The following is a 54,828-nucleotide window of genomic DNA, read 5'->3' as shown; positions in this document are numbered from 1 at the left end:
CGGCGAGCAGGCCTCCGCCGCCCTTGCCGATGCCCGCAAGGCAGTGGCGGCTGTCCTCGGCTGCCGGTCGTCCGAGGTGGTCTTCACCTCGGGAGGCACCGAGGCGAACAACCTCGCGATCAAGGGCATCGCTCTCGGGAATCCGCGCGGGCGGCACCTCGTGACGAGCCGCGTCGAGCACGAGTCGGTGCTCGCATCCGCCGACTACCTCGCGCGTCTCCACGGCTTCGAGGTGACGTTCGTCGACGTGGATGCGGCTGGCTTGGTCAGCGAGGAGTCCCTGGCCGCGGCCCTCCGTGAGGACACGACCCTGGTGTCGCTCGCGACGGCGAACAACGAGGTCGGCACGGTGCAGGACATCCCGGCGCTGGTCGCCGTCGCCCAGGCCAGCGGGGTGCCGTTCCACACCGACGCGATCCAAGCGGCCGGCTCGCTCGACGTCTCGATGACTGCGACGGGGGTGGATGCGGTGAGCCTGTCGGGTCACAAGCTGGGCGCTCCGAAGGGTGTCGGGGTGCTCGCGGTGCGCTCGCGGCTTCCGCTGGAGCCCCTCATCCATGGCGGCGGGCAGGAGCGAGGGCGCCGGTCCGGTACGGAGAATGTGGCGTTCGCGGTGGCGTTCGCGGTCGCGCTGCGGCTCGCGGATGCTGACCGGCGCGCGGAAGCTGAGCATCGGCCGCCTTCGAGCATCGGTGACCTGCCCGCGAGCCCACGCGACGTGTTCGTCGCCGACGTGCTCTCGCGCATCCCGGCTGCGCGGCTCACGGGCCACGCGTCGGCTCGCCTCCCCCGCCACGCGTCGTTTGTGCTTCCGGGGGTGAACGGGGAGACGGTGCTGCTGGAGCTCGAGCGGCGAGGCGTGCTCGCGTCTGCGGGGGCGGCCTGCGCGGCCGGCCACGACGAGCCGTCGCACGTGCTGCTCGCGTTGGGGATCCCCGAGGACGACGCCCGCACCGCCCTGCGGTTCACGTGGGGAGCATCCACGACCTCCCTCGACCTCGGCGGCGTCGCTGAAACCCTCGCTGCCGTGTTCGAGACGGTCACCGCCCTGAGCCGCTCTTCCACCCTGCACTAGGGTGTGGCGTTGCAGCATTCGGCCGACCACGGAGGAACGACATGACCTACGGACACGCTCCGGCCGGCCAGCCGGCTCTTCACCAGCCGTACTCCGGGGCTCCGTTCCCCGAGGCGATCGTTCGCTTCGTGAAGAAGAGGTTCGTCTACCGCGGCCGTGCGAGCCGCAGCGAGGCACCGGGCCAGTACAACGCACCGAACCGGTACCCGTCAGCGCCGCAGTCTGACCCGTACTCAGCTCCGGATGCCTGGAACGGCCCGTCCTCGACGGACGCCGGCCAGACACGCTAGCCCCGCAAACCGGGCCAAACTGCCAGCCTCAGCGGCTCAGCGACTCAGCGACTTCGCTTGGCCCGCTTGGGTGCGGCCGACAGCAGGCGCGAGCCGTCTTTCGTGAGCTTGCGGTACTCGACGCGCTCTGGGCCGAGGCGTGTGCGCATCGTGCGGAGCGCATCCACTGAGGCGTCGACGGTCACGACTCGGCGGCCGCACTCCCGGGCGACGGCTGCCGTCGTGCCGGATCCGCCGAAGAAGTCGGCCACCCAGTCGCCCTCGCGGCTGGATGCTCGGATCATGCGCCGCAGCAGCCCGGCCGGTTTCTGTGTGGCGTAGCCGGTGCGCTCCTTGCCGGTCGGCGACACGATGGTGTGCCACCACACGTCGGTGGGCAGCTTGCCGCGCTCACGCTTCGCCTCGGTCACGAGGCCGGGTGCCATGTAGGGTTCCCGGTCGACCTCGGCTGCGTCGAAGTGGTACCGCTTCGGGTTCTTCACGTAGACGAGGATCGTGTCGTGCTTCGCGGGCCAGCGCTTCGAGGTGCGCGCCCCGTAGTCGTAGGCCCAGATGATCTCGTTGAGGAACTTGTCGCGCCCGACGAGCGCGTCGAGCACGACCTTCGCGTAGTGCGACTCCCGGAAGTCGAGGTGCAGGTAGAGGGTGCCGGTCTCGTCGAGGAGCCGCCATGCCTCCACGAGGCGCGGTTCGAGGAAGCCCCAGTAGTCGGCGAACTCGTCGTTGAACGCCGACAGCTCGCCGAGGGTGTGCTCGTAGCTGCGCCCCTGGAATCCGGTGCGGGTCAGCGGGGTGGATGCTGGGGCCTCGTCGTGTGCGAGCGCCTCGCCGAGTTCGGCGGCCTCGACGGCCTCCTCAGCCGGGGACTGCCGCTTCACCTTGATGGACTGGCGCTTCTGCTGTTTGCCGGTGTTGAAGGGCGGGTCGAGGTAGATGACCTGGAAGGCGCCGTCGGGGAGGCGGCGCATGGCGTCGAGGTTGTCGCCGTGCACCACGAGGTCGGGGCCGGCGGCGTTCCACAGCGAGGTCACCTGTCGAGATTAACGTCATTCGTTGCGCTGAGCGCGCACGCTAGTGTTCTCGCCATGATGGTGAACCTCGACGACGGCCGCACGATGAAGCAGCGGATGCTCGCAGGCGAGCTGTACCACGCGGACGACCCGGAGCTGGCAGCGGGTGCGGAACGCGCCACCCGGCTGCAGGCGGAGTACAACGCGACGTTCCCGGTCGACGGGGAGCGCGCGTCCGCGATCCTGGCGGAGCTCATCGGCAGTCTCGGCGAGGGGGTCGCCGTGAAGGCGCCCCTGTACGTCGACTACGGCTCGAACATCACGATCGGCGATGGCACGTTCGTGAACGTGGGTCTCGTCGCCCTCGATGTGACACCGATCACGATCGGAGCGCACTGCCAGATCGGGCCGAACGTGCAGCTGCTGACGCCGACGCATCCGCTCGACCCTGAGCCTCGACGCGAGGGCTTTGAGGCCGGCGCGCCGATCACGCTGGGTGACAACGTGTGGCTCGGCGGGGGCGTCATCGTCTGCCCGGGTGTCACGATCGGCGAGAACACGGTCGTGGGTGCAGGAGCCGTCGTGACGAAGGATCTGCCGCCGAACGTCGTCGCCGTCGGGAACCCGGCCCGGGTCATCCGCACCCTCGACTAGCACGGAGCATCCCCCACATGGCTTCACGCAGCTACGCACGCGGCACCATCGAGTTCGACCGAGGGCTGACCTTCTTCGACGCCATCTACGCGGTCGCGATCACCCTGTTGATCGTCGACATCAAGCCGCCGACGGCGGAGCATTGGGCGAGCTGGGATGCGTTCGCGGGCTCCGGTGTGCTCGATCAGCTGCTGGCGTTCACGATCAGCTTCTTCGTGATCGCGAACTTCTGGAAGGTCAACCACCGCCTCATGGGGCAGGTGGATGCGCTCGACGGCGCGGTGCTGAACGCCAACATCGTTGCCATGTTCTTCATCGTGGTGCTGCCGTTCACGACGGCGTCGATGAGCGAGTCGACGGTGGACTCGCAGCCGCTGCCGGTCGTGGTCTACGCCGTGAGCATCATCTGCGCGTCCCTCGCGCAGCACGTGATCTGGGTCATCGCCGTGCGCCGCGGTTTGACGGAGGACACTGCGGCGGCGCGCCGCCGCTCGGCCTTCACGTTCGTGGTGCCGGCCGTGTTCGCTTTGTCCATCCCGGTCGCGTTCCTCTTCGGCCCCGACCCGGCCCGCTACACGTGGCTGCTGCTGCTCCTGACCGGCCCCGTCACGTCCGCCATCCAGAAGCGGATGGCCGAGCGCGACGGGGAGCCGAGGGGGGAAGGCTAGGCCCAGCCCCAGGCCCCGTCGGGCCGGATGTCCAGGCGCCGGTGCCACACCGTGGTGTCGGACGCCCGCAGCGCCTCCTCGTCGATCGTCACACCCCAGCCGGGCCGGTCGTCCCGCAGCTCGATGTGGCCGCCCTCCGGGATGTACGGGTCCGGGCACCAGGTGGTCTCGTCGAACTTGTACTCGAGGGTCAGGAAGTTGCTGCAGGCCGCGGCGAAGTGCACGTTGTGCGCGGTCGCCAGCGGACCCATGGGGTTGTGCGGGGCGAGCATGACGTTGTGCAGCTCCGCGACCGTCGCGATGCGCCGCATCTGGGAGAGGCCGCCGACCACAGCGATGTCGGGTTGCGCGATGTCGACCCCGCCCGCGTTGAACAGGGAGAGGAACTCGTGCGCCGAGTAGAGGCTCTCCCCTGTCGCGAGCGGAACGTCGAGTCGGCTTCTGAGGTGCCCCCAGGAGGCGAAGTGCTCTGGCCGCAGGGGCTCCTCGAGGAACATGGGCTGGTATGGCGCGAGGGCGTTGCCCAGCTCGATCGCCTTGTACGGCTCGAAGACCTGCGCGTGCGCGTCGAATCCGAACTCCCAGCGCGGGTCCGCGTGCTCGCGGATGGCACCGAAGTAGGACGCGACCTCGTTGACGACGAGCCCCCACCTGCGGTCGTGGATGTTCGAGCGCCACGGGCTGAGCTTGAACGACGTGAACCCGTAGGTCTCGTTGAGCTCCGCGGTGCGGTCGCGCACGTCCTCGGGGTCGGGAGCGGAGTACAGCCCGCAGTAGACGCCGACTCTGTCCCTCACCCTTCCCCCGAGGAGCCGGTAGACGGGCACCCCGAGCGAGACGGCGCTGATCTCCCACAGCGCGTGGTCGAGCGCCGCGATCGCGGCGAGCCCGATGGCGCCCGGTGGGAATCGAGCGAGGCGCAGCATCTTCTGCGTGACGTGCTCCACCCGAGTCGGGTCCTCGTCTCGTATCTGCTCGAGCAGGAACTGGAAGATGGGGAAGAGCGCCTCGTCTGGCCCGTGGTTGTAGGCCTCACCCCAGCCGGAGATGCCTTCGTCCGTGTCGACGCGCACCAGCACGCGCGGACGGTCGCCGACTCTGGCGAGGAACGCCTCCAGTCCGACGATCTTCATGCGCTCGCCGCGAGGTCTGCGCTGGCGTGCAGTTCGTGGTTCGCGGCCCAGGCCGTGAGGATGCGCGACACGTGGGCTGCCGTCGTGGCGTCCACTTCCGCGCTCGGCGGGCGGACGGCCCGTGAGCTGACGCCGAGCTGGAAGAGCGCCTCCTTGATGACGCTCACGTTGTTGGCGTTGGAGTCCAGGGCTCGGAGCTCCTCGAACTCGCGGATCGATTCCGTGAGCTCCCGCGCGGTCGCCGTGTCGCCTGCCTGCAGGGCGCTCAGGAGGTCGAGGGAGAGGGCTGGGTTCACGCAGACGAGGCCGGAGGTGAAGCCGGTCGCGCCGTGCGCGAAGTACGAGAGCGCGTAGGGCTCCGCGAGGCCGGCGATCCAGGCCAGTCGCGGGGCGGCGCTGCGCACTCGAGCGAACATGACCGGGTCTGCGATGGCGTACTTGACGCCGACGACGTTCGGGCACCGCTCGGTGAGCTCCGCGATCATCGCACCGTCCACCCACGGGTTCCTGACGTAGAGCACGACCCCCATCTTCGGGAGCGCGTCCGCGATCGTCGCGTGGTAGTCGATCCAGCCGGCACGAGATATGTAGGGGTGCACGGGCTGGTGGATCATGACCATCTCGGCGCCGACCGCCGCCGCCGCGAGCCCATCGGCGATGGCGGTGTCGGTGTCGAAGCCGATGCCCGCGACGATGAGGGCCCTGCCGTTCGCGTGGGTCGCGACGGTGCGCACGACGTCGAGGCGCTCGTCGGGGCGGAGGGCGTAGAACTCACCGGTGTTCCCGTTGGGGGTGAGCACCCGGACCCCGGCGTCGAGCATTCGGTCGAGCACGGACCTCAGCGTGGCGAGGTCGATGGCGCCATCGGTGAACGGCGTCACCGGGATCGCCACGACGTCCGAGAGGCGGGCGGCTTGCTCATGCATGGTGTTCCTCCAGGAGGGTGAGGGCGTGTTCGGTGAAGCGTCGGATGTGGAGGTCGACAAGTCGCTTCGACTCCTCGGCGTCGCCTCGCGCGGCTGCCTCGAGGATCGCGACGTGCTCGTGCGCCTCGTGGACCCAGGTGATGCCGTTCTGCCAGGCCGTCACGCTGATGAGCGCCGTCTGGTCGCGGAGGTCGTCGAGCATGGACAGCAGGAGGGGGTTGCCGCAGCTCGCGTAGGTGAGACGGTGGAAGTCACGGTTGGCGATGCTTCGCTCGGCACTGTCCTTCGCGGCTTCGGAGCGCTCGAGCGCGTGCTGGGCGGCCGTCAGGTCGATGCCGTTGCCGACGGCGAGCCTGACGGCTTCCGGCTCCAGCAGGCAGCGCACCTCGAAGACGGCGCGGGCCATCTCGTAGTCGACGGAGCGAACCACGGCACCGCGGTACTCCATCATCGTGACCAGTCCGAGTCCCGCGAGCGTCTTGAGCGCTTCGCGCACCGGCGTCTTCGATACTCCGAAGCTCGCCGCGAGTTCCGACTCGACCAGGGGCTGACCTGCTCGAAGTGCTCCAGAGAGGATCGATTTCCTCAACGATTCGACTACATGCCCAGTGCGCGACAACGGCGTCGCCATCGGGGCCAGGGGTTCAAAGCTCATGTGGCCCTCCTTCGAGATGGACACTAGCACGATCTGATCGAGCATGTATGGTGTCTAGTATATGATCGACCGCATCGTCGCTCGACGGCGCAGAGGCAACGAGGCCACGAAAGGAATCGCAATGACGCGTTCTCACATCCGGAGACGGAAGCTCACCACCGCAGCACTTGCCGGTGCACTCACCGCGACGCTCGCGCTGACAGCCTGCGCTGGCGGAGGCGACGTCGCGGAGGACGGCGTCGTCACACTCCAGCTGTGGGACACGGACACCAGGCCAGAGCGCACGGAGAGCCTCCAAGAGCTCATCTCGATGTTCGAGGCCGAGAACCCGGACATCAAGATCGAGTACCTCGGCCTCCCGACCGACTCCTACATGCAGAAGATCGGCACCGCGATCGCCACCAACTCGACCCCGGACCTCGTGACCCCGAAAGCCTCCGACCTCTCCGGCCTGGTGGCGCAGGGCGCGCTCGCCCCCATCGACGACCTCATCGAGGCCGGCGGCTGGGAGGAGCAGCTCGACGCGGGGCTGGTGGACAGCACACGCAAGGCCGTCCCGGACGGGGCCCTGTACATGACCCCGGCCACGGCAATTGCCGACACCATCTACTACCGAGCAGACTGGCTCTCGGATGCCGGACTCGGCGTGCCTGAGAACTGGGAGGAGTTCGACGCGGCCGCGGCGGCACTCACCGACCAGTCCTCCGGACAGTTCGGGTACACGATCCGCGGCGGCAACGGCTTCTTCCCGCAGTTCATGCAGATGGTCTACACGCGAGCCGGCATCGCCGAGATCTTCGACGAGAGCGGCAAGGCCACCCTCGACGACCCGGCCGTCATCGAGGCGGCGCAGAAGTACGTCGACCTCTACAAGACGACAACCGCCGAGAGCGATCTGACGGCCGACTTCAAGGTGATGATCGCGCAGTTCACGGGTGGCGGCGCCGGGATGCTCAGCCACTCGATCGGCTCGTACCCGACCATGCTGCAGACCCTCGAGCCGGAGCAGATCGCCGTCAACACCCCATACGAGGCCGACAACGGCGTCGAGGTGATCGGCCGCCTCACCACCGGGTTCGCGATGTTCGAGCAGAGCGAGAAGAAGGAGGCGGCCTCGAAGTTCCTCGAGTTCACCATGGGCCAGGAGGGCAACAGCTTCTGGGCCGAAGCCTCCGGCTACATCCCGGGCAACACCGCGGTGTTCGAGGACCAGTGGGTGCAGGACAACCCGGCCATCTCCGCCGCCATCGAGTCGAGCCAGAACCCCGACGCGGTGTCCATGAACGTGCCCTACTACCTGCCCGAGTGGACGTCCATCACCGGCACCGACATGCTTCCCGACTGGCAGCGCGTCCTGCAGGGCCAGATGACCGTCACGGAGTTCTGCACCAAGTGGGCGGACTCCCTCACCGAGGCCAACGAACGGTACCAAGAACTCACATCTTGATCCTCCGATCAAGCCGCGCCGTGGCGGGAGCTCTCTCTCCCGCCACGGCGGAAAGGAAATGATGACGAAAACGGTCCCCCAGACGAAGCCGCCGAGGCCGAGGATGAACCGCACGAAGTGGTACCCATATGCACTGATCGCCCCGGCCGCCGCGCTGGTCCTGATCTTCCTCGTCTACCCCGTCGGCAGCGTCTTCTACTACAGCCTGCAGCAGTACAACCCGACGTTCCCGATCTACAACGGCTTCGTGGGGCTCGGCAACTTCGCCGACATCGCGGCCGATGAGAAGTTCTGGCGCAGCCTCGGCTTCACGTTCCAATGGGTCATCGTCGAGGTCGGCCTGCAGTTCATCTTCGGGATGATCCTGGCTCTCCTCATCAACCAGGCGTTCAAGGGGCGGGGCATCGTCCGGTCGCTGGTCTTCACGCCCTGGGCTGTCGCCGGCATCCTCACCACCACGATCTGGCTGCTCATCTACAACCCGACGACGGGTCTCGGCCGTTACCTGGCCGACATGGGCCTCGTCCAGTACGGCACCTCACTGCTGTCCGGTGAGGGGACGGCGTTCTGGGCGGCGGTCCTGGCCGAGCTCTGGAAGGGCGCGCCCTTCTTCGCGATCCTCATCCTCGCTGACCTGCAGTCGGTTCCCCAGGACCTCTACGAATCCGCCGAGATGGATGGGGCCGGCCGCATCCGCAAGTTCGTGTCGATCACCTGGCCGCACGTGCGCCAGGCCGTGGTCATCGCGACCCTGCTCAGGGCGGTGTGGGAGTTCAACAACGTCGACCTCCTCTTCACGCTGACGGGCGGTGGGCCTGCAGGCTCGACGACCACGCTGCCGCTCTACGTCGCCCAGACCGCGATCTTCGACCGCGAGTTCGGCTACGGCTCGGCGCTGACCGTCATCGCCTTCATCATCCTCATCGTGTTCACCGTGATCTATCTCCGAGCCAACCGCTTCGGACGGGAGAACTGACATGTCCCTCACCACACTCGCACAGCCGCAGGGCCTTCCGGCGCCCACCGAACCCGAGACGCCCACGAGCAAGAAGGAGGCCCCGCTCAACAAGCCGCGGCCGAAGTCGCTGCTCGATCGGCTCCTGCTCGCCGTTCCGCTGACGATCGCGCTCATCTTCACGCTCGTCCCGTTCTACTGGATGCTGCTGTTCGCCTTCCGCCCCGCGGGTTCCACCTCGCTGGTGCCGTGGCCGATCACGTTCGACCACTTCATCAAGGTGTGGAACGGGAACGGCTTCGGCGTCTTCTTCCTCAACAGCCTGTACGTGGCCGGGGTGAGCCTCATCATCTCGACCGTCATCGGCCTCCTCGGCGGCTACGCGCTCGCCCGATTCGCGTTCAAGGGCAAGTCGGCGTTCGTGCTGATCATGCTCTGCACGCAGTTCATCCCGGGTGCGATGCTGCTGATCCCGCTGTTCCAGGTCTTCAACGGGCTCGGCCTGACGAACTCGCTCTGGGCGCTCATCATCTCCGACACGGTCTTCCAGCTGCCCCTCTCTCTGGTCTTGATGGCGGGCTTCATACGCAACGTGCCGATCGACCTGGAGGAACAGGCGTGGGTCGACGGTTGCTCGCGGTTCCGGGCCTTCATCACCGTCGTCCTGCCGCTGCTCAAGCCGGGCATCGTCGCGGTCGGCTCGTTCGCGTTCATCAGCGCGTGGAACAACTTCCTCTTCGCGATCATGTTCATCACCTCCCAGGACCAGTTCACGATCCCGGTCGGGCTGAGCTACCTGCTCGGTGAGTTCGGGACGGACTTCGGCGCGCTCGCAGCCGGCGGTGTCGTCGCTGTCGTGCCCGTCGTCGCGGTCTTCGCCTACGTGCAGAAGTACTTGGTGCAAGGCCTCAGCGCCGGGGCGGTCAAGGGGTGAGCAGCGACGCCTGGACTCTCCTCCGGAGCACTGAACGCGGCGTTCGCGCCCGCGGGCTCCGCGCCGCGGCGGCCGCCCTTCGGGATGATGCCCAGCAGCTGATCGCGATCGCGGCCGCCGAGACGAACCTCAGCGCGGCCCGGCTCGGCGGGGAGATCGAACGCACGGCCTCGCAGGCCGAGCTGTTCGCAGACCTCATCGAGGAGGGAAGCCACCTCGACGCGGCGATCGACCACGAAGCGCCGGGTGCGCCCGAGCTCCGGCGGATGCGTGTGCCGATCGGACCGATCGCGGTCTTCGCGGCGGGCAACTTCCCATTCGCCTTCGGCGTCTTCGGCGGGGACACGGTCTCCGCCCTCGCCGCGGGTTGCCCGGTGGTCGTGAAGACGCACCCCGACCTCCCGGGGACGAGCAGGGCAACGCACCTCGTGATTCGCGACGCGCTCGAGTCGAACGGCTTCCCCGTCGGCGCGCTCCGGATCGTGACCGAACGAGATGCGGGCCGCGCGCTCGTCGAGGACCCGTCCGTGGCGGGCGTCGGCTTCACGGGTTCGGTGGCGGGTGGTCGTGCGCTCTTCGACTTCGCTGCGGCGCGGGAGACTCCGATCCCGGTGTTCGCCGAGATGAGCAGCACCAATCCGACGGTCGTCGCGCCAGAGGCCGCCGAGACCGACGTCGCTGGCCTCTCGGAGGAGCTGGCCTCCGCCACGACCGCGAGCGCGGGGCAGCTCTGCACGAAACCTGGCCTGATCTTCGTCCCAGAATCGGCGACGGCGCTCATCGATGCCGTCTCCGAGCGCATCGCCGAGGTTGTGCCGCAAGCGCTCCTCTCGCCCGGCATCACGGATCGATACGAGCACCGTCTCGACGACTGGCGGCGAGCTGGGGTGCAGGCCCTCGTCGGCGGCCGGTCGACGGCGCAGGGCCAGACGGCGACACTCGGGATCACCTCGCTGGGCGAGCTCACCGGCACGCTGGAGGAGGAGGTCTTCGGCCCCGCGACGCTGCTTGTCACCTACGCGTCCCTCGACGAGGTGACAGGAACGCTGCTGGCGCTCGGAGGTCAGCTCACGACAACCGTGCGCGCCACTGGCCGGGACCTCGACGCGATCGACGAGCTGCTCGACGCGGCGGCGTCCACGAGCGGCCGGGTCATCGTCAACGGCATGCCGACCGGTGTCCGCGTGGCCTGGGCGACGACACACGGAGGCCCCTACCCGGCATCGACGAACGGGTCCAGCACCTCCGTCGGGGCGTCCGCCATCGACCGATGGATGCGACCCGTCAGCTGGCAGAGCACGCCGGATCGGTTCCTGCCGGACGAGCTCAGGGAGCACCCGAGATCGCGCGTGCCCCGCCGGATCGACGGCGTGTGGGAGCGGGCGGACGCGTGAGCACGACGCAGATCGCCAACGCCTGAAATCATGGGGTGGTGCTGCCCGAGCGGCGGCTCGACTTCAAACGTCAGCATCGGGCCCGCGTCGCCGAACGGCACCAGGACCGGGAGCAGCGCCTCTCCTAGCCCTGCGGCACGTACGCGTTCGTGAAGGCGTCGCCCTCGAGGGGCTTCTCGAGCAGGTCCTGTTCGCTCATGAACGTCGCCATCGTCGCCCACACCTCGGCGTCGTTCGTGAAGAGCGGCTGCCCGTCCTGCGCGGACAGGAACGGGATGGTGGCCTCGAGCGTCGCGAGCGCGTCGCTCTTCGCCTCGTCCGTGTAGAGGGTTGGGATGTACTCGGCGGCGATGTCGATGGACTCGTCCGGGTTGTCGATCACGTACTGCGTCGCCAGGGCCAGCGCCTCGAGCACGGGCGTGATCATCGCGTCGTCGCCCTCGATGATCGAGTCGGCGACTCCGAGCGACGGGCCGACGAGGGTGGGCGCGTCGGCGGGCGCGATCTCGATCGTGCGCACCGGGAAGCCTGCCTTCTCGAACTGCACCGCGTCGTTGTTGACGTAGCCCATGACCCCGTCGACGGCGCCGGTCGTGAGCGCCGCCTGCTGCGTGTAGCCGATGTGCTCGATCTTCACATCGTCCGCTGTCAGCCCGTTGCTCTGCAGCAGTGACAGCAGCGCGAAGTACGTCTGCCCGTAGGGGCCGGGCGTGCCGATCGTCTTCCCGCGCGCATCCGCGGCCGTCTTGATGTCGGAGTCCTCCGGCACGATGAGCGTCGCCGGGTACGTGTTGTAGAGCGTCGCGACAGAGGTGACCGGGATGTCGGCGGCCCGTGCCTGCGTGATCTCGTCGCCGCCCGCGTACACGAAGTCCTCGGTGCCGTTCGCGAGAGCCCCGAAGAGGTCCTCGCCTTCACCGTGATGGCGCAGCTCGACATCGACGCCCTCATCCTCGAAGAAGCCCTTCGCCTCGGCCACGTAGAACGGCACGAACTGGATGTTCGGGGTGTAGGTGAGCCCGATGGTGGCGGCCCCCGCGGGCTCGGCCGTCGCGTTCGCGGCGTTGCCATCGGCCGATGGCGAGCATCCGGCGAGCACGGCCACGGCCGCCACAGCGCCGGCAGCGACCAGGGAGCGCAGTACCCGAGGGCCGCGAGCAGCGCGGCCCGGGGTGGTGAGGTGAAGGTTCATGAGCGTCTCCTGGTCGAGATGGGCGGGGTCAGGCGGGCCGGGGTCAGGCTGGGAGGGGTTCGTCGGCGAGCACGCGGGCGCGGCGCTTCGCCTTGGGCTCGTCGTCGTTCCAGGTGACGGCGTTCTGGAACAGGCGCATGAGGATGTACAGGGCGACGGCGAGGACCACGAGCATGAGGAGCGTGGAGAAGATGCCAGGGATGTCGTTGGCGTCGCGGTTGAGCGTGAGGAGCATCCCGAGGCCCCGGCCGCCCATCGTGAACTCGCCGACGACGGCGCCCGTGATCGAGAGCGTCACACCGGCGCGGATGCCGGCGAGCACGCTGGGCAGCGCGAGCGGGCCCTCGACCCACCACAGCAGCTGGTACCAGTTGGCGCCGTCGATGCGTCCGGCCTCGATGACATCCTGCGGCAGCTGCCGCACCCCGAGCACCGTGGTGACGATCATGGGGAAGAACGACATGATGGCGCACAGCACGACCGTGGGCGCGAGGCCGTAGCCGATCCACAGCACGAGGAGCGGGGCCAGCGCGATGGCCGGCACGGCCTGCGACGCGGCGACGTAGGGGGTGATCGCGACGTCGACCCAGGGCAGGCGAGCGATGAGGTAGCCGAGCGGGACAGCGACGAGGATCGCGAGGAGGCTGCCCAGCAGGGCCGCGGACAGCGTCACCCAGGCGTGGGAGAGCATGGGCCCCTGCGTCACGTCGAGCCAGAAGCGCTCGGCGAGCTGGCCCGGCGCGGGGAGGAACTGCGGCGAGATGAGACCGGCGGCCGTGACGGCCCACCACACAGCGAGCACCGCGACCGCCACCGAGATCGGTGCGGAGATGCGTGCTGACGTCGTGTTCATCTACCCGGCTTTCGTGGAAAGCTCCGGGGATGACGAGGCGCGTGGGTTCGCCGAACGGGTCAGCGGATTCCACGAGCTGACGGTACGCCGAGGCGTGCCGTCACGTGCGCCTCCCTTCCGGACTTTCACCGTCGGTTCCGGAATTTCACCAGATCAGCCACTCCCTTGCGGGAGCAGGTCGCGGACTATAACCGCCGGCTCGGAATTACACCGACCCCGGAGCACGTGGACTCTGCTGTCAGAGTACGACAGGTCTCCGAGAAGTGCGACATCATGACGCTCCGCGACGAGCGAACAGCAGGGTCAGGCTTCAGTGGAGTGGTCGCCCCGCGCCACCTTGATGGCGTAGTCGACGGGGCTGTCCGGCGCGTCGACGCCCTCAGCGGAGTCCGGCTTGTCGTCGATGACCGTGTCCGAGTCGACCGCGTCCGGCTCTGCTGGCTTGGGGTCGTTTCGGTCAGGCATCGTGCTCGGGTTCGAGAACTCGCCGGTGTCGCTCATGATTCCTCCGTCTCGGCTGTGGTCGTTCAGCGGTTGATGTCGTCGTCGAGGCCCGCGTCCTCGATGGCCTGCTCCTCAGGGTCGGGCGGCGGCGAGACGTCGGGCTGCTGCGCTGGAGACTCGGCTCCGGCGGCACCTGGCGCACCTGGGCCGGGCTCGAAGGCAGCGGGCACCTCGCGCTGTTCGTGGGGGCGGGGGATGAATGGTTCTGCCATGGACATGCGTCCATCGTGGGCAGATGACGCGCGGCCCTTCAAGGGTCTTCAGCGGAGGCTCACCGGGCTATCCGCTCCCGCCCAGCTTCCCGCACGCGCTACTGCGCGGCCTGCGCCTCTGCGCTCTTCTTCGCGTTGCGGAGCTCGCTGGCGATGGCGGCCGCGGCGATGGGCTTCGCGAGGCCGAGGCGTTCGGCGATGCCACCGGCGTCGAACTCGGCGTCCACGGTCACGCGGGTGCTCGCTGGGGTGATCGCCTCGGTGCGCACCTCGGCGGCGAACGACGCGCGCCCCTCGACCGACTCCCAGCGCAGGCGCTCGCCCGGCTCGTTGACGACGACCTTCGCGTCGATGGACCGGCGCTGGCCGACGAGCTCAACATCCCAGCGGATGAGGTCGGGGCCGAGCACTTCGACGTGCTTCACGATGCTGAGCACGCTGGGGAGCGACTCCGGCTCCGCGTACAGGCTGAAGAGCACGTCGACGGGCACGTCGATGTCGATGGATTCACTCACGAAGGTCATGCGATCAGGGTAGTCGTCGCGCCCTGGGCTGCCGCCGGACTACTGGCTCGCGGCGAGAGAACCGGTGGTGGAGGCCCCGGGCGTGGCCGCGAAGCAGCGGTAGGTGCGCTGTCCAGCGTCCCAGTCGTCCTGGCTCAGCGGGTAGCTGGCCTCGATGATGAGTCCGGGGACGGCTGCCGCGGCGGTCGTGTCGAGGACTTCCTTGGACTGGCAGGTGATCTGGGCGCGATCGCGCAGCGCGTCCTCACCCGGGTACTCGTCGCTCTCGGAGAGCGGCGTCGCCTCGACTTCGGCGAGCAGCTGACCGGAGTGCTCGAGGGCGCAGTCGACGACCTCGAAGCGAGGCTCCCACGCCGACACGAAGTCCTGGATGCACTGGCCCGGCTCCAACAAGGAGGCATCGACGCCGGCGAGCGGAACCGTCGTCGTGGGCGGGCCGGCGGTCTCTTCCGGCGGCACGGTCCCGTCGCCGAACGGCTGGAGCCAGACGCCGAGCGCGACCCCGCCGAGGACGAGCACGCCGAGCAGCGCCGCCAGCACGCCCCGGTTGCGGCGCCCAGCAGCTCCGCGGATGTTGGTCACGCGTGAGCGCCTAGGCGAGGCCCAGGTCCTCGAGGCCGATGGCGGCGCGGTACGGGTAGCCCGCGGCCTCGATGATGCCCTGCGCTTCCGTGGCGCGGTCGACGATGACGGCGACGCCGACGACGTTCGCGCCGACCTTCTCGAGCGCCTCGATGGCTTTCAGCGGCGAGCCGCCGGTCGTGGAGGTGTCCTCGAGCACGACGACCCGCTTGCCCTGGAGGTCGGGGCCCTCGACCTGGCGGCCGCGGCCGTGGTCCTTCGGCTCCTTGCGCACGACGAACGCGTCGACGACCTTGCCCTGCGCGAGCCCCTGGTGCATGACGGCGCTCGCGAGCGGGTCGGCGCCCATCGTGAGGCCACCCACAGCGTCCACGGGCCCGAACTCCTCGATGAGGTCGAGCAGCACGCGGCCCATGAGCGGAGACGCGCGGTGGTCGAGGCTCAGCTTGCGGAGGTCGATGTAGTACGTCGCCTTCTTCCCGCTCGTGAGGGTGAAGTCACCGTGGAACACGGCTTCGTCGCGGATGAGTTCGATGAGGGCGTCGCGGTCTGTCGTCACGGGGCCAAGCCTAATCGCCCGCCGCGCCCGTCAGTGCGCGGCGATGGCGTCCGCGATCGTGGCCCTCGGATGCGCGCGGCGCCACTCCCGCAGGGCGGCCCCCGTCGGCAGGCCGTGGGCGTCGCGGCTCGGGGCCGAGCCGCCATCGTGCGCGGCGGCGGGCCGGGTCTCGTCGGCGCCGCTCGACGTCGTCGAGTCGAGCTCCTTGGTCTCCATCACGCTGTTCGTCTTCATCACGCCTCCTCCGGCCGGCGCCTGCCTGGCCTTTGTCGTCTCGGGATGCTTCGGTTCTGCGGGTCGATCTGCCCCAAGATCATCAAGGCGGTCGTCATCCTGTCAACTTGGGGCCGGTGGCATGGGGACCCGATCGTGAGCTCCGCGATTCTCAGCGAACTCTGCGTCGCTTGGAACGGCGGGGATCTGGGCGCCTCCGCGCTGGGCGCACGCTGGCCAGCTGTGAGCTCCCGCACAAGTCCGGTCATCCCTGCTCGCTGGCCGTCAGGGGACACGCGAGACCCGCCCGCCAGAAGGTGGCGAGCGGGTCTCGGGGTCGGCACGGGGGCGGGTCAGCGGCTGAGGAACTCCAGCACGACCCGATTCCACTCCTCGGCGTGACTGACGTTGACGCCGTGGGGCGCATCCGCCACGACGTACAGCTCAGAGCCAGCGATGACTTCGTTGGTGCGGGCCCCGGAGCCCTCGAACGGCACGGTCGCGTCGCTGTCTCCGTGGATGACCAACGTCGGCACCTTCACCGCCTGCAGGTCGTCGCGGAAGTCGGTGTTCGCGAACGCAGCCATGGCCTGCAGTGCGGCTGGCTTGAACGCCTGCTTCGTGAGGTCGATGGCGGCCTGCCGTTCGGCTTCCGACACGACGAGCGTGCCGTCGACCGAGTAGAACGTGGTGATGAAGTCGTCGTAGAACGACTCCTGGTTCGCGGTGAGCGCCGCCGTCATCTTCGCGGCTTCCCCCGCTTCGAGGGGGCCGTCGGGATTGGCGGGCGTCTTCAGCAGGTACGGCGGCACTGCGGATGCGAAGACGACGCTGTGCACGCGCTCGTCACCGAACCTGGCGAGGTAGCGTGCCACCTCGCCGCCTCCCATGGAGAACCCGACGAGCGTCACGTCGCGCAGGTCGAGGGCCTCGAGGACGGCCTGAAGGTCGTCCGCGAAGTCGTCGTAGCTGTATCCGGTCAGCGGCTTGTCGCTGCGGCCGAAGCCGCGACGGTCGTAGGTCACGACGCGGTGGCCTGCCGCTTCGAATGCCGGCACCTGGTGGTTCCAGGCCTCTCCCGAGAGGGGCCAGCCGTGGATGAGGACAACAGGGCGGCCCGTTCCGCCGGTGTCGTCGACGTGGAGCTTCGTGTCGGTGAGCAGGCCGTGGTGAGCGAGTATCTCAGTCATTGGTTGCCTTCCCGCGCCGCACCCTGCGACGCTTCCACCATCATTCGGAACCGACCTCCGCATCGGATCGGTGGCTCCTGGGCAACGTCCAGACTCGCGCGGGGCGGCTCGCTACGTCACACGTCGATCGAGAACGCGAGCAGCTGGAACGGCGCGCGGCCGTCACCCGGATCGACGGTGCGCACGCGCGACTCGAGGATCGAGAACCCGAGGCGCTCGTACAGCCGGTGAGCGCGCACCATCTGCGGTCCGCTGTTCATGACGACGCGACGGAGTCCGCGCAGCCGTGCGAGCTCGATCACGAGCGTCGTGAGCGCGGCCCCGACACCGCGCCCGCGGGCACCCGGGTCGACCGCGAGCAGCCGGAAGTCGAGCTCGTCATCACTCTGCGGCAGCGAGGTGAGGTGTTCGCCCGGCTTCGGCGTAGCGACGGATCCGAGCAGCTCACCGCTCTGCGCATCCACCGCCACCCACACCTGGTGGGCCGCCGCCCGCTCGCCGACGGAGATGATGTCGTCGCGGTAGTTGCCGGAGATGGTGTACTCGAGCTCGTAGGCGCGCAACGACAGCTCGGCGACGGCGTCGACCTCGCTGGGTCGCACGAGCCGCGCGACGACGCCAGGGGCGGGTTGCAGCTGCAGCCGGTAGTCGACGTGAGGGATGTGTCCCTCGCTCGCGACACCGGGCTCGCCGGGCTGGCTGGGCTCGTTGGTGCGCCGGTACCCGAGGCCCTCGTAGAGCGCCTGCGCCGCGAAGTTGCGGTCTCCCGTGTCGAGCACAAGCGCGGATGCACCCCAGCCGAGGGCGGTCTCGCTCGCCGCGAGCATGAGGCGCCTCGCGACGCCGAGCCGCTGGGCGGTGGGTGAGACGGCGAGGAGCCGAACCTCGGCCTCGTCGGCGACCGCGAGCCGCGATGGGCCGGTGCCCGCCCGCGCGATGCTGAGCGTGCCGAGGATCTCGCTGGCCTGCTCTGCTCGACGCTCAGTCAGACGCTCTGCCACGAGCACGCTGCCCGCCGCGGCCCGGCCTTCGACGTCGCGAACGAAGCGCTGTCGCTCCTCGCTGACGGGCAGGTGGCCGTACGGCCCGGCCGCGAAGGCGGCCTCGCTGACCCTGACGACCTCTGGCCAGTCCGCTGGCTGCGCTTCGCGAACCCGCAGCGGGGCGGGTGACGTGGCGCGTGCATCCTGGGCCGCGACGGGTGCGGTCTGCGTCATGCGTCGGGCTCACTCCCCGCGTCGTCGCCGGCCTTGGACAGCGGCGTCTTCTCGCCAGCCTCGATGCCCACCGGCAGCCGGTTCTCGGCGGGAGGCAGCGGGCACGTCGCGAAGACCGTGTACGCGCACGGCAGGTTCACGGCGCGGTTGAAGTCGACCGTGACGCGGCCGTCCGCATCCGGAGCCGAGACCGAGAGGGCGCGGTTCGCGGCGTACGTCGTGGTCCCGCTCGTCGCATCCGTGAACAGCACGAGCAGTGAGCCCGCCTCGTGGCCGTTGAAGGCCGTGAGCGAGAACCGCTCCCCGCGAAGCTCGAAGGTGACCTTGCCCGGAGAGGAGTACACGTGCTCGAGCCCCTCGACGGCCGCGCCGACCGTGACGTCGCGGGGCTCGTCGAACGCCTCGAAGATGCCCTCGGCGCGCCAGCGCAGGTTGGGCAGGTAGGTGGGGGTGCCCGAGTAGGAGGCCAGATAGCCGTAGTCGGGGTCGCGGGGGCGCACGATCGTGAAGCCGCCGCGCTTGGCGATCTCGATGAGCACCTTCCCGGCTCGGGCGCTGACCCCGTCGCGCTCGGCGATGCACGGGAAGCGGTGAAGACGCGGCCCCTGCAGGAGCAGCCCGTCGGCCTCCAGAGTCTCGCCGTCCGCGAGGTCGACAACCGCCTGACCGTCCTCGAGCGACCAGGCACCTGGGATGCCCACGATGGCCTGCGGCTCCTCCGAGAGGAACGTGAGGCTCGTCACCGCGAGGAAGCCGTGCCCGTCGGTGCGCCGCTTCTCGTGCTCGACGTGCCACGCCTCCCAGTCTCGGTTGAACTGGGCGCGATCGACGGATGCGTCTTGGACGAGGGAGGCCGAGGTGCTCATGCGGGGATGGTAGGCAGACCCCGCCCGCAACCGTAAGACGGCGACTACGCCGGACTACTCAGGGCGTCACATTGCGCAAGGCGAGACCGCAGTTCGTGCGACACCGCGGAAACACGCCGGACACGAACTTCATTCGTTCGCGTAACACCACGGTCGCACAGGCGAAACAGCCTGAGCGCAAGCTGAGTGCACCCCGACGCCCACGGCGTCCCTTGCAGAGAGGTCTACACCGATGGATCAAGGAAATACCGCATTCATCCTCTTCGCGGCGGCGCTCGTGCTGCTGATGACACCTGGACTCGCCTTCTTCTACGGCGGCCTCGTGAAGGCGAAGAGCGTGATCAGCATGATGATGATGAGCTTCGGCGCGATCGGCCTGATCGGCGTGCTGTGGGTGCTCTACGGCTACTCGATCGCCTTCCCGGCGGCTGACGGCCTGAGCCCGCTCTTCGCGATCGACCCGTCCGCGATGGGGCTCTCCAGCCTCCTCGAGGTTCCGGAAGACGCCGCCTACCCGCCGCTCGCATTCGCCGCCTTCCAGGCGACCTTCGCGATCATCACCGTCGCCCTCGTGTCCGGCGCCATCGCCGACCGCGCGAAGTTCGGCTCGTGGATGATCTTCGCCGGGATCTGGGCGACCGTCGTCTACTTCCCCGTCGCCAGCTGGGTCTTCAACTTCGGCCTCGCCGACGACGGAAGCTTCGCCTACGGCGGCTGGATCACCTACGGCCTGCAGGAGACCTTCGGCGTCGGCGTCATCGACTTCGCCGGTGGCACCGCAGTGCACATCTGCGCCGGTGCGGCGGCCCTCGCTCTCGCCCTCGTCCTCGGGCGTCGCGTCGGCTTCGGCAAGGGAGCGCACGTCCCCCACAACCCGCCCTTCGTGCTCCTGGGCGCAGGCCTCCTCTGGTTCGGCTGGTTCGGCTTCAACGCCGGCTCCGAGCTCGCCGCCGACGGCGTCGCCGCCCTCGCCGTCGTCAACACCATCGCAGCCCCCGCCGCGGCGCTCCTCGCCTGGCTCGTCGTCGAGAAGATCCGCGACGGCAAGCCCACCTCGGTCGGTGCCGCATCCGGTGCCGTCGCAGGCCTCGTCGCCATCACCCCGGCATGCGCCTCGCTCGACCCGGTGTGGGCGATCCTCCTCGGCGCCATCGCCGGTGCGGTCTGCGCCATCGCGATCGACCTCAAGTTCAAGCTGGGCCTCGACGACTCGCTCGACGTCGTCGGCATCCACCTCGTCGGCGGCCTCATCGGAACCCTCTACCTGGGCTTCTTCGCCAACGGCACCGGCCTGTTCCTCGGTGGCGACGGCACGCAGCTCCTCGTGCAGGCCATCGCAGCCTTCGCGGTCATGGCCTACTCCTTCGTCGGAGCCCTCGTCATCGGATTCATCATCCACAAGACGATCGGCTTCCGCGTCAAGGACGAGGACGAGATCGCTGGCCTCGACACCGTCTCGCACGGTGAGGCCGGCTACGTGCTCGAGGATGCCCGCGTCTAGCATCCGCCCCGCACGACGAGCATCCGCTCACTGACCATGAAGGTGGCGGCACAGTCTGCAGACTGGCCGCCACCTTCTGGCCTCTCCCCCTGACAACGGGTTCCCAAGCACCTGAGCTTCGTAGATTGGATGCCGTTCGATGAAGATCGTCACGCCGCAGTCGCTGCCACGGGAACGGCTCGGCACCGACCTTCGCTCCGGAAGCGTGCACGAGATCTGGCGCGACCCAGACGACGAGGTCGACCCGCGGTGGAGCCTGTCCCTCGTCGACGTGAAGCGCAACGTGAAATCCCTGCACCGGCCAGAGGGAACCGTCGACCACTGGCTCGGCATCAGCGGCCCGCAGCTGCGGCTCGTGGACGGCACCCGGCAGGAGAAGGTGCGGGCCGACCACCAGATCGTCGTCGAGTCGACATCGCCACTCCTCCTCCTGCGCAGCTCAATCGGGCGCGCGAAGAGCACCAGGCTGCTGCGGGTGACCCGCAAGTCGGAGATGCAGCCCATCATCCTCGGCCGGGTCTTCGTGAGCGACCCCATCGAGTTCGACCCCGACGTTCGCGCCATCTACCTCATCAGCGGCCGCCTGAGCCTCGGCGGCACCGAGCTCGCCGAGGGCGAGGCCGCGATCTTCGACGAGACAGCCCCTCCGGTCATGCACTCAGACGGCGCGTTCGTCGCGACCATGGCGATCCCCCGCGCCGAAGCGGAGACCGGCTAGGGCAAACTCCATGACTTGTCAAGAGATTCAGCTCTAACTGCCAGGTTCAATAGCGTCGTCTGGCGCGCCAATGCTCATCGCATGCCGCGCCAGACACACTATGGGCACCTTCATCTATGACAACACGCCAGCCGAGTTCGACGACCGGGTACTCGCGCACATCGAGGCCGTCGTCGCCGCGAAGCTCAGACGAGGAGAACCCTTCCTCCTGACCTGGCGCAACGACGCCCTCACCGGCGGCGGCCGCGACACGGTGTGGATGAGCGCGAACGTCCCCGTCCTGTTCAACTACCGGGGCAAGCGTCCCAGCGACCTCGACCGGCGCGTCGTCGAGCGTCTCCTGCGCATGGCGAACAGCCCCGGCGGGGTCGTCGCGCCCAGCCCCGAGGAGCTGTAGGCGTCACTCCCCGTTCGGAGGCGTACCGCCGCCACCCGTTGCCCCACCCCCGCCCATGCCGGTGGACGCGGCCTGGGCGACGCTGTTCGCGTAGTCGTTGGTCGGGTCGCGGTAGATGGTGTGCACGTGGCCCCACCCGCTCGTCACGACGCCGCTCACGTCCGCGTCCGCCGAGCCCTGCTGGCTCGCGAATTCGACGTACGCCTTCGGCCCGGAGATCTGGAAGGAGATGCCGTCGCCCTGCGTCATGTCGTACACCGTCGCACCGGACCAGTTGATGTACGTGTCATCGAGGGTCGCCTCGATGTCCGCGAGCGCATCCGCCGTGGTCTCCTCGTCGGCGAGGCCGACCCAGTTCGCGATGACGTCGAGGAGCAGCTGCTTCTGCTCATCCGTCAGCTCAGAGCCCGCCAGCCCGGTGCCGGTCGGATAGTCGCAGGTCGAGCCCGGCGCGCACACCATGCTCGCGACCTCCTCGCCCTGGTACAGCGCGGCCTGCTGCTCGGCCGTCAGGCTGTCGTAGAACGCGAACGCGCTCTCGTAGATGGCGGAGAAGGGCTGCACCTCGGTGCCATTCTGATCGGTGTAGACCGCGGGCTGCACGCCGAGGTGCGTCGGAGCGAAGGTGATGGCATCCGCGGCACCGTCGAGGGTCGCGTTGATACCGAGGTGGTGCCCTCCGAACTGCACCTCCCACGCGCTCGAGTCCGAGGCGTCGCCGAAGAAGGCGATGTAGTACTGGCCGAGCGACTGCTCCGTGCTGCTGCTGTTGTCGAGGAGGTACTGGTCGCCGTTCATGATGCCCGTGACTGTCGCGTAGCTCTCACCGCTGAGGAGCGACTCGAGCACCTTGAGGGCCGCCGTCTGCTGCACTTCGGTGAGGTCTGTGAGGTTGAGGCCGGCACGCTCGACGAACGTGACGGGGAAGTTCGACCACGACGTCGACTTCGTCTCATCGTCGTAGGCGTACGTGAGCTGCTCGAGCTGCTCGGCCGAGAGGGTCGCCATGAACGCCTCGGCGGCTGCGGTCGTGTCGGCGATCGTCTTGGCGGTCGTTCCGGCAGTCGCGGAGCTCGCGGCGGTGGCGCTCTCCGCCGTCGAGCTCGTCGTCGAGCTCGTCGTCGAGGAAGCGGCTGTGGCCGCGGTGTCGATGGCGGCGCACCCCGACAGCGCCAGGCTGCCGGCGAGCAGCACCGAGGCGATCCAGGCAGTCCGCTTGCGGCCCGAGCCGTGCTTCGTGTTCGTGTTCGTGTCTGTGAGCCTCATGTTGTCCATGGCCTTCCCGTTGTCCATGGGCATGACGCTACGAACCGGCACTATCGCTTTCCTACGCGATTCCTATGAAGTTCCTACGATGCGTACAGCTCGGCGTACCCTGCGACCTCTCGCGCGTACTCGGCGGGGAGGTTGTAGGCGGAGATGGCGGCGTTCCACCCGTCGTCGGTCGTGAGCGCACCGCCCCGCTCGCACAGGTAGGCGGCGGCCGTCTGCACGGCGTCGTCGATGTGATGCGGGTCGGCAACCCCGTCGAAGTTCGCGTCCTGACCGTGCTTCGCCCACGTCTCCGGGATGAACTGCATGGGGCCGACCGCCCGATCCCAGTCCGTGTCATCGTCGAGGGCGCCGCCGTCGGTGTCAGGGATCGCGAGGAACCCCTCGCTGCCGTCCAACGGCACCCCGATGATGGGCGGCTCGACCTTGCCGGAGTCCAGCACCTGCGACCCGCCGTAGGTGCCGTGCTTGGACTCGACCGCGCCGATGCCGGCGAGCGTGTTCCAGCCGATGCCGCACTCCGGGCGCGTCTCCGAGACGCGGATCGCGGCCCCCGCGTACGCCGAGAGGGCGCGCACAGGGATGCCGGTCGCCTCGGACGTCGCCTGCACCCAGGCGGGCGAAGCGAGCTCCGCGACCGGCACATCCCAGATGCCGAACCCGGCCGACTCGGGCAGCTGCTGCGGCGGCGCCACCGGGTAGCCCTCAGCGGCAGGGTCGAGGTAGGGCTCGGTCTGCACCTGCGGCTCCTGCACCCCGCTGCCCACCTCGTCCTCGCCGTACGCGGGCGAGAAGAACGACCCGGCGCATCCCGTCAGCAACGAGGCCGACGCGACACCGGCGCCGAGGGTCGCGAGGAGACGGGTGCGAGCGGGGGAGCTTGCAGACGAGACGATGATGCGGGCCCTTCCTGGGTCGGCGGGTGGGTTCCGCGGGTGGGAACGCCTGAGTCCGAAGACCACAGCGTACGTGCGACACCAGACACTCCACTGCATGCGCGCCGAGGGCCGCCACGATCACGGTTCACGACTCCGGTCGACGGCGCAGTCATCAAACTTCGGTGACAAGGGGCCGTTCGCGTCCGTTGAGCGTCCGTCAGGCGCGAGCTGTCACCGAAGTTTGCTGCGCAGCCTGGCTCGGTTGAGCGCGGCCCAGGTCAGAGCGTCGGAGGCCCCGCTGGCTCGACGGATTCCTCTTTTTTCTTGTCTGGCACGAGCTTCAGCCCGATGACGGCGAGGATGATGCCGGAGATGAAGACGGCCTTCCACGGGGAGAACGCTTCGTCACCCGTCGCCATCGCGTAGATGACGGTGAGGGCCGCCCCGATGCCGACCCAGACGGCGTAGGCGGTGCCGATCGGGATGCGCGCCGCCGCCCAGCCGAGCCCGAGCATGCTGAGCACGACCCCGACGAAGAAGACGATCGTGGGGATGGGCTGCGTGAATCCCTCCGACTGGCCGAGGGCTGTGGCCCAGACGGCCTCGAGGATGCCGCTGACGACGAGCGCGATCCAAGCCATGGTCAGCTCACCACCTTGAGGCCGATGACCGAGCCGACGAGCAGCACAAGCAGCAGGACCCGTGCGACGGAGACCCGCTCCTGCTTGGTGAACATCGCCCAGACGACGGTGAGCGTCGCCCCGATGCCGACCCAGACGGCGTACGCGGTGCCGGTCGGCAGCTGCGTCATCGCCCACGCGAGGCCGGCCATGCTGATGGTGAGCGACACCAGGAACACGACGACGGGGACGGGCTTCTTGAAGCCCTTCGAGGCGGATAGGGCTGAGGCCCAGACCGCCTCCAGCATCCCAGACAGAATCAACACGAACCAAGCCACGACGGCTCCTTCTGAGTCAGTCTTGTCGTGGTGCGGGTACTGCTCCCTCGTCCGCAAGCCCGATTCCGGGGCTTCGAGGTCCTACGGTAGCAACAGGCCCACCCATTGGCCAGGCCGGAGTCGCGTGCACTGCGGATGCACAGGGCGGCGGATGCTCTGGCGGCGGCTGCACGCCCGGCGCGGTTGCATACGGTGGCGCACCTGACAAGGGCGAGGACTGCCCGGCGGATGCGGGCAACAATCGGGGCATGTCCCCCACACCTTCCCCGTCGTCGACCCCGGCCCTCAAACGCGACGTCACTGGGCTCCTCCTGTTCGTGTTCATCCTCGGCGACGTGCTCGGGGCTGGCATCTACGCTCTCGTCGGCACCATCTCCGGCGAAGTGGGCGGCGTCACCTGGCTGCCCCTGCTGGTCGCGCTCGGCATGGCGCTGCTGACGGCCGCGTCCTACGCCGAGCTCGTCACGAAGTACCCCAAGGCAGGCGGTTCGGCGGTGTTCGCGCAGCGCGCGTACCGTTCCGAGTTCGTGTCGTTCATGGTGGGATTCTGCATGCTCGCGGCGGGGGTCGTCAGCGCGGCGAGCCTCGCTCTCGCGTTCAGCGGCGACTACCTCGCCACGTTCATCGACCTGCCGCCGGTCGTCGGCGCATCCCTGCTGCTCGTGCTCATCGCGCTCGTCAACCTGCGCGGCATCAAGGAGTCCCTCCGCTCGAACATCGTCATGACCTGCATCGAGCTGACGGGCCTCGTCCTCGTGGTTGTGCTCGTCGGGGTGCTCGTCGGCAACGGCGGCGGCGACATCAGCCGGGCAGTGTCGTTCGGCGACGACATCAACCCGTTCCCCGCCGTGCTCGGCGCGGCCCTCCTCGCCTACTACTCCTACGTCGGCTTCGAGACTTCCGCGAACCTCATCGAGGAGGTGCGTGAGCCCTCAAAGGTCTACCCGAAGGCGCTGTTCTTCTCGCTCCTCACGGCCGGCGTCATGTACATGCTCGTGGGAACCGCCGCCTCGATCGCCGTCCCCTCCGACGAGCTCGCCGAGTCCACCGGTCCGCTGCTCAACGTCATCGAGGCGACCGGCGCGCCAGTGCCGGCCTGGCTGTTCAGCGCGATCGCCCTCATCGCGGTCGCCAACGGCGCCCTGCTCACCATGATCATGGCGAGCCGCCTCACCTACGGCATGGCGGAACAGGGCCTCCTCCCTCGAGCCCTCGGACGTGTCCTCCCCGGACGCCGGACCCCGTGGGTCGCGATCATCGCCACGACGGTGTTCGCGATCGTCCTCACCGCGACGGGCGGCATCGCCGTGCTCGCGGAGACCGTCGTGATCCTGCTGCTCATCGTGTTCCTCAGCACGAACCTCGCCGTGCTCGTGCTGCGCCGAGACAAGGTCGAGCACGCCCACTTCAAAGCCTGGACCGTGCTGCCCGTGCTCGCGATCGTCTCCTGCATCGTGCTCCTCACCCAGCAGAGCGGCGAGGTGTGGCTGCGCGGCGGCATCATCGTCGCCGTCGGCGTCGCCACGTACTTCGTGCTGCGCGTCACCCGCCGCTCGAAGTCCTAGCGCGAGGTGACGCCCGCAGAATAGGCGGTTTCGCGCGTTCTACACCTTCAGCCCCGGTTCGCGGTACCCCTCTTGAAAACACAGTCGCGGTTGATGGTCTCTCGATACCGGCGCATCCGCGTCGAACCGGAACGATGACGAGGAGACTCCCCCCATGTACTTCCACGCACAGACCTGGATCAACGACATCGCCGACGGGGAGCCAGACCCCGCAGCCGCGAACGCCCTGCAGGAGGGGCTCGGCGGGCAGTTCGGTGAGATGCGCACCATGATGCAGTACCTCTTCCAGGCGATGAACTTCCGCGGCCCGACGGCGAAGCCGTACCGCGACCTCATCCAGGGCATCGGCACCGAGGAGATCAGCCACGTCGAGCTGATCGGCACGACCATCTCGCGGCTCCTCGACGGGTCACCCGAGTACACGGGCAAGCTCACCGACCCGCTCGACAAGCCGGGTGCCGGCGGCGCGACGCCCTTGAAGATCGCCCTCGACACGAGCAACATCCACCACTACCTGGTCGGCGCGCAGGGCGCTCTGCCCGTGGATGCGGCGGGCAACCCGTGGAGCGGCAGCTACGTCTACAACTCCGGCAACCTGCCCCTCGACCTGCTCTACAACCTCATGCTCGAGTCGACGGGGCGCCTCCAGAAGTGCCGCATCTACGAGATGACCGACAACCCGACGGCGCGCGGAACGATCGCCTACCTCATCGTGCGCGACCAGGCACACGAGAACGCGTACGCGAAAGCCCTCGAGACGCTCGGCGTGAACTGGAAGTCGCTGCTGCCCATCCCGAAGACGAACGCCGAGTCGTTCCCCGAGGTGAAGGAGCTCCTCGACCTGGGCCTACAGAGCAAGCAGTACTCGTTCGACCTCGACGGCAAGTCGGAAGCTGGGAAGATCTTCCAGGGCGACTCACCCTCGAAGGACGGCACGACGCTGGACGCTTCAGAGCAGGCCCCCGCCGGAGCTCCGTCGTTCATCGCCCACGAACGCCTGGAGGAGTTCGCGCCCGGCCTCGACACCGACCTGCTCGCCCTCATCCAGGCGACCGCCGAGCTCGAGCTCTCCGAGATCAACGGGTTCTACGGGCCGACGACGACGTAAGTCCAGGGCAGAGGCCGGGCAGGGCAGAGGCCGGGCAAAGCAGACCAGCTGCAGAAGCTGGGGCAGACCAGCCCCCTCCTCAGCCCGGACAGGGGCTGGGGCTGACCAGCCCACTCCTCAGCGCAGCCCCTCCACTGCAGCTCCGCAGCTCTGTGGCTTCTCCGCTCTGCAGCTCCTCGGCCCTGCAGCTTCTCCGCTCCGCAGCTCCTTGTCGCCGCACCGCGCGGCGGCGACAAGGAACGGCGGCGGGGAGCTGCGGGCGTTCACGGGAGTCGGGGAACGAATCGGAGCCGATCAGAAGGGCGGAGGGTCGAGGCCCGGCATGTCTCCCGGCTCGTCGCCGGCCCCCGATCCAAGCCCTGGCCCCGGCGGCTGCACCCGGTAGGCAGCTCCTCCGATCTCGAGGCCCGGTTCGCCGGGCGGGGAGGGCCCGAAGGTGACACCCCTCGGCTCGGGAACATCCTTCAGCAGGATGCCAGTGGGCGACATCCATTCCATGACCCCGCCGGGCAGCTGGCAGACCTCCCAACCGGTGTTGCCTTTGACCGTGTGGTTCCAGCGACAGAGATCAGCGAGGTTCACGAGGCTCGTCGGCCCGCCCTCAGACGCCGGGATCGTGTGGTCGAGGTCGCAGCGCTCTGCAGGGAGCCGGCATCCCGGGAACCTGCAGTGCACATCCCGCGCCCGCAGCCACGCGCGCATCGCCTCCGTCGGCCGGTAGCGGTCGACCTCGACGACCGTTCCAGTGATCGGGTGGGTCAGGATGCGCTCGAAGGCCGGCGCGTTGGCGGCGAGCGCCTTCGCGACGCTCATCGGGATGGGCGTGACGCCGTCGAGGAGCGCGGGCGACGTATCGAGCGCGCGGCCGTCGCTGGCGCCGTCGCCATCGCCGTCGCCGTGCTGAGCGTGGAGCATCGCGAGCACCGGCATGGTGATGGACACCTTCGCGCTGATGCCCGCCGCTTCCGGACAGGTCGTCAGCCTGCCCGTGAGCAGCAGCTCGGCGAACACGTCAGCCCGCACCTGATGGAAGGTGCGCGGGTCGTCGGAATCAGAGCCCCGCGCCGCGATGATGGCCTTCGCGATCTCGGACAACCGCCCGTCGATCGCCGTGAGCACCGGCAGGGAATGCCGCGCACCGAGTGCGCCCATGCCATCCGCCTCACTCGAGACGAGCACGGCCCGGGACTGCATCGACTGCTCGTAGCGTTCCTCGAGCGACGACGCCGTCAGCCGTTCCGCCTGCTTGATCGCGAAGTCCCTCAACCTGCCCGGTGACGTCGAACGCGCCTTCTCGAGCGCAAGCTGCACGAACAGTTCGCGACGCGCGGCCTGTTCCGCGGGGTCCTCGTGCACGACGATCGTTCCCGCCTCGCACACGATGCGGGCATGCGCCATCGACACCTCCCCCGCCGCGAGCGCGGCATGAACGAGCGGGAAGTCCTCAGTGAGGACCGCCGAGCGGCCCATGATGCCAGACACCGCCTGCCTCGAAGTCCTCGTGACCGCGGCGATCTCTGCCTTCCACGAGCGAAGCGCCCACTCCTGCTCGAGTGTGCCCTCGCGTTCGTCCTCTGCGAGGGCCGTCCGAGCCGCGAGTGCGTAGACGCGCGCCTGCTCAGCCTGAGCACGGGCGAGATCAGCGTCGGCATCGGCGATCGACCGGACCACCAGGAAGCGCTCGAGCATTCGCACGCGCTCCACCAGCGAATCGGGTGGCCTCCACCCCGCCGGGATTCTCGTCGCGAGCGCTTCATCGATCATGCGGTCAGCTTCCACCCGACCACCGACATTCTTGGTCCGGTCCGAGAGACCCCCGAGGAATCCATGCGAACAAGCGCGCGGGAACTTCGCACGGACCTGCCACCCAGCTCCCCGCATCCGCTGATGCTCGCGCGATACAACAGGTCGATGCAGACGTTCCTCCCCTACGCAGACTTCGGCGAGTCCGCGCGGGTGCTCGACCGGCAGCGCCTCGGCAAGCAGCGCGTCGAGACCCTGCAGGTCATGAAGGCGCTGACCGTGCCCGGCTACGGGTGGCAGCAGCATCCCGTCGTGAAGATGTGGATCGGCTACGAACGAGCCCTCCTCGACTACCAGGGCGCGTTCTGCGCGGAATGGGTGGGACGCGGCTACGCCGACACCTGCGCCGAGAAGACGCTTGCCGTCTTCGAGGAGGCGGCGGCCAGCAGAGGGCCGGACTTCAGGGTGTCCGACCCTCCACCTTGGCTGGGTGACGAGGCACTCCACGAGTCGCACCGCTCGAAGCTCATCGCCAAGGACGAGGAGTTCTACGGCGCCGTGTTCCCCGACGCGGAACGCGGCCTCGACTACGTGTGGCCCGGCGTCACCTCGAGCCCGAGCTCGAACCCACGCTCCGACCCGCAGTCGAGCCATCGCTCGCAGGACTGACCCCGACGGCCCGCTGACCGCGCGGCAGGTCGGACGGCCGCGCCCCGGAACGCGATCGCCGACGAGCGAGCAGCCCGACCGTGACGTCGACGGCCAGGAAGACGATCAGGCTCACCCCCATCAGCGGCAGGAACATGCCGAGCGCCACGGCCGCGGCGAGCGCGATCAGCACACCCCACCACGGGGCGCGCCGGAGCGCTCCGCGAGGAGGAGCGGCGCCGACGAGCCGCGACGGGTCGCGCCTCGGCCGACGCTGCCACCACATCGCGTAGCCCCACACGACCATCGCCGCGATACCCACCGCCACCGCGAAGAGCGCCAGCTGGTTGACGAGGCCGAATAGCGAGCCCATGTGCAGGTCGATGCCCCAGCGGCTGAGCTTCGCGACCAGCCCGAACTCGGCGAAGTCGACCCGGTCGACCACCTGCATCGTCCTGCCGTCGACCGCGACCGCATCCACCTCCGTCGGGAAGCTGCGCTGTATCTCCTGCACGACCCAGGCCGCACCGGGCTGCGCCGGGGGCCGGATCTCGACGAGCCCGGTGTCGACGTTCACCTCGCGGGCGACAGACAGCACCGAATCGTAGGCGCCCGGGCTCAGCTCGCCGACTCTGGCGCTCGGCGCCCCACTCCCGTGGCCGTGGCCAGCGTGCTCTGCGTGCTCATCTGCGGCCGCCTCGCTCGCTCCGTCGAGGCTCGTGCTCAGCGAGGGCGTCGACCATCCCACGGCCGCGCGCAGCTCAGTGAAGTTCGCGCCCCCGTATTGAGACCAGGTGATGCCCGTCGCGGAGAGGAAGAGCGCCCCGGCCAGCACCCAGACGCCGGTGGATGCGTGCAGGCTTCGGGTGCGTGCCAACCCCGCTGCTTTGAGGTCGGGTCGCAGCAGGTCGCGTCGCTGCGAGGCGCGTCTCGCCCGACGCGCGCGCCGATACCTGGTCGCCCAGAGTCCGGCCCCGGCGAGCGCGACGACCCAAAGCCAGGACGCCGCGAGCTCACCGTAGAGACGGCCCGCGTCGCCGAGGTGAAGGCTGCGGTGCAGGTCCGAGATCCAGGTTCGCAGCGGCAGCGAACCCGAGGTGCCGTACACGGGCAGGTCCCCGCGGATCTCCGCCGTCGCGGGATCGACGAAGACCGCCCGCGTCGTGCTCTCCCCGAGCGATGCATCCGCATACATGACCCGCGTCGTGTCACCCGGATTCGGGGCCGGACGGACGGCGACGATCGTCTCGCCCTGCCCGACGTGGGCATCGGCCGCCTCGATCTGCCCCGCCAGCGGCAGAGAGCTCGCGGCTACGGGCGCATGCAGCTCGTGGTCGTAGACGAGCTGCTCGAGTTGCGGGGTCAGCGCGTAGAGCGCGCCGCTCAGCGCCGCCACGAGGATGAACGGGCCGACGAAGACGCCCGCGAGGAAGTGGAGGCGCATCAGCAGCTGCCCGAGCCACCCCGTGCTCGAGACGCGGCGGGCGCGCGGTCGTGGTCCGCTCATCCGAGGATCCCCTCGCCGACGTAACCGCCTTCCGCGCATCCGGGCGGCACGACGAACACCGCGGACCCGATCGGGGTCGTCCACTCGTTGAGCAGGTCGAGCTCGTCGAGGCGCTGCTGGATGGGCACGAACTGCGCGTCCACGTCCGCCTGGAAGGCGATGAAGAGCAGCCCCGAGTTCGAGATCTGTTCCCCGCTCGGCGCGTCATCGTAGTTGTAGGCGCGGCGGAAGAACCGCTCCGACGTGTTCTCCGAGCGTGCCCGCCGCAGGTGCGAGAACTCCGCGATGACGGGAAACCCGGCCGCGTTCTTCGCCGCGAAGTCGGGCTCGTCGCGCTCCTCGGCGCCCGTCAGCGGGGCACCGTTCGCGAGGGTGCGGCCAACCGACTGCTCGCGTCCGCTGCGGTCGAGCCTGTCCCACTTGTCGAGGTCCATGCGGATGCGCCGCACGACCATGCCCGTCCCGCCCGCGAACGCGCCCTCGCGAATCCACACGAGCTGCTCGAAGTCGAGCGTCGGAGGCGCCGGGTTGACGGTGCCATCGACCTGCCCGAACAGGTTCCGCATCGTGGTGCCCGGGGCCTCCGATCCGCGCGCACGCCGGAACCCGGGCTGCGTCCACCGCACCGTCGCGAAGCTGCGCGTGTCCTTCAGCAGCATCCGCAACGCGTGGGCGACCGTGAACGGGTCGTCGGCCGCGACCTGGAGCAGCAGGTCGCCGTCGCTCCACGCCGCCTCCAGCCGGTCGATGCCGAACGCCGGCAATGGGCGCAGCCACGTGGGCGCCTGCGCTGCAGCGGTGGATGCGCGCCGCACGAACTCGGGACCGAACGCGAACGTCACCGTCAGGTTGGCCGGAACGTGCGCGAGTTCGGGTTCGGAGTCGGCCAGCGCCGGCTCACCACGGGTGAGGCGCGCCGCATCGTCGGTCAGGAGCTGCATGAGTCGCCGCAGTCCGTCACGGTCGATGCCGTCGCGCAGATCGAGGGCGACGAGCGTCGCGTGCGCCTGCGGCAGCGTCGCGATGCCCGCCTGGTGCGGCCCGTAGAACGGGACGACGCCTGAACCGGTCAGCTCACCGTCACCGGCCGGGCTCGCGTCGGCAGCCGCATCCACCGCTCCCGCTGGCCCCGGGCGTCCCGCGAGGCGGATCGCCTGGTCGGCGCCGACGGCCGCAGCCGCGCCGAACCCGGCGACAGCACCCCCGAAGAGGAGCTGTCGCCGAGTCGGACGGGGGCGACCAGGGCTCTGGTCGGCGGGCACTAGCTGTTGTCCGCATCGTCACCGTGCTCGGCGTGGTCCATCTCGGAGTGGTCCATCTCCATGTCGCCGTCTTCGTAGTTCTCGTTGGCGCCGGCGTAGTCCTTCACCGGAGCCGTGAAGTCGAGCGTCGACTCGTCCGAGAACATGAGCGTGAAGCTCAGCTCGTCCCCCGCGACAACGGGCTCGCGCAGGTCCATGAGCATGATGTGGTTGCCCCCTGGTTCGAGCGTCAGCGTCTCACCGGGGGCGATCGTGAACCCGCCGCCCTTCTCACGCATCGTCATCTCGCCCGTCTCGTTCTCGACGGTCTCGTGCAATTCCAGGGCAGTGGATGCTGGACTCGCGACCGACACGATCGTCACGTCCCCCGCGCCCGTGTTCTCGATCTCGCCGAACGCCGCGGACATGCCGGAGTCGGCGGCCTTGACCCAGGCGTTCTCGACGGTGACGGAGTCGGCGGCGAGCCCCGCCGAGGCGGCGTCGGGGGTGGCCGTCGAGCCCGCGGCCGCGCATCCGGTGAGGGCGAGCGCCGCAGCAGCGAGGAAGGCTGCAGCCGCGAGGGGCCGATGGAGGTTCGTGGTGGTGCGGGTCATGAGCGTGGTTCCTTTGCGGAGAGAGAAGAGAGGAGGAGTGGCGGCGGTGTCAGCGCGCATCGGTATCGGCCTCAGCCGATTCGGGCTGCGGCTGACCGCCCTTGCGTGCCAGGACGATCAGCCAGGCGACGCCGAGCGCGACGATCGCGCCGAGCCCGCCGATGAGCAGCATCCGCGGCACGTCGAACGCGTCTTGGGAGGTGACCTCGGCCGTCGGCTGGGTCGTCGCCCCCGAGGGCGACCCGGACGCGGAGGGTGCCTCCACGGTGGCGGCCGGGTCCGAGGGTGCCGGCGCCGCGGACGCATCCGCTTCCGTTGGGTCGCCGACCGTGAACTGGATCGTGCCCGTGATCGGGTGCCCATCCGAGGAGACGACCCGCCAGTTGACGGTGTACGCGCCGTCGGGCAGGGCATCGTCGATGGTGCTCGTGACCGTCGTCCCGTCGATGACGGGCTCGCCGGTCGCCCAGTCGCGGCCCGCGGCGTCCTGGAGCACGATCATCGGGCCGATCTCCATGATGTTCGCGGAGTAGCTGAGCGTGATGTCAGGCGGTGACGTGCCGAGCGACGCGTCCGGCGATGGCGAGCTCGCGATGAGCTGGTCGTGGGCCTGCGCGGGCGCGGCGCCCGCGCAGCCCAGGAAGCAGGCCATCAGCAGAACGATCACCGCTGAGGCTGCGGCCCCGGGACCGCGCCACGGGGCCGTGGTGCGGTGCAGCCGGATGGGCGACGTTGTAGTGGGTGGCGTGGGGTGTGCTGTCGTGAGAGGTGAGGTTGTAGATGTTGGTGCTGAGTCGAAAGACATCTCGAGTGTTCCTCGGGTCTGTCCGCCCGCGAACGAAGACGGCGCGCGGAAGGCGCGCGAGCGTCGCGGACGAAGAATGATCGACGCCGACCGGCACCAGACAGCGGCTCAGCAGGGAAGCTGAGCAGAGAGCTGCGGCGCTAGTTCGAGGTCGCGAATGCTGGGAGCATCGCGACCGCGGGCGGGCCTCGGCGCCGCATGATGCGCTCAGCGCGCACTGGCAGCGCGGGCACCCAGGGCAAGTCGAGCGGCGCCGAATCGATCACCGCGGCGGGGCGCACGGCGCGAACGAGGAACAGGGAGATGCTGCGAACGAGCGGCCGCAGCAGCTCGACGGCGGCGCGGCTCACGCTCGCGAGGCTCGCGAGGAGGGCCTCCCCGAAGTACAGGGCAAGCGCCGTGAGCACCGCGGCGAACGCGTGCATCGCCCACATGAGCGGGCCGTCGTGTCCCAGGTGCAGCGCGGAGGTCGAGGAGCCGACGCCAGCGCCCGCCGCGAAGTCCGCCATCGCCGAGGAGGCGGCGAGCTGGCCGTGACCGGCGTGCCCGACGTGCGCATCCGCAGCGCTGGCCGAACCGCCGGCAGCTGGCGGCGTGCCGAGCACGAACAGCGTGTGGAAGAGGAACTGGCTCGCGCCGACTGACAGCGCGAGGCGGAGCGAGTCGGTGCGGATGCGCGCCAGCAGCAGGCAGGCGAGCACGGCCAGCGCAAACGGCAGAGCCACACCGAGCGGGCCAGGCATGCCGCCGCCGGCGAAGACGTGCGACGCCAACGCGATGAAGGTGGAGACCGAAGCCGCGACGAATGCGAGCCGAACGCGGCGCACCCGCGCGGCGTCTCGAGGCCGCGCATCGACCGGCGCCGCGAGGCCGGGGTCCCTGTCGAGGTCGAGGTCGAGGTCGAGCGGGTCCACTTCCCCCACGGCGGGGGTCAGCAGGCCGGCGGAGGTCACCCCAGAAGTCTACGCACGTCTTCTACTGCTCGTAGACGCGGCAGATGGGTCACGCCTCGTAGGCGCGGCCCTTCCACGCGACGCGGCGGCGCCCCGCCAACGCGTACACGGGCAGCACCAGCAGCGGGCTGAGCGGGCCGAGCAGCCCCTCGGCCAGGTCCAGAGGGCGTCGCCGTCCCACGATGAGGTTCGAAACCGTGCGATCGAGCAGGCCCACGATGCGCACGAGCCGCAGGATGCGCCCGGTCGTGCTGGACTCCCCCGCGCCGGGCCAGACCCGCAGCAGCCACGGCAGCGTGTAGACGCAGACCGTCAGGAGGCTTGTCGCCAACATCAGGGCCCGCGACCCGTGATGGAGGCCGAGGAGCGACTTCGCGAAGCCACGCACCGAGCTCCGGTACCCGTCGTACATGCGCACCCCGATCGCGTTCCCACCCCGGGCCGCCACAACTCGGCCGCCAGCGGCGCGCATCCGTTCGGCGAGGCGCATGTCCTCGACGAGCTCACCGCTCACCGCCGCGTGCCCACCGATGCGGGCGTAGGCGGCGCGAGTGAACGCCATGACCTGGCCGTTCGCGACGACCGGTGCACGGCGCCCGTGTAGGGCCATCGGCACCGAGCCGAGCACGACCGCGTCATTCAAGGGCGTGATGAGTCGCTCGCCGAGGGTCCGCGTCTCCTGGCGTGGGAAGACCGTGAGGAGGTCAGCCCGGGATGCACGCATGGTCGCCAGCAGCGCATCCAACGCACCGGGGTTCCAGCGAACGTCTGCGTCCGTGAAGACGAGCACATCGTCGGGGCGCGGCTGCTCGGGCGGTTCGGCGATCCCGGACGGCTCTGCGAGCGCGGGCGTCTCTAGCGTCTCTGGCGTCTCGGACACTCCTGGCGTCTCGGACACTCCTGGCGTCTCTGACACTCCTGGCCTCGGGTGGGCCCCGGGCGACCCTGACCAACTTGAGTGCAATTCTGCCCGTTTCTGGGCCCAAAGCCTCGGTAAGGGCTCGATGTGCACTGATGTTGGACACCGATCGGCGGACTCGGGGTGTCGAGCGGCGGCGGCGAGCTGCGCGCACGCCCAGTTCTTGCCCGTCCACCCCTCGGGACGCGGCGTACCCCGAAGCACGCGGGCGCCCGCGGCCTCGGCGACCGCCCGGGTCGAGTCGGCCGAGTCGTCGTCGAGCACCACCACCTCGTCGGCTCCCTGACCCAGGAATCCGGGCAGCGTCTCCCGCAGCGTCGATTCCTCGTCGCGGGCGGGAATCAGCAGCAGGACCCGCGGCGCGGATACACGGCCCGAGCGCTCAGCCGAAGCAGGCGAGACCGACGATCCACGCCCGGCCCCAGCACGGGCACGGGCACGGGCACGGGCACGGGCACGGGCACGGGCACGGGCAGTCTCGGTTGCCGTCCCGGCCGCCGCCCGCATGCTCGGCTGCGTCAGCGAGTTCGCGAGGAGCACGACAGCCCTCGCTCCGAGGTACGCGGCCGAGATTCCCGCGACGGCACTGCTCAGGACCGACCGGTTCACTCGCCGCCCCGCTCGCCCGGATACGCCCGGCGACCCCGTCGAGCCCCGCCGCTCCGGGGCTTCATCCCCAAGCCCGCCGGTCTCGCTCGGAAGCCCTCCGGCCTGGTCAGGAACGCGAGCATCCGCCCGGCGAAGCCGACTCTGTCGCGACGGAATCGCTGCGCGTCGAACACGATGCGGTACCCCGGCAGGGGTCGTGCGGGATCGGCGGCGTCGAGGGCCCTGTCGAGCTCCTCGAGCATCGACCCGAGCGCGACCGCGAGCTGCTCGTGGCGCACGGGAGCGCCGAAGCGGATGAACGCCTCGGGCTTGGCCGCCCCGCGCATGACGACCCGGATGGCGACGGGGACAAGCGGAACCTCGGCGCGCGCCGCGACCCACTCGGCTCCCGGACGCAGCGCCGCGAGCCCGCGGCCCGCCCGCAGCTCGCCTTCCGGGAAGATCAAGGCCCAGTCGCCGGAGCGTGCACGGTCGGCGAGCGTGCGCACCGCCCGCGGGGGCACTGCCCCGACGAGCCGCAGGAACGGGAAGCGGCGCAGCTGCTCATCGCCCATCATGACGGCCACGTCGAACCCGGTGCTCCTGGCGTAGAGCCCGATGAGATAGGCGTCCCACCACGAGCCGTGGTTGGCGGCGAGCACCGCTCCGCCGCCCGGCGGCTGACCGGTGACGGCGATCGACAGGAGCCCCGTCCGCACGTCGCGCACGGCGCTGCGCACGAGCAGCGCGCGAGCCAGGCGAAGCATCATGGTGTGCTCGACGCTATCGCAGCGCGCGATGCGACGAGCCGGGAAGCGGGTCGCTCACCAGCCGCGGAGGGCGGCCGCGACGACGCCGCCCACGACGATCACGAAGACCAGCAGGTCGGTCCAGGTCGCGACGAGCTCGTTGCTGCTCTTGCCGCGCTTCGCGAGGTGCCTGATGCCCGCGAGGCCCAGGTAGATCGCGCCGGGCAGCGCGCCGATGAGTCCCCAGCCGGGGACGAGTGAGGAGACCAGCGCGACGGCGCCCAGGCTGAGGTTCGCGAGCCCGAGCTCCTGCACGACCTGCGCGGTCGCAGTGCCGGTCTCGGTGAGCGTCTGCGGGCCTGCCCCGACCGCGTGCTCCTCGGGCTCGTCGCGCTGCTCGCCTGCGGCCCCGAGGATGGTCTGCGTGGTGCGGAGCGGGTTCGTGAGCTGGCTGATGCCCGCGACGATGAGACGCGACCCGACACCCCAGAACGCGAACCAGATCCCGAAGACGAGCGCGGGGTTGCCGCCCGCGACGCCCAGGTGCACACCCCCGAAGAGCAACGGGAGCACCACCGTCTGGAGGATCACGAGGAGGGCGTACATGTCTGGGCCGTTCGGCGTCGGGATGCTCGCAGGAACGCCACCGATCTGGGCGGTCGGTGCTGCGTCGGCGCATCGGGGAGGGGGTGATCTGCAACATATTGCATTCCCAGGCTCGCGGACAACACGGCGGTGTGCGTCTGCATGGAACGCGTACTGGAAGAATGGCCGCGTGAGCATCCCCCGCAGTGTCACGCCGAAGAAGCCCTGGTACCGCCGCAAGAGCAGGACGGTGCCCCTCGGCGTGCTGTCGGCCGGTCTCGTCGGCGCGATCATCTGGGTGTCGACGCCCTGGCCGGCCGCCATGGTGATCCGTGCGCTCTTCGAGCTGGACGCGAAGCGCACCGTGACCGAGATGGAGGCCTTCGCGCCAACCGCTGACAGCCTGCAGTCGCAGCTCGACGTGCCGTACGGCGATGGCGGTTCGGACACGACCTTCGACCTCTACTCGCCTGCGGGCACGACGGAGCCGCTGCCGACCGTGGTGTGGATTCACGGGGGCGCGTGGATCTCGGGTGGCAAGCAGAACGTCGACCCCTACGTGCAGATCCTCGCCGCGGAGGGATTCACGACGGTCGCCGTCAACTACACGGTGGCGCCGGAGGCGACGTACCCGACGGCGCTCACGCAGCTCAACGATGCGCTCGCGCACCTCACGGAACACGCCGCGGAGTACAACATCGACCCGAACCGCATCATCCTCGCCGGCGATTCCGCGGGCGCGCAGCTCGCGAGCCAGCTCGCGACGATGGCCACCAACCCCGCCTACGCGGACCTCGTCGGCATCACGCCAGCGCTCGCCCCAGACCAGCTCGCCGGGATGGTGCTGAACTGCGGCATCTACGACGTGAGCGGCATCCCGAACGCGCCCGGCCTCGGCGGCTACGGCTTCCGGATCGCACTGTGGGCCTACCAGGGCGACAAGGACTGGTCGGACACTCCCGCCGGGCAGGAGATGTCGACCCTCGACTCGGTGACCGCCGACTTCCCGCAGACGTGGATCTCGGGCGGCAACGACGACCCTCTGACCGCGAACCAGTCGCAGCCGTTCGCCGCGAAGCTGCAGGGCCTCGGCGTGCCGGTCACGACGGTCTTCTACCCGGAGGATCACGAGCCGGCGCTGCAGCACGAGTACCAGTTCAAGCTCGAGGGGACGGATGCGCAGAACGCGCTCGCGTCGACCATCGACTTCCTGAAGTCGGTCACGTCTCCCGAGTGATCGCGGAACACCGCCGCGCCCTCGGGCTTCGAGGGCACGACGGGTTCCGTCACTGACGAGTGGCAGATGGCTACTCCTCGCGCGGGAGACCCGCCGGGTTCACCTCGGAGGCGTCGATGCGCTCGTCCTGCAGGCCCCAGCGGTCGAGGATGGCGTCGTACTGGCCGTTCTCGATGGCATGGTCGAGGACGATCTCGACGGCTTCGATGAGACCGTTGCCCTTCGCGGTTCCTGCGGCGATCTGCGCGTTCGCGGGGAAGCCGCCGTTGATGGTGCCGACGAGCTTCGTCTCGCCGTCGCTCGCCGCCTTGAACGCAGCGGTCGCGTTGGGGCCGAAGGTCGCATCCACCCGACCCGACTGCAGCGCGAGGGTGCCCGCAGCGTCGTCCTCGTAGTACTGGAAGTCGACCGGCTCGAGCCCGGCGGCCTTGTTCTCCTCATCCCAGGCGACGAGGATCTTCTCCTGGTTCGTCCCTGCGCCGACGATGACCGAGAGACCCGCGACGTCCTTGGCCTCGGTGATCGACTCGATCTCGCTGTCGGCCTTCACGTAGAAGCCCAGCACGTCCTCGCGATACGTGGCGAAGTCGAAGAGGTCCTTGCGCTCCTCCGTGACGGTGACGTTCGACGTGATCAGGTCGTACTTGCCGGACTGCACGCCGAGCGGCCAGTCGGCCCACGCCGCGACCTCGCCCTTGAGCTCGAGGCCGAGCCCGTCGGCGATGAGCTGCGCGAAGTCGGCCTCGCTGCCCAGGCGCGTCACGTTGTCGTCCTCGGCGAGGAAGCTGAGCGGCGGGATGTACGCGCTGCCGACGACCGTGAGCTTGCCGGCCTCCGCGGGCTGCCAGCCGGACGCCTCGAGCGCGGCGATGGCCTCGGGCACCGGGTCGATCTGCGGGCGGCCGTCGACGTTGGCGCTGGTCAGGTCGAACTCGATGAGTCCGCTTGCCGGCTGGGCCCCGTCGGGCTCGGCTGCCGTGACCGGGGCCGACTGGCCATTGACGATGAGGGTCGTGGCGACGACGCCGATGACGGCGAGTGCCGCCACACCGCCGGCGATGACGCCGACCTTCTTCTTGTTGAGCTTTGCCATGAGAGGCACCTTTCGGGGTGGATGCGTTGCTGAAGTTCTGAAGAGGAATGAGAGAAGAGGCGCGCCCGCTGCGAGCTAGAGCACCTTGCGGATGAAGTCCTGCGTCCGGGGGTGCCGCGGGTTCGTGAGCACCTGATCCGGCGTGCCCTGCTCGATGATGCGACCGGCGTCGAGGAACACGATGCGGTCGGCGACCTCGCGTGCGAAGCCGATCTCGTGCGTCACGATGACGAGCGTCGTGCCGCCGTGGGCGAGCTCGCGGATCACGTCGAGCACCTCGCCGACCAGTTCCGGGTCGAGCGCGCTCGTCGGCTCGTCGAAGAGGAGCACGTCAGGCTTGAGGGCAAGCGCCCTCGCGATCGCGACGCGCTGCTGCTGCCCGCCGGAGAGCTGACGCGGGTAGTGGTGCTCCTTGCCCTCGAGCCCCACCCGCTTGAGCAGTGCCCGTGCCTGCGTATCCGCATCCGTCTTCGACGCCCGCTGCAGCGCGACCGGGGCCGCCGTGATGTTCTGCAGGGCCGTGAGGTGCGGGAACAGGTTGAAGTTCTGGAAGACCATGCCAACCCTCGTACGGCGGCGAAGCGTTTCTGCTTCGCGCAGCTCGAAGAGGCGGTCTCCCTTCCTGACGTAGCCGATGTACTCGCCATCGATGAGGATCGATCCGCCGTCGACGGACTCGAGGTGGTTGATGGTGCGCAGCAGCGTCGACTTGCCCGAGCCCGAGGGGCCGAGGAGGGCGACGACTTCGCCAGGCTCGATCTCGAGATCGATGTCGTGCAGCACCTCATGGGTGCCGTACGACTTGCTCACGCCGCACACGCTGACCTGCCCTGATGCTGCGCTGCTGCGCTCGAGTTCGGCTTCGACGTTCCGGTTGATGGTTGCCTGGCTCATGCTTCGCTCACGTCCTTCTTGATCTCCGCGGTCCGCACGTTCCCGTCCGGCTTCTCCGGGTCCTCGCGCTGTTTCTCTCTGCCTCCGCTTTGCTCACCGTCGTCGAGCAGCGCCCACTTCTCGGAGATCCAGGCCCTCGCCTTCTGGATGGGTGTCGGCGGCAGCTCTCGGTGCGCGCCTTTCGAGAAGTGGCGCTCGATGTAGTACTGCGCGATCGAGAGGAGCGTGGTGATGATGGCGTACCAGACGACCGCGACGAGCAGCAGCGGGATGATGCGCTGGTTGCGGTTGTAGATGACCTGCACCGTGTAGAACAGCTCGGGCAGCGCGACGACGAACACCACCGAGGTGCCCTTCACGAGCCCGATGATCTCGTTGAACGCGTTCGGCGTGATGGCGCGTGCCGCCTGCGGCAGGATGATGCGGAAGAAGCGGTACCGGCGGGGGAGGCCGAGCGCGGCGGATGCTTCGAGCTGGCCCTGGTCGACCGACAGGATGCCGGCGCGGATGATCTCCGCCGAGTAGGCCGCCTGGTGCAGGGAGAGGCCGAGCGTCGCGGCGGCGAACGAGGAGATGAGCTGCACTGTCGGGAACTCGACGAGCCAGAAGTCGGTCGTGAACGGCGTCCCAAGCCCGAGCGTCGGGTACAGGTAGCCGAGGTTGTACCAGACGACGAGCTGCACGACGAGCGGCACGGAGCGGAAGAACCAGATGAAGCTCCACGAGAGGGAGTTCAGCAGCGGCGACTTCGAGAGGCGTGCGACGGCGAGGAGGGCGCCGAGGATGAACCCGATCGCGCCGGAGAGCACCGTCAGCTGCAGGGTCAGGATGAGCGCGTTGACGACGATCGGGCTGAAGAAGTACTCACCGAAGACGTTCCACTCGTAGCGCTGGTTCGTGACGAGCGACCACGCGAACTGGGCGACCGCGAACACGGCGACGGCGGAGAGGATCCACAGCACCCAGTGCTTCGGGTGCACGACCTTGAGGTGCTCACCGGGCCCGAGCGTCTGCATCCGGCGGCTCGCCAAGGGTGTGGCGTCGTCCGGCGGTGTCGACGGCGGATTGTCGGTGGTCGGTGCGGTGTCGATCTGTGACATCGCGTTCTCCTCTCGGCGGACCCTCCGGGCGGAGGGGCTGGCCCTCGGATTCGAGGGCATGTCGAGAAGGTATTGGCGCGCGGATGCCCGTCAGTAGCGGCCGGTACGCGGGAGTTCCGAGAGGGTCGCGCGGCGCAGTGCTGCGTCACACGCGGTCACGCCGTCGCCAGGTGGGCGGTCAGCGAGCAGGCGCCTCACGGGAGCTAGGGGCTCGCGACCTGGATGCTCCAGGGCAGGGGTGTGCCGTCGATCTTGTTCGCCTCGACGACCTCGATGACGAAGGGGCCTGCCGGCCAGGTCCTCGCCTGGACCTCCGGGATCTCCGCGGTGATGTAGTCGAACTCCGAGCCGTGCACGGTCATCGCGAAGTTGCCGTAGTCGCTCGATGTGATCGATGCCTCTCCGCCAGCACCCGTGTAGAGGTAGAGCCCCGGGCCGACCCCGTCGAGCGCCACGTCGAACGGGGGGAGCACCGAGACCGGCAGGATCTCGGCCGTCCACTCCCCCTCGCTCATGATCGTGATGCGGTCGACGACCAGCGACGTCGGATCGTCGCCGAGCGACTGCTCGAAGGCTGCCTGGGTGTTGATGAGCCATTGCGCCGTGCCGCCGGTCGCCCCCTCCAGGTACTGGAACTCGACAACCTGATCGCCGCTGTGCATGGAGGCGCTGAGCCCACCGACCTTGTCGTCGACCTGCAGCACAGCCAGCTGTCCGGAGCCCTCCGGCAGCACGACATCGAGGTTGGCTTCGCCGAATCCTCCGACGGGGCTCCCGGCCTGCAAGGTGAACTCGGGGAGGGTGCCCGACTCGATGGGGTCGCCCTCCAACCCGACCGGTGTCGACTCGGTGACGGCCTCGGTCTCGTCGGTGCCTGAGGCGCCAGGAAGCACCTGCAGGATCTGGACACCGGCGCCCGCCGCCAGCAGCAGGATGGCGAGGACCGACACCGCGATGCCCTTCGCCCCGGACGTGAAGCCGCGCTTGATGGGCCCCGCGGAGAACATGATCGCGATGACCACCGGGATCCAGTACCCGAGGAACGCCGAGACGACAGCCGCGAGCCCGGCGAACACTGCGAACCCGGGCCCGAGGCCCGGCTGCCCCAGATGGGCGGCGTTCTTCGCGGCCGGCCCCTTGGCAGCGCGGCTCTTGGGCACGGCGGGCGTCGGGTGCACACCCGGTGTGGCCTGCTGCGGAGCGGGAGGGGGAACTGGCGCCTGGCCTGCGCTGGGGGCCCGGCGTGGATGCGGAGTCGGGGCCGACGACGGTGCCTGCGTCGGCGGCTGCGCGCGCCGGCGGAGCAGCGCATCGTTCGCTGAGCCGTGCGAATAGGCGAGGCCACGCTGCGCGCCTTCTCCGCTGCGGTCGAGGTCGTAGGAGGCACGCGCGGCGGTGCTCGTCGCTGCCCGACCCTCGTCGCGCGCGAGCTGCTCGGCCGCGCGCTGTGCATCCCGAGCAACCTGACCGGCGGCCCGCTGCGCGTCCTGCGAGCTCTGCTCGAGCGCGCGCTGCCCGTCCTGGGCGCGCTGAGCGGCGTCGCGCTCGCCGTCTCTCGTGCGCTGCTCGCGCTCCTGCTCGATGCGATCGGCACCCCGGGTCGCGGAGTCCGACCACTGCCGCACGAAGTCGGGTGCCCGGTAGTCCGCGGGCGGCGTATACCCGTTCCTGCCTTCAACCACGGTCGCACCCCTTGTTTCCTGTCTGCGCTCATTCAACACCACACCTCCGACACTCGAGCCGTTGCCGCCCGACCACCCCTGACCTACCCTTGTCCTGTCATTAGAACCAGCCGTCGGTGCAACAGAGAGAGCCCCATGAGCGCATCCACCCCATCTCGCATCGGCGTCGTCGGATACGGGGCCGGAGGCCACCGCTTCCACGTGCCCTACATCCAGGCCGTCGAGGGCTGGGAGCTTGCCGGAGTCGTCACCCGCTCGCCCCAGCGGCGCGCGATCCTCACGGCCGAGGCTCCGGAAGTTCCGGCGTTCGACTCCCTGGATGCCCTCCTCGACGCCGAAGTGGACGCGGTTGTCATCACCACGCCTCCAGATACACGCCGCGCGCTCGTGCTCGACGCCCTCGAGCGGGGCGTCCACGTCGTCGCCGACAAGCCCTTCGCTCCGACGGCCGAAGGCGCACGCGAGCTGCAGGCCGCCGCCGAGCACAGCGGGCGCATCCTCACCGCCTACCAGAACCGCCGCTGGGACACCGACCTCGTCACGCTCAAGCGGATCATCGACGCGGGCAGCCTCGGCGAGATCTGGCGCGTCTCCTCGCGCATGGACCAGGACGACTCGGGCACCCTCGAGACCGGGCCGGCCCACGGCCTCCTGCGGGACCTCGGCAGCCACCTCGTCGACCAGATGGCGTTCCTCTTCGGACGCGTCGAGCGCGTGAGCGCCCACCTCGACACCGCGACGGTCGACGGCGTCGACGTCGACTGCGGCTTCGACGTCGCCCTGCACCACGAGAACGGCGTCTTCTCCCGTGTCGCGTCCAGCAAGATCAACCACCTCGAAGGCCGCGAGCTCATCGCCTACGGCGACCTCGGCTCGTACGAGTCGCGCATGGACGACGTGCAGACCGCGCAGATCGACGCCGGCCTGCGCCCCGCATCCGCCGCGGCCGCCACGGACTGGGGCATCGAAGCGGAGGAGCGCTGGGGCATCCTGCACACCGCGGCCGGCAGCACCGCCGTGCCCTCCGCGCGCGGCCACTACTCGGAGTTCTACCGCCAGTTCCTCGCCGCAGTCCGAGGAGAGGGCCCTGCGCCGGTGCCACTCGAGCAGGCCGTGCACACGGTCGAGATCCTGGATGCGGCCCGCGAGAGCGCCCGGACAGGACGCACCGTCACCCTCTGAGCGGCACCCGAGCCCTCCCGCCCCGGCTACCATCGAGGCACGGGGTGCGACGGCGGGCCAATGAGGGCCCGCCTGTAAAGGGGTAGGGCATGATCCACGGAACTGAATTCACCGGACTGCGGGAAGCGCTCGACGACGTCGAGCCGAGCATCCGCGCAGGCCTCGAACGACTGATCGACGACGTCGATGCCGACGACATCGCGACTCGCGAGCCGCGCGACATCGTCGGAGCCGCCGCCACCATGCGACGACTCGCCTCGCGCCGGCGCAGCGACGAGACCCTCATCGCCGTCTTCACGCCCACCCTCAAGGAGGACGGCTGGAGCTCGCGGCGCACGATCGTCGACATCTGCACGGCCGACGCCCCCTTCCTCGTCGACTCCGTCACGGCCGCCGTCGCGCGGCAGGGCCTCGCCGTTCACCTCCTCGCGCATCCCGTCGTCTCCGTGCGCCGCGACGACGACGGCGAGCTGCTCGAGATGCACACGCACGGCGGCGAGCTCGAGTCGTGGATCCACCTCGAAGTCGACCGCGTCGCCACAGACGAAGGCCGCGAGGAGCTCGCCGACCGGCTTCGCAACGTGCTCGCCGACGTGCACGCCGCCGTCGCCGACTGGCGCCCCATGCGCCGCGCCTGCCTCGACCTCGTCACCGACCTGCGCACCGAACCGCCCACGAGCGTCACGCAGGAGGAGATCGCCTCCGCCGTCGAGTTCCTGACCTGGCTCGCCGAAGACAACTTCACGTTCCTCGGCTACCGCGAATACGCCCTCGAGACGGACGAGGAAGGCCAGGAGGTGCTGCGCCCGCTCCCCCACACCGGGCTCGGCATCCTGCGCAGGCCGTCCACCGCCAGCACTCGCCTCACCCCCGAAGCGCAGCGCACCGCGCGGGAACCACGCCTCCTCACGATCACGAAGGCCAACTCGCGAGCCACCGTGCACCGCGACGTGTACCTCGACTACATCGGCATCCGCAGCTTCGACGATGCGGGCAACGTCACGGGCGAGCTGCGCTTCCTCGGGATGTTCACGTCGGTCGCCTACGCGGCGTCCGTCCTCACGCTGCCGATCGTCGGCGCGAAGGTGCGGGCCGTGCTGCAGGCATCCGGCCACGCCCCGAACTCGCACTCCGGCAAAGACCTGCTGCAGACCCTCGAGCAGTACCCGCGCGACGAGCTCTTCCAGGACAGCGTCGAGCACCTCCACGCCGTGGCCTCCGAAGTGAGCCGCCTGCGCGAACGGCGACGCTACCGCATCTTCCTGCGCCGCGACGAGTTCGGCCGCTTCGCCTCAGCCCTCATCTACCTGCCACGCGACCGCTACAACACGACGGTTCGCCTCCGCATCGAAGAGCTTCTGCGCACGACCTTCGACGCCAGCCAGGTCGACCACGCAACGAGGGTCGGCGAATCCCCGCTCGCCCAGCTGCACTTCGTGGTGCGCGCGCCGAAGGGCGTCCCGCTGCCCGAGGTCAGCGAGCAGGACCTGCAGCCGCGCATCGAGCGCGCCATCCGCGGCTGGGATGAGGAGCTCGTGGACGGCCTGCACCGCATCTACGACGAGGAGCGTGCGGCGGAGATCCTCGGCCGGTACGCGTCCGCGTTCCCCGAGGGGTACAAGGAGAACATCCCACCCGAGGATGCGGTGCACGACATCGCGCTGCTCGAGCAGCTCGACGAGGAGACGCCCTTCGCCGTGCACCTCTACGCCCCCGAACTCGACGAACCCGGGAAGCGCTACTTCACGTTCGCGTCCCACCACGTGTACCCCATCACGAGAGTCCTCCCCGCGCTCACCGACCTCGGGGTCGACGTCGTCGACGAGCATCCGTACGTCATCACCCTGCCGGACGGCACGAACCTGCACATCTCGGACTTCGGCCTCACCGCGCCAGCCGCGGAGGTCTGGAACGACGCCGACTGGGGCGCCGAACTCGAGTCGGTGTTCAGCGCCGTCTGGTCGGGAGAATCCGAGACCGACCGGCTGAACTCGCTCGTGCTGCTGGGTGGGCTCCGCTGGCGCCAGATCGTGATCCTCCGCGCCATCAGCATGTACCTGCGCCAGATCGGCGCGACCTTCTCCGTCGAGTACATCGAGCAGGCGCTCACCGGGAACCCCGCCATCGCCGCCGACATCGTGCGGCTCTTCGAGACGAAGTTCGACCCTCAGCTGGGCGGCGACCGAGACACCCAGCTCGGCGCTGTGGCGGCACGGCTCGAGGCCGCGCTCGACGACGTCGCGAGCCTGGACCAGGACCGCATCCTGCGCTCGATGATCGGCATCGTCGATGCCACGTGGCGCACGAACTTCTACCAGGTGGATGCGGAGGGCAAGCCGAAGCACTGGGTCTCCATGAAGCTCGACTGCACACGCGTCCCCGGGCTCCCGAAGCCGCATCCGATGGCCGAGATCTGGGTGTACTCGCCCGAGGTCGAGGGCGTGCACCTGCGCTTCGGCCGCGTCGCACGAGGCGGGTTGCGCTGGAGCGACCGACGCGAGGACTTCCGCACCGAGGTGCTCGGCCTCGTGAAGGCGCAGATGGTGAAGAACGCCGTCATCGTCCCGACCGGGTCGAAGGGCGGCTTCTTCGCGAAGCAGCTGCCATCGCCAAGCGACCGGGGCGCGTGGCTCGAGGCCGGCAAGTCGGCCTACCGCACCTTCATCCGCGGCCTCCTCGACATCACCGACAACCGCGTCGGCACCGACATCGTGCCGCCGAGCGACGTCGTCCGCCACGACGGCGACGACCCGTACCTCGTCGTCGCCGCCGACAAGGGCACCGCCTCGTTCTCTGACATCGCCAACGGCATCTCCGAGAGCTACGACTTCTGGCTGGCCGATGCGTTCGCGTCCGGCGGTTCGGCCGGGTACGACCACAAGGGCATGGGCATCACCGCGCGCGGCGCGTGGGAGTCGGTCAAGCGTCACTTCCGGGAGATGGGGCACGACACGCAGACCCAGGACTTCACGGTCGTCGGCGTCGGCGACATGTCGGGCGACGTCTTCGGCAACGGAATGCTGCGCTCCGAGCACATCCGCCTCGTCGCGGCGTTCGACCACCGGCACGTGTTCATCGACCCGAACCCGGATGCAGCGGCCACGTTCGTCGAGCGCCAGCGGCTCTTCGACCTCCCCGGCTCCTCCTGGGACGACTTCGACCGAAGCGTCATGTCAGAGGGCGGAGGGGTCTTCCCGCTCACGCAGAAATCCATCCCCGTGACCCCGCAGATGCGGGAGGCGCTCGGCCTCGAGGCCGACGTGCAGCGCGTCACCCCGCTCGAGCTGAAGAAGGCCGTGCTCCTGGCACCCGTCGACCTGCTCTGGAACGGTGCCATCGGCACCTACATCAAGGCGAGCGATGAGACGAATGCGGATATCGGCGACCGCGGCAACGACGCGATCCGCGTCGACGGCCGCGAGCTGCGACTCCGGGTCGTGGGCGAAGGCGGCAACCTCGGAGTCAGCCAGCGCGGCCGCATCGAAGCCGCCATGGCCGGGGTCAGCCTGAACACCGACGCCATCGACAACTCCGCGGGTGTCGGCACCTCCGACCGCGAGGTGAACATCAAGATCCTCCTCGGCGCCGTCGAACGCGACGGCCGCCTCGACCGGGAGGCGCGCAACGAGGTGCTGCGGGCGATGACGGATGAGGTCGCAGCCCAGGTGCTGCGCGACAACTATGAGCAGAACGTGCTGCTCGGCAACTCGCGCTCGAACGCCGCATCCATGCTGCCCTCGCACAAGCGCCTCATCACGTGGCTGGAGGAACGCGACGAGCTCGACCGCGAGCTCGAGTTCCTGCCCAGCAACGCCGAGATCAAGCGCCGCATCGAGGATGGCCGCGGCCTGACGCGACCCGAGTTCTCCGTGCTCGTCGCCTACGCCAAGCTCGCCCTCAAGAGCGACCTCGCCGTCACCGAGCTCGCCGACGACCCCTGGTTCTCGAACACTCTCGCCGAGTACTTCCCTGCCGAGGTGCGCGAGCAGTACGGACCCGACCTGCACGCGCATCCGTTGCGGCAGGAGATCGTCGTCAACTCCGTCGTGAACTCCATGGTCAACCGGGGCGGCATCACGTTCGCCTACCGCGCCGCCGACGAGACGGGCGCCACGAGCGAGGAGATCGCGCGCGCCTACGTCGCGGCACGCGAGATCTTCGACCTGCGAGGGTTCGTCGTCGAGATCGAGGCCACCGACAACGTCGTCTCGACGGCGACGCAGACCGAGCTGTACCTCGGCTTCCGACGCCTGCTCGACCGGGCCACCCGCTGGTTCGTGCAGCACCGGCCAGACCGCATCGACATCGGCGAGGAGATCACCCGCTTCACCGAACCGGTCGCTCGGTTCGCGTCGCGGATCGGCGAGCTGCAGCAGGGCGTGGAACGCGAGCGCTTCGCGGACCGCGTGAGCGAATTCGAGGCGGCCGGAGTACCGCGAGCGCTCGCGCTGCGCGGAGCTGGTCTCCTCGAGCTCATGCCGCTGCTCGACATCATCGAGCGCGCTGGGAACGAGGGCTGGGACCTCGAGGAGTTCGCGGGCGTCTACTACTCGCTGTCGGCCCGCGTCAGCTTCGACGACATGCTCACTCGCGTCACGGCGCTGCCGCAGGACGACCGCTGGGGGTCCATGGCCCGCGCCGCGATGCGCGACGACCTCTACGCCATCATGGTCGAGCTCGCCGCATCCGTCATCTCGCAGACCGAGCGGGCCGAGGCCGACGCACGCGTCGACGCGTGGATCGCCGGGCTCGGTCCCACCGCCACGCGCGCGCTCGACGAGGCGTCGGATGCGGTGCACGCGGGCGACGACACGGGCCTCGCCACGCTGTCCGTCGCGCTGCGCCGCCTGCGCTCGCTCGTGCGCTAGACGCCCGCGCCCCGAAACCCTTCGGAGCGGGCCGAGAGTTGTGGGTTGTTGTCCTCGTCGATCACCGTGAGGACAACAACCCACAACTCTGCGCACCATTGTGGGCTCGGACGAACTCAGTCTCGCGTCGTGAAGGCGAGCGTCGCCACGGTCGTCATCATCACGAGCTGACCCTCGTCGCCTCCGGCGTGGGGCCGCCGAAGCCGACCGGGCGGGGTCTACGAGAACTTCCGCCCCTCGTCCCGCTTGTAGAAGAACACCGCGAGGAATCCGAGCACGGCCGTCCAGGCGAGGAGGCCGAAGAGCGCCCACATGGGGAACTCTCCGCCGGAGACGACCGCGATGACCACCTCGCGCGCCTGCCGCACGGGCAGCACCTTCGACGCGGCGTCCAGCCACCCCGGGAACATCATGGGCGGCAGGAACAGGCCACCACCGAAGGCCAGCAGGAACATGAGCACCTGCGTGATCGCGATCGCCGCCTTCGGACCCGCGGTCGTGCCGACGATCGCGCCGATGAGGGCGGACGGAACCGCCGTGAGCACGACCGCGATGAGCCCAAGCACCACCTGCGTGAGGGTCGGCGCGGCCGCCGTGAAGAGTCCGCCGACGATGAGCAGCGGCACGATCGAGACGACCGCCATCACCAGCGTGCCGATGACGAGCCCCGTGATGCGCGCCGACGGCTTCCCGGGCAGGGTGCGCAGGTACGGCACCCACGGCTTCGACCGCTGCTCGGCGAGGTCGAGGCCGAGGCTGAAGAGCCCGTTGGTCATGAAAGCGAACACGATCATCGACGCGACGGCCTGCGCGGCGATCACCGGATCCTCGGCGATCGCGCGCTGCGGCAGCACGAAGAAGCAGAACGCGAGCGTCGGGAAGACGAGCGACCCGATGACGGCGATGGGCACACGCGCCGTCTCGATGAGCGAGTACTTCACGTGCGTGGCGATGAGTGCTGCAGTGGACATGATCCTCAACTCCCGTTCTGGGCGTTCTCGACGGCGGGCGAGGCCTCGCCGTTCTGCGTCATGGCGAGGAAGGCTTCCTCGAGCGTCGCCCCTCGCACCGTCAGGTCGGTGAAGGGTGCACCGGATGCGACGAGCGAGCGGATGAACGCGTCCGAGTCGCGCACGAGCGCGGTCACGAGCCCCGCATCCGCCGTCTCGGTGAGGGCGTCGGCGTCGATGGCCTGGATGCGGGCCGCATCGATACCCCGCATCGTGACCCGGCGGCGGGAGACGCTGCCGACCACCGAAGCCAGAGTGCCGTCGGTGATGACCCTGCCGTGGTCGATGACGACGACCCGCTCGGCGAGCTGCTCGATCTCCTCGAGGTGGTGGCTCGTGACGATCACGGCGCATCCGGCCCGGTGCTTGGCGCGGAGCGCGTCCCACAGGCTGCGGCGGGCGTCGACGTCGAGGCCCGTCGTCGGCTCGTCGAGGAGCACGAGGTCGGGGTCGCCGACGAACGCGAGCGCCACCGCGAGACGGCGCTGCTGTCCGCCGGAGAGCGAGCCGCATTGCTTGCCGAGCAGGGGGCCCAGGTCGAACGCGTCCACCAGCTCGTTCCTGGCCGAGGGCTGCGGGTAGTGCGCCGCGACGTAGTCGAGCACCTCCCGCACCTTGAGGGCCTCCGGCAGCGCGCTCGCCTGCGGCGTCGACCCCACCCGTGTGCGCGTGCGGACGTCGAGCGGGTCGCCGCCGAAGAGCCGCACCGTGCCGGACGTCGGCGAGCGCAGGCCGAGCAGGAGCGACAGCAGCGTCGTCTTGCCCGCGCCGTTCGGCCCGAGCAGGCCGACGCACTCGCCGGCGGCGACGGCCAGCGAGACTCCGTCGAGGGCCGTGTGCCGGCCGAATCGCTTGACCGCATCGTCGACCTCGACGATGCTGGCGGGCTGGGCGTTCATTTCATCCTCCGAGGAGTTTCAGGAGCGCCGTCCGGTAGCTGCGAAACGCGGCTCGACCGGCGGGGCTGATGGTCAGATAGGTGACGGGCTTACGGCCCGCGAAGGCCTTGTCGATGACGACGTATCCGGCATCCTCGAGCTTCGAGAGGTGCGTCGTGAGGTTGCCAGCCGTCATGTCGAGGAGGCTGCGAAGCTTCGAGAACGTCATCTCGTCGCCGTCGTCGAGGCTTTCGGCGAGGGTCGTCATGATGCGCAGTCGGGCGGGCGCGTGGATGATCGGGTCGAACTCGGCGCTCGGCTCGCTCATGCGTGCACCTCGCCCTGCCCGACCGGCTCCCGCTGGCCCGGATCGCTCGAGATGGCGCCCGTGCGGAGCAGCACGATGAACGTGAGGAAGATGAGCGGACCTGCTGTGCTGTAGATGAGGTAGTGGGTAGGTGCACCGAACGCCGTGGCGACGACGGCGAGCGCGACCACGGCGACGCCGAGGGCGAACTGCGACCCGGAGCGGGACATGGCGGCGCCCGCCATGTAGAGCACGCCGATCGTCATGGCGAAGATGCCCGGCATGAGCAGCGGCGCGAGGGCTGGGTCCTCCACCTGACGCAGCAGCGAGGCCGCGAAGAACCAGGCGCCCATCATCGAGATGGACCACGAGAACCCATAGAGCGTGCCCGCCGTGTTGCTGCGGCCGCGCATCCCCCGCCCCATCGAGACCCCGCAGATCACCGAGACGATGACGCCGACGACCATGAGCGCTCCGAATACGACGAACGCCGTCACGGTGGGGATGCGGACGAGCGGGCTCCCACCCCCATCCTCTGCACTCCAGAGCGCCTGGAAGCCGACCAGCCAGGCCACGGCCCAGGTGCCGAGGAGGATGTACAGCGCCCGGTCGAGGCGAGTGCGGGTCGTGCGCTGCTGGTCGCGCATGAGGGCGAGCATCTCGCTCGGTGCGAGGGCACGGTCGTCGTCACCAGCCTGCTGGGTGCTGGCTTCGGCGGGAGTCCGGCGGTCGTTGGTGTCCATGCAAACCAGTTTGCACTGCAAACTAGTTTGCGTCAACTGAGAATGTCGGGAGATAGCCTGGACCCCATGCGCATCGCCACCTGGAACGTCAACTCCATCCGCGCCCGCTCGGGACGAGTCATCGACTGGATGGTGCGCGCCGACATCGACGTGCTCGCGATGCAGGAGATCAAGTGCAAGCCTGAGCAGTTCCCCCGCGAGGTGTTCGAAGAGGCCGGGTACGAGCTGGAGATCCACGGCCTCAGCCAGTGGAACGGCGTCGCCTTCGCGAGCCGCCTGCCCATGAGCGACCCCGCGATCACGTTCGCGGACATGCCAGGGTTCGGGAAGGCAACACCCGAGGGCACGCTCCCACTCGAGGCCCGCGCTCTCGGCGTCACCGTCGAGGACGTGCGCCTGTGGTCGCTCTACGTGCCGAACGGCCGCGAGCTCACCAACGACCACTACCCGTACAAGCTGGCCTGGCTGAAGGCGCTGCTCGCCGACATGACCGCGTGGCGGCAGGCGCATCCAGACACCCCGCTCGCGCTCATGGGCGACTTCAACATCGCGCCCCTCGACATCGACGTCTGGGACCTCGCCGCGTTCGTCGACTCCACCCACGTGTCTGCACCCGAGCGCGCGGCGTTCGAGGCGTTCCTCGAAGCCGGCTTCGTCGACACCGTCCGCTCGCGCGGCGTCGAGGGCTACACCTACTGGGACTACAAGTCGCTCCGATTCCCCCGCAACGAGGGCATGCGCATCGACTTCATCCTCGGCAACCAGGAGTTCGACGACCTCGTCGTGGATGCATCCATCGAACGCGACGAGCGCAAGGGCGACGGCCCGAGCGACCACGTGCCGGTCGTCGTGGAGCTCGACCTCGAGACCTCCCTCGACGACGACCGCCCGATGATCTTCTAGGGGTCGACGAGGCGGGTGCGACAGCACCTCGCATCCACCACCCCGACTTCGGGATGGGTTCCACGCTTCGAGATGGCTTGCAACCCATCCGGAAGCGTGTATCCCATCCCGAAACGTTCGGGCCGACCGCACCCCGACTTCGGGGGTGGATGCAGCGACGACCCGATCCGCGCCCCGGTCTCCGGTCTCCGGTCTCCGGTCTCCGGTCTCCGGTCTCCGGTCTCCGGTCTCCGACAAGCGTGCCGCGCGGGGAGAAGCAGGTGAGGGCGCGAGCCCATTCAGCCCTCCGGGAGCTCGAACTCCTGCGACTCGTCCCACGGCTCGGTCCAGCCGAGGCGGTCGAAGATGCCGTCGAGCAGCATCGCCGTGAAACCCCAGACGAGGTGCTGGCCACTGTCATCGCGCACCAGGAAGCCGGGGCCGCGCCACTCCTCCCCGTCACGTCGAAGCACGGTGACGCCGCGGTTCGCGGGGTTCAGCAGGTCGGCGACGGGCGCGCGGAACACGGCGGCCGACTCCGCCTCGTCAACGACCCCGACGGCGGAGGTACGGCGCCACCAGGCGAGCACCGGCGTCACCAGGTGCCGCGAGTAGGTGAGGGGAACCGGTTCGAGGGGGCCGAGCACGTCGATGCCGTCGGCGTCGAGCCCCGTCTCCTCCACCGCCTCGCGCAGCGCGGCGGCAACCGCGTCCTTGTCCTCCGGGTCGACGCGTCCGCCGGGGAACGCGACCTGCCCGGGATGCGATCGCAGCGTCGACGCGCGCGCGAGCAGCAGCACGTCGAGGTCACGAGACACGGCACTCGACTGGGCGTCGCGGTCGCTGGGGAGCGAGTCGAGCATCCCGAACAGGATGAGCACGGCCGCCGACCGGGAGACGCGCACGAGCCGCTCATCCACGGGCGACAGCGGCACGGCGGGCTCGAGACCCGCAGCAGCGCACTCGGCCAGCTCGGTCAGCTGCGCACGCGCGGCCTTCGTCGTCGGTTCGAGATGCACCGCTCCAGCGTACGCGGGGTCGCCAGCGAGACCGCCGTGCCGCTGTCGCCCGTGGCTGAGCGGCTCGTGCGCGTCTCCCGGTCGGCGGCCGTGCTCATCCTGTTCGGGATGCTCGACTCGCTCCCCAGCGA

Annotated in this window: 55 protein-coding genes, 1 pseudogene and 2 riboswitches (1 of these 58 only partly in view); of the genes and pseudogenes, 18 read left to right on the top strand and 38 right to left on the bottom strand. The window is 69.3% G+C overall.

Annotation, left to right across the window (positions count from 1 at the left end):
- A protein-coding gene (locus tag C5C17_RS00815) for a cysteine desulfurase family protein (RefSeq protein WP_104251481.1) crosses the window boundary here: on the top strand, positions 1-1,075 show its 3' portion. 110 nt of this gene lie to the left of the window's left edge; 1,075 of the gene's 1,185 nt are visible here — the last part of the coding sequence; its start codon lies beyond the left edge, outside the window; it ends in the stop codon at positions 1,073-1,075.
- A gap of 41 nt (positions 1,076-1,116) precedes the next feature.
- Entirely contained in the window at positions 1,117-1,365 is a 249-nt protein-coding gene (locus C5C17_RS00810; protein ID WP_104251480.1) for a hypothetical protein, read from the top strand.
- Between the two features lie 44 nt (positions 1,366-1,409).
- Here C5C17_RS00810 and C5C17_RS00805 read toward each other — a convergent pair whose 3' ends face one another.
- Positions 1,410-2,333, bottom strand: coding sequence for a site-specific DNA-methyltransferase (locus C5C17_RS00805; protein ID WP_104251754.1), 924 nt, complete (start codon positions 2,331-2,333; stop codon positions 1,410-1,412).
- A gap of 117 nt (positions 2,334-2,450) precedes the next feature.
- Between C5C17_RS00805 and C5C17_RS00800 the strand changes: the two genes are divergently transcribed.
- Positions 2,451-3,029, top strand: a complete 579-nt coding sequence (locus C5C17_RS00800) for a sugar O-acetyltransferase (protein WP_104251479.1) — start codon at positions 2,451-2,453, stop codon at positions 3,027-3,029.
- Positions 3,030-3,046: 17 nt separating this feature from the next.
- The gene (locus C5C17_RS00795; RefSeq protein WP_104251478.1) at positions 3,047-3,697 is read left to right on the top strand and encodes a TMEM175 family protein; all 651 of its coding nucleotides are present in this window, start codon (positions 3,047-3,049) and stop codon (positions 3,695-3,697) included.
- Here the strand turns inward: C5C17_RS00795 and C5C17_RS00790 are convergent.
- The 3 genes from C5C17_RS00790 to C5C17_RS00780 are packed head-to-tail and all read right to left on the bottom strand — an operon-like array spanning position 3,694 to position 6,411.
- Entirely contained in the window at positions 3,694-4,830 is a 1,137-nt protein-coding gene (locus C5C17_RS00790; protein ID WP_104251477.1) for a mandelate racemase/muconate lactonizing enzyme family protein, read from the bottom strand. The two genes, C5C17_RS00795 and C5C17_RS00790, sit on opposite strands and share 4 nt — an antisense overlap.
- The gene (locus C5C17_RS00785) at positions 4,827-5,756 is read right to left on the bottom strand and encodes a dihydrodipicolinate synthase family protein (RefSeq protein ID WP_104251476.1); all 930 of its coding nucleotides are present in this window, start codon (positions 5,754-5,756) and stop codon (positions 4,827-4,829) included. Before C5C17_RS00785 ends, C5C17_RS00790 begins: the two co-directional genes overlap by 4 nt.
- The gene (locus C5C17_RS00780; RefSeq protein ID WP_104251753.1) at positions 5,749-6,411 is read right to left on the bottom strand and encodes a GntR family transcriptional regulator; all 663 of its coding nucleotides are present in this window, start codon (positions 6,409-6,411) and stop codon (positions 5,749-5,751) included. The genes C5C17_RS00785 and C5C17_RS00780 overlap by 8 nt, the downstream gene beginning before the upstream one ends.
- Positions 6,412-6,532: 121 nt before the next feature.
- Here C5C17_RS00780 and C5C17_RS00775 point away from each other — a divergent pair, with 121 nt between their 5' ends.
- The 4 genes from C5C17_RS00775 (at position 6,533) to C5C17_RS00760 (ending at position 11,141) form a co-directional block, all read left to right on the top strand.
- Positions 6,533-7,858 (top strand): sugar ABC transporter substrate-binding protein, encoded by a 1,326-nt coding sequence (locus C5C17_RS00775; RefSeq protein ID WP_181028419.1) that lies wholly within the window; start codon positions 6,533-6,535, stop codon positions 7,856-7,858.
- Between the two features lie 103 nt (positions 7,859-7,961).
- A complete protein-coding gene (locus tag C5C17_RS00770; RefSeq protein ID WP_218854876.1) occupies positions 7,962-8,834 on the top strand; it encodes a carbohydrate ABC transporter permease in 873 nt (290 codons plus the stop codon).
- A gap of 1 nt (position 8,835) precedes the next feature.
- Positions 8,836-9,747 (top strand): carbohydrate ABC transporter permease, encoded by a 912-nt coding sequence (locus tag C5C17_RS00765; protein WP_104251473.1) that lies wholly within the window; start codon positions 8,836-8,838, stop codon positions 9,745-9,747.
- Positions 9,744-11,141 carry an aldehyde dehydrogenase family protein gene (locus C5C17_RS00760; protein ID WP_104251472.1) on the top strand — a complete coding sequence of 466 codons (1,398 nt, stop codon included), beginning with the start codon at positions 9,744-9,746 and terminating at the stop codon, positions 11,139-11,141. Before C5C17_RS00765 ends, C5C17_RS00760 begins: the two co-directional genes overlap by 4 nt.
- Before the next feature lie 124 nt (positions 11,142-11,265).
- Here the strand turns inward: C5C17_RS00760 and C5C17_RS00755 are convergent, their stop codons facing one another.
- The 11 genes from C5C17_RS00755 to C5C17_RS00705 all read right to left on the bottom strand — a co-directional run bounded on the left by C5C17_RS00755 (position 11,266) and on the right by C5C17_RS00705 (position 19,053).
- Positions 11,266-12,333 carry an ABC transporter substrate-binding protein gene (locus tag C5C17_RS00755; RefSeq protein WP_104251471.1) on the bottom strand — a complete coding sequence of 356 codons (1,068 nt, stop codon included), beginning with the start codon at positions 12,331-12,333 and terminating at the stop codon, positions 11,266-11,268.
- 43 nt (positions 12,334-12,376) lie between these two features.
- On the bottom strand, positions 12,377-13,186 hold the full coding sequence (locus C5C17_RS00750; RefSeq protein ID WP_104251470.1) for an ABC transporter permease: 810 nt from the start codon (positions 13,184-13,186) through the stop codon (positions 12,377-12,379).
- A 101-nt stretch (positions 13,187-13,287) separates the two neighbouring features.
- Positions 13,288-13,414, bottom strand: a riboswitch (FMN riboswitch).
- 75 nt (positions 13,415-13,489) lie between these two features.
- Positions 13,490-13,687, bottom strand: a complete 198-nt coding sequence (locus C5C17_RS00745) for a hypothetical protein (RefSeq protein WP_104251469.1) — start codon at positions 13,685-13,687, stop codon at positions 13,490-13,492.
- Positions 13,688-13,713: 26 nt separating this feature from the next.
- The gene (locus tag C5C17_RS00740) at positions 13,714-13,902 is read right to left on the bottom strand and encodes a hypothetical protein (protein WP_146079037.1); all 189 of its coding nucleotides are present in this window, start codon (positions 13,900-13,902) and stop codon (positions 13,714-13,716) included.
- A 98-nt stretch (positions 13,903-14,000) separates the two neighbouring features.
- A complete protein-coding gene (locus tag C5C17_RS00735; RefSeq protein WP_104251467.1) occupies positions 14,001-14,426 on the bottom strand; it encodes an SRPBCC family protein in 426 nt (141 codons plus the stop codon).
- A 39-nt stretch (positions 14,427-14,465) separates the two neighbouring features.
- Positions 14,466-15,008 (bottom strand): septum formation family protein, encoded by a 543-nt coding sequence (locus C5C17_RS00730; RefSeq protein ID WP_104251466.1) that lies wholly within the window; start codon positions 15,006-15,008, stop codon positions 14,466-14,468.
- 10 nt (positions 15,009-15,018) lie between these two features.
- A complete protein-coding gene (gene pyrE, locus C5C17_RS00725; RefSeq protein WP_104251465.1) occupies positions 15,019-15,567 on the bottom strand; it encodes an orotate phosphoribosyltransferase in 549 nt (182 codons plus the stop codon).
- Between the two features lie 30 nt (positions 15,568-15,597).
- Positions 15,598-15,801: a hypothetical protein gene (locus C5C17_RS00720; RefSeq protein WP_104251464.1), complete on the bottom strand. Its 204-nt coding sequence runs from the start codon at positions 15,799-15,801 to the stop codon at positions 15,598-15,600.
- 332 nt (positions 15,802-16,133) lie between these two features.
- On the bottom strand, positions 16,134-16,970 hold the full coding sequence (locus tag C5C17_RS00715) for an alpha/beta fold hydrolase (RefSeq protein ID WP_104251463.1): 837 nt from the start codon (positions 16,968-16,970) through the stop codon (positions 16,134-16,136).
- Between the two features lie 116 nt (positions 16,971-17,086).
- Positions 17,087-18,187, bottom strand: coding sequence for a GNAT family N-acetyltransferase (locus C5C17_RS00710; RefSeq protein ID WP_104251462.1), 1,101 nt, complete (start codon positions 18,185-18,187; stop codon positions 17,087-17,089).
- A complete protein-coding gene (locus C5C17_RS00705) occupies positions 18,184-19,053 on the bottom strand; it encodes a DUF1684 domain-containing protein (protein ID WP_104251461.1) in 870 nt (289 codons plus the stop codon). The genes C5C17_RS00710 and C5C17_RS00705 overlap by 4 nt, the downstream gene beginning before the upstream one ends.
- Positions 19,054-19,285: 232 nt before the next feature.
- Here C5C17_RS00705 and C5C17_RS00700 point away from each other — a divergent pair, with 232 nt between their 5' ends.
- The 3 genes from C5C17_RS00700 (at position 19,286) to C5C17_RS00690 (ending at position 21,669) form a co-directional block, all read left to right on the top strand.
- Complete coding sequence (locus tag C5C17_RS00700; protein WP_104251460.1) at positions 19,286-20,554, top strand: ammonium transporter; 1,269 nt, start codon at positions 19,286-19,288, stop codon at positions 20,552-20,554.
- 139 nt (positions 20,555-20,693) lie between these two features.
- Complete coding sequence (locus C5C17_RS00695; RefSeq protein ID WP_104251459.1) at positions 20,694-21,272, top strand: hypothetical protein; 579 nt, start codon at positions 20,694-20,696, stop codon at positions 21,270-21,272.
- A 100-nt stretch (positions 21,273-21,372) separates the two neighbouring features.
- Positions 21,373-21,669 (top strand): ATP-dependent DNA ligase, encoded by a 297-nt coding sequence (locus C5C17_RS00690; protein WP_104251458.1) that lies wholly within the window; start codon positions 21,373-21,375, stop codon positions 21,667-21,669.
- Between the two features lie 3 nt (positions 21,670-21,672).
- Here the strand turns inward: C5C17_RS00690 and C5C17_RS00685 are convergent, their stop codons facing one another.
- The 4 genes from C5C17_RS00685 to C5C17_RS00670 all read right to left on the bottom strand — a co-directional run bounded on the left by C5C17_RS00685 (position 21,673) and on the right by C5C17_RS00670 (position 24,777).
- Positions 21,673-22,962, bottom strand: a complete 1,290-nt coding sequence (locus C5C17_RS00685; RefSeq protein WP_258065765.1) for a DUF3500 domain-containing protein — start codon at positions 22,960-22,962, stop codon at positions 21,673-21,675.
- A gap of 56 nt (positions 22,963-23,018) precedes the next feature.
- On the bottom strand, positions 23,019-23,903 hold the full coding sequence (locus tag C5C17_RS00680) for a lytic murein transglycosylase (RefSeq protein ID WP_308471299.1): 885 nt from the start codon (positions 23,901-23,903) through the stop codon (positions 23,019-23,021).
- A 194-nt stretch (positions 23,904-24,097) separates the two neighbouring features.
- Positions 24,098-24,460, bottom strand: coding sequence for a multidrug efflux SMR transporter (locus C5C17_RS00675; protein ID WP_104251457.1), 363 nt, complete (start codon positions 24,458-24,460; stop codon positions 24,098-24,100).
- A 2-nt stretch (positions 24,461-24,462) separates the two neighbouring features.
- Positions 24,463-24,777: a multidrug efflux SMR transporter gene (locus tag C5C17_RS00670; RefSeq protein ID WP_104251750.1), complete on the bottom strand. Its 315-nt coding sequence runs from the start codon at positions 24,775-24,777 to the stop codon at positions 24,463-24,465.
- A gap of 10 nt (positions 24,778-24,787) precedes the next feature.
- Positions 24,788-24,854: riboswitch (guanidine-III (ykkC-III) riboswitch) on the bottom strand.
- A 171-nt stretch (positions 24,855-25,025) separates the two neighbouring features.
- On the opposite strand from C5C17_RS00670, the gene C5C17_RS00665 reads away from it, so the two are divergent.
- A complete protein-coding gene (locus C5C17_RS00665; protein WP_104251456.1) occupies positions 25,026-26,342 on the top strand; it encodes an APC family permease in 1,317 nt (438 codons plus the stop codon).
- A gap of 154 nt (positions 26,343-26,496) precedes the next feature.
- Entirely contained in the window at positions 26,497-27,450 is a 954-nt protein-coding gene (locus tag C5C17_RS00660) for a manganese catalase family protein (protein ID WP_104251455.1), read from the top strand.
- Positions 27,451-27,744: 294 nt separating this feature from the next.
- On the opposite strand, the gene C5C17_RS00655 is transcribed toward C5C17_RS00660, so the two are convergent.
- Positions 27,745-29,214 (bottom strand): HNH endonuclease signature motif containing protein, encoded by a 1,470-nt coding sequence (locus C5C17_RS00655; protein WP_181028418.1) that lies wholly within the window; start codon positions 29,212-29,214, stop codon positions 27,745-27,747.
- 147 nt (positions 29,215-29,361) lie between these two features.
- Here C5C17_RS00655 and C5C17_RS00650 point away from each other — a divergent pair, with 147 nt between their 5' ends.
- On the top strand, positions 29,362-29,862 hold the full coding sequence (locus C5C17_RS00650) for an MSMEG_6728 family protein (protein WP_104251749.1): 501 nt from the start codon (positions 29,362-29,364) through the stop codon (positions 29,860-29,862).
- On the opposite strand, the gene C5C17_RS00645 is transcribed toward C5C17_RS00650, so the two are convergent.
- The 9 genes and pseudogenes from C5C17_RS00645 to C5C17_RS00605 form a co-directional block, all read right to left on the bottom strand.
- On the bottom strand, positions 29,798-31,348 hold the full coding sequence (locus C5C17_RS00645; RefSeq protein WP_104251453.1) for a PepSY domain-containing protein: 1,551 nt from the start codon (positions 31,346-31,348) through the stop codon (positions 29,798-29,800). The two genes, C5C17_RS00650 and C5C17_RS00645, sit on opposite strands and share 65 nt — an antisense overlap.
- Positions 31,345-32,610 carry a Dyp-type peroxidase gene (locus tag C5C17_RS00640; protein ID WP_104251452.1) on the bottom strand — a complete coding sequence of 422 codons (1,266 nt, stop codon included), beginning with the start codon at positions 32,608-32,610 and terminating at the stop codon, positions 31,345-31,347. The genes C5C17_RS00645 and C5C17_RS00640 overlap by 4 nt, the downstream gene beginning before the upstream one ends.
- Positions 32,610-33,203: a copper chaperone PCu(A)C gene (locus C5C17_RS00635; protein ID WP_104251451.1), complete on the bottom strand. Its 594-nt coding sequence runs from the start codon at positions 33,201-33,203 to the stop codon at positions 32,610-32,612. Before C5C17_RS00635 ends, C5C17_RS00640 begins: the two co-directional genes overlap by 1 nt.
- Before the next feature lie 49 nt (positions 33,204-33,252).
- On the bottom strand, positions 33,253-33,870 hold the full coding sequence (locus tag C5C17_RS00630) for a copper resistance CopC family protein (RefSeq protein ID WP_181028417.1): 618 nt from the start codon (positions 33,868-33,870) through the stop codon (positions 33,253-33,255).
- A 278-nt stretch (positions 33,871-34,148) separates the two neighbouring features.
- On the bottom strand, positions 34,149-34,961 hold the full coding sequence (locus tag C5C17_RS00625; RefSeq protein ID WP_104251449.1) for a hypothetical protein: 813 nt from the start codon (positions 34,959-34,961) through the stop codon (positions 34,149-34,151).
- A gap of 49 nt (positions 34,962-35,010) precedes the next feature.
- Complete coding sequence (locus tag C5C17_RS18815; RefSeq protein WP_104251748.1) at positions 35,011-35,877, bottom strand: glycosyltransferase; 867 nt, start codon at positions 35,875-35,877, stop codon at positions 35,011-35,013.
- A gap of 141 nt (positions 35,878-36,018) precedes the next feature.
- Positions 36,019-36,387, bottom strand: a pseudogene (locus C5C17_RS19105) (glycosyltransferase); the annotation flags it as partial.
- Between the two features lie 98 nt (positions 36,388-36,485).
- Positions 36,486-37,238 carry a lysophospholipid acyltransferase family protein gene (locus tag C5C17_RS00610; protein WP_104251448.1) on the bottom strand — a complete coding sequence of 251 codons (753 nt, stop codon included), beginning with the start codon at positions 37,236-37,238 and terminating at the stop codon, positions 36,486-36,488.
- A gap of 54 nt (positions 37,239-37,292) precedes the next feature.
- Positions 37,293-37,823, bottom strand: coding sequence for a hypothetical protein (locus tag C5C17_RS00605; RefSeq protein ID WP_104251447.1), 531 nt, complete (start codon positions 37,821-37,823; stop codon positions 37,293-37,295).
- A 169-nt stretch (positions 37,824-37,992) separates the two neighbouring features.
- Between C5C17_RS00605 and C5C17_RS00600 the strand changes: the two genes are divergently transcribed.
- Positions 37,993-39,039 (top strand): alpha/beta hydrolase, encoded by a 1,047-nt coding sequence (locus C5C17_RS00600; RefSeq protein WP_258065762.1) that lies wholly within the window; start codon positions 37,993-37,995, stop codon positions 39,037-39,039.
- A 70-nt stretch (positions 39,040-39,109) separates the two neighbouring features.
- Here C5C17_RS00600 and C5C17_RS00595 read toward each other — a convergent pair whose 3' ends face one another.
- From C5C17_RS00595 to C5C17_RS00580, 4 genes are all read right to left on the bottom strand, one after another.
- On the bottom strand, positions 39,110-40,132 hold the full coding sequence (locus tag C5C17_RS00595) for an ABC transporter substrate-binding protein (protein ID WP_104251446.1): 1,023 nt from the start codon (positions 40,130-40,132) through the stop codon (positions 39,110-39,112).
- A gap of 75 nt (positions 40,133-40,207) precedes the next feature.
- A complete protein-coding gene (locus C5C17_RS00590; protein WP_104251445.1) occupies positions 40,208-41,026 on the bottom strand; it encodes an amino acid ABC transporter ATP-binding protein in 819 nt (272 codons plus the stop codon).
- A complete protein-coding gene (locus tag C5C17_RS00585; protein WP_104251444.1) occupies positions 41,023-42,126 on the bottom strand; it encodes an amino acid ABC transporter permease in 1,104 nt (367 codons plus the stop codon). Before C5C17_RS00585 ends, C5C17_RS00590 begins: the two co-directional genes overlap by 4 nt.
- Before the next feature lie 203 nt (positions 42,127-42,329).
- Entirely contained in the window at positions 42,330-43,808 is a 1,479-nt protein-coding gene (locus tag C5C17_RS00580) for a hypothetical protein (RefSeq protein ID WP_104251443.1), read from the bottom strand.
- 135 nt (positions 43,809-43,943) lie between these two features.
- Here C5C17_RS00580 and C5C17_RS00575 point away from each other — a divergent pair, with 135 nt between their 5' ends.
- Both C5C17_RS00575 and C5C17_RS00570 read left to right on the top strand, forming a co-directional pair.
- Positions 43,944-44,990, top strand: a complete 1,047-nt coding sequence (locus tag C5C17_RS00575) for a Gfo/Idh/MocA family protein (RefSeq protein WP_104251442.1) — start codon at positions 43,944-43,946, stop codon at positions 44,988-44,990.
- Between the two features lie 89 nt (positions 44,991-45,079).
- Positions 45,080-49,858, top strand: coding sequence for an NAD-glutamate dehydrogenase (locus tag C5C17_RS00570; protein WP_104251441.1), 4,779 nt, complete (start codon positions 45,080-45,082; stop codon positions 49,856-49,858).
- A 218-nt stretch (positions 49,859-50,076) separates the two neighbouring features.
- On the opposite strand, the gene C5C17_RS00565 is transcribed toward C5C17_RS00570, so the two are convergent.
- From C5C17_RS00565 to C5C17_RS00550, 4 genes are read right to left on the bottom strand one after another with little or no spacing between them, the layout of a single operon-like run.
- A complete protein-coding gene (locus C5C17_RS00565; RefSeq protein WP_104251440.1) occupies positions 50,077-50,829 on the bottom strand; it encodes an ABC transporter permease in 753 nt (250 codons plus the stop codon).
- Between the two features lie 5 nt (positions 50,830-50,834).
- A complete protein-coding gene (locus C5C17_RS00560) occupies positions 50,835-51,767 on the bottom strand; it encodes an ABC transporter ATP-binding protein (protein ID WP_104251439.1) in 933 nt (310 codons plus the stop codon).
- Between the two features lies 1 nt (position 51,768).
- Positions 51,769-52,074, bottom strand: coding sequence for a transcriptional regulator (locus tag C5C17_RS00555; protein WP_104251438.1), 306 nt, complete (start codon positions 52,072-52,074; stop codon positions 51,769-51,771).
- Positions 52,071-52,796: a hypothetical protein gene (locus C5C17_RS00550; RefSeq protein ID WP_104251437.1), complete on the bottom strand. Its 726-nt coding sequence runs from the start codon at positions 52,794-52,796 to the stop codon at positions 52,071-52,073. The genes C5C17_RS00555 and C5C17_RS00550 overlap by 4 nt, the downstream gene beginning before the upstream one ends.
- Before the next feature lie 66 nt (positions 52,797-52,862).
- On the opposite strand from C5C17_RS00550, the gene C5C17_RS00545 reads away from it, so the two are divergent.
- Positions 52,863-53,699, top strand: a complete 837-nt coding sequence (locus tag C5C17_RS00545) for an exodeoxyribonuclease III (RefSeq protein ID WP_104251436.1) — start codon at positions 52,863-52,865, stop codon at positions 53,697-53,699.
- Positions 53,700-53,977: 278 nt separating this feature from the next.
- On the opposite strand, the gene C5C17_RS00540 is transcribed toward C5C17_RS00545, so the two are convergent.
- Positions 53,978-54,697 (bottom strand): NUDIX hydrolase, encoded by a 720-nt coding sequence (locus C5C17_RS00540; protein WP_374953877.1) that lies wholly within the window; start codon positions 54,695-54,697, stop codon positions 53,978-53,980.
- Between the last annotated feature and the right edge of the window lie 131 nt (positions 54,698-54,828).

This window comes from Pseudoclavibacter sp. RFBA6 (assembly GCF_002931575.1).
Lineage (GTDB): Bacteria > Actinomycetota > Actinomycetes > Actinomycetales > Microbacteriaceae > Pseudoclavibacter > Pseudoclavibacter terrae.
The sequence above is the reverse complement of the archived record's forward strand: the minus strand, read 5'-3'. Positions and strand labels throughout refer to the sequence as shown.

Excerpts from the sequence above, each read along its gene's own strand:
- C5C17_RS00710 (WP_104251462.1), bottom strand. The coding sequence starts at position 18,187 with ATGACGCAGACCGCACCCGTCGCGGCCCAGGATGCACGCGCCACGTCA.
- C5C17_RS00605 (WP_104251447.1), bottom strand. The coding sequence starts at position 37,823 with ATGTACGCCCTCCTCGTGATCCTCCAGACGGTGGTGCTCCCGTTGCTC.
- C5C17_RS00795 (WP_104251478.1), top strand. The coding sequence starts at position 3,047 with ATGGCTTCACGCAGCTACGCACGCGGCACCATCGAGTTCGACCGAGGG.
- C5C17_RS00750 (WP_104251470.1), bottom strand. The coding sequence starts at position 13,186 with ATGAACACGACGTCAGCACGCATCTCCGCACCGATCTCGGTGGCGGTC.
- C5C17_RS00665 (WP_104251456.1), top strand. The coding sequence starts at position 25,026 with ATGTCCCCCACACCTTCCCCGTCGTCGACCCCGGCCCTCAAACGCGAC.
- C5C17_RS00745 (WP_104251469.1), bottom strand. The coding sequence starts at position 13,687 with ATGAGCGACACCGGCGAGTTCTCGAACCCGAGCACGATGCCTGACCGA.
- C5C17_RS00810 (WP_104251480.1), top strand. The coding sequence starts at position 1,117 with ATGACCTACGGACACGCTCCGGCCGGCCAGCCGGCTCTTCACCAGCCG.
- C5C17_RS00720 (WP_104251464.1), bottom strand. The coding sequence starts at position 15,801 with ATGAAGACGAACAGCGTGATGGAGACCAAGGAGCTCGACTCGACGACG.
- C5C17_RS00785 (WP_104251476.1), bottom strand. The coding sequence starts at position 5,756 with ATGCATGAGCAAGCCGCCCGCCTCTCGGACGTCGTGGCGATCCCGGTG.
- C5C17_RS00705 (WP_104251461.1), bottom strand. The coding sequence starts at position 19,053 with ATGAGCACCTCGGCCTCCCTCGTCCAAGACGCATCCGTCGATCGCGCC.
- C5C17_RS00585 (WP_104251444.1), bottom strand. The coding sequence starts at position 42,126 with ATGTCACAGATCGACACCGCACCGACCACCGACAATCCGCCGTCGACA.
- C5C17_RS00570 (WP_104251441.1), top strand. The coding sequence starts at position 45,080 with ATGATCCACGGAACTGAATTCACCGGACTGCGGGAAGCGCTCGACGAC.
- C5C17_RS00690 (WP_104251458.1), top strand. The coding sequence starts at position 21,373 with ATGGGCACCTTCATCTATGACAACACGCCAGCCGAGTTCGACGACCGG.
- C5C17_RS00735 (WP_104251467.1), bottom strand. The coding sequence starts at position 14,426 with ATGACCTTCGTGAGTGAATCCATCGACATCGACGTGCCCGTCGACGTG.
- C5C17_RS00715 (WP_104251463.1), bottom strand. The coding sequence starts at position 16,970 with ATGACTGAGATACTCGCTCACCACGGCCTGCTCACCGACACGAAGCTC.
- C5C17_RS00650 (WP_104251749.1), top strand. The coding sequence starts at position 29,362 with ATGCAGACGTTCCTCCCCTACGCAGACTTCGGCGAGTCCGCGCGGGTG.
- C5C17_RS00700 (WP_104251460.1), top strand. The coding sequence starts at position 19,286 with ATGGATCAAGGAAATACCGCATTCATCCTCTTCGCGGCGGCGCTCGTG.
- C5C17_RS00610 (WP_104251448.1), bottom strand. The coding sequence starts at position 37,238 with ATGATGCTTCGCCTGGCTCGCGCGCTGCTCGTGCGCAGCGCCGTGCGC.
- C5C17_RS00550 (WP_104251437.1), bottom strand. The coding sequence starts at position 52,796 with ATGGACACCAACGACCGCCGGACTCCCGCCGAAGCCAGCACCCAGCAG.
- C5C17_RS00685 (WP_258065765.1), bottom strand. The coding sequence starts at position 22,962 with ATGGACAACGGGAAGGCCATGGACAACATGAGGCTCACAGACACGAAC.
- C5C17_RS00635 (WP_104251451.1), bottom strand. The coding sequence starts at position 33,203 with ATGACCCGCACCACCACGAACCTCCATCGGCCCCTCGCGGCTGCAGCC.
- C5C17_RS00660 (WP_104251455.1), top strand. The coding sequence starts at position 26,497 with ATGTACTTCCACGCACAGACCTGGATCAACGACATCGCCGACGGGGAG.
- C5C17_RS00555 (WP_104251438.1), bottom strand. The coding sequence starts at position 52,074 with ATGAGCGAGCCGAGCGCCGAGTTCGACCCGATCATCCACGCGCCCGCC.
- C5C17_RS00800 (WP_104251479.1), top strand. The coding sequence starts at position 2,451 with ATGATGGTGAACCTCGACGACGGCCGCACGATGAAGCAGCGGATGCTC.
- C5C17_RS00590 (WP_104251445.1), bottom strand. The coding sequence starts at position 41,026 with ATGAGCCAGGCAACCATCAACCGGAACGTCGAAGCCGAACTCGAGCGC.
- C5C17_RS00805 (WP_104251754.1), bottom strand. The coding sequence starts at position 2,333 with ATGCGCCGCCTCCCCGACGGCGCCTTCCAGGTCATCTACCTCGACCCG.
- C5C17_RS00545 (WP_104251436.1), top strand. The coding sequence starts at position 52,863 with ATGCGCATCGCCACCTGGAACGTCAACTCCATCCGCGCCCGCTCGGGA.
- C5C17_RS00695 (WP_104251459.1), top strand. The coding sequence starts at position 20,694 with ATGAAGATCGTCACGCCGCAGTCGCTGCCACGGGAACGGCTCGGCACC.
- C5C17_RS00770 (WP_218854876.1), top strand. The coding sequence starts at position 7,962 with ATGAACCGCACGAAGTGGTACCCATATGCACTGATCGCCCCGGCCGCC.
- C5C17_RS00765 (WP_104251473.1), top strand. The coding sequence starts at position 8,836 with ATGTCCCTCACCACACTCGCACAGCCGCAGGGCCTTCCGGCGCCCACC.
- C5C17_RS00740 (WP_146079037.1), bottom strand. The coding sequence starts at position 13,902 with ATGGCAGAACCATTCATCCCCCGCCCCCACGAACAGCGCGAGGTGCCC.
- C5C17_RS00675 (WP_104251457.1), bottom strand. The coding sequence starts at position 24,460 with ATGGCTTGGATCGCGCTCGTCGTCAGCGGCATCCTCGAGGCCGTCTGG.
- C5C17_RS00565 (WP_104251440.1), bottom strand. The coding sequence starts at position 50,829 with ATGTCCACTGCAGCACTCATCGCCACGCACGTGAAGTACTCGCTCATC.
- C5C17_RS00645 (WP_104251453.1), bottom strand. The coding sequence starts at position 31,348 with ATGAGCGGACCACGACCGCGCGCCCGCCGCGTCTCGAGCACGGGGTGG.
- C5C17_RS00790 (WP_104251477.1), bottom strand. The coding sequence starts at position 4,830 with ATGAAGATCGTCGGACTGGAGGCGTTCCTCGCCAGAGTCGGCGACCGT.
- C5C17_RS00775 (WP_181028419.1), top strand. The coding sequence starts at position 6,533 with ATGACGCGTTCTCACATCCGGAGACGGAAGCTCACCACCGCAGCACTT.
- C5C17_RS00560 (WP_104251439.1), bottom strand. The coding sequence starts at position 51,767 with ATGAACGCCCAGCCCGCCAGCATCGTCGAGGTCGACGATGCGGTCAAG.
- C5C17_RS00780 (WP_104251753.1), bottom strand. The coding sequence starts at position 6,411 with ATGAGCTTTGAACCCCTGGCCCCGATGGCGACGCCGTTGTCGCGCACT.
- C5C17_RS00755 (WP_104251471.1), bottom strand. The coding sequence starts at position 12,333 with ATGAACCTTCACCTCACCACCCCGGGCCGCGCTGCTCGCGGCCCTCGG.
- C5C17_RS00575 (WP_104251442.1), top strand. The coding sequence starts at position 43,944 with ATGAGCGCATCCACCCCATCTCGCATCGGCGTCGTCGGATACGGGGCC.
- C5C17_RS00595 (WP_104251446.1), bottom strand. The coding sequence starts at position 40,132 with ATGGCAAAGCTCAACAAGAAGAAGGTCGGCGTCATCGCCGGCGGTGTG.
- C5C17_RS00655 (WP_181028418.1), bottom strand. The coding sequence starts at position 29,214 with ATGATCGATGAAGCGCTCGCGACGAGAATCCCGGCGGGGTGGAGGCCA.